General features: G+C 51.4%; 59 protein-coding genes (2 of these 59 running past the window's edge). 14 read left to right on the top strand and 45 right to left on the bottom strand.

Translation table 11 applies throughout. From position 1 onward, the window contains the following. Positions 1–1,159, top strand: the 3' portion of a protein-coding gene (locus tag ACFSDB_RS02140; protein ID WP_204891274.1) for a TRAP transporter large permease. It extends 104 nt beyond the left edge of the window; the window shows 1,159 of its 1,263 coding nt (coding positions 105–1,263); its start codon lies beyond the left edge, outside the window; its stop codon occupies positions 1,157–1,159. Positions 1,160–1,213: 54 nt separating this feature from the next. Here ACFSDB_RS02140 and ACFSDB_RS02135 read toward each other — a convergent pair whose 3' ends face one another. The 3 genes from ACFSDB_RS02135 to ACFSDB_RS02125 all read right to left on the bottom strand — a co-directional run bounded on the left by ACFSDB_RS02135 (position 1,214) and on the right by ACFSDB_RS02125 (position 5,431). Further along, complete coding sequence (locus ACFSDB_RS02135; protein WP_204891276.1) at positions 1,214–2,512, bottom strand: amidohydrolase; 1,299 nt, start codon at positions 2,510–2,512, stop codon at positions 1,214–1,216. Between the two features lie 96 nt (positions 2,513–2,608). Further along, positions 2,609–4,138: an AbgT family transporter gene (locus tag ACFSDB_RS02130; RefSeq protein WP_204891278.1), complete on the bottom strand. Its 1,530-nt coding sequence runs from the start codon at positions 4,136–4,138 to the stop codon at positions 2,609–2,611. Positions 4,139–4,258: 120 nt separating this feature from the next. Next, positions 4,259–5,431, bottom strand: coding sequence for a M20 metallopeptidase family protein (locus ACFSDB_RS02125; protein ID WP_204891280.1), 1,173 nt, complete (start codon positions 5,429–5,431; stop codon positions 4,259–4,261). A gap of 136 nt (positions 5,432–5,567) precedes the next feature. Here ACFSDB_RS02125 and ACFSDB_RS02120 point away from each other — a divergent pair, with 136 nt between their 5' ends. Continuing rightward, the gene (locus ACFSDB_RS02120) at positions 5,568–6,809 is read left to right on the top strand and encodes a Zn-dependent hydrolase (protein WP_204891282.1); all 1,242 of its coding nucleotides are present in this window, start codon (positions 5,568–5,570) and stop codon (positions 6,807–6,809) included. Between the two features lie 42 nt (positions 6,810–6,851). Here ACFSDB_RS02120 and ACFSDB_RS02115 read toward each other — a convergent pair whose 3' ends face one another. The 9 genes from ACFSDB_RS02115 to ACFSDB_RS02075 all read right to left on the bottom strand — a co-directional run bounded on the left by ACFSDB_RS02115 (position 6,852) and on the right by ACFSDB_RS02075 (position 15,867). Next, positions 6,852–7,430, bottom strand: coding sequence for a TerD family protein (locus ACFSDB_RS02115; protein WP_204891284.1), 579 nt, complete (start codon positions 7,428–7,430; stop codon positions 6,852–6,854). Between the two features lie 16 nt (positions 7,431–7,446). After that, on the bottom strand, positions 7,447–8,529 hold the full coding sequence (locus ACFSDB_RS02110) for a toxic anion resistance protein (protein ID WP_204891286.1): 1,083 nt from the start codon (positions 8,527–8,529) through the stop codon (positions 7,447–7,449). A gap of 21 nt (positions 8,530–8,550) precedes the next feature. Then, the gene (locus ACFSDB_RS02105; RefSeq protein ID WP_204891288.1) at positions 8,551–10,164 is read right to left on the bottom strand and encodes a YceG family protein; all 1,614 of its coding nucleotides are present in this window, start codon (positions 10,162–10,164) and stop codon (positions 8,551–8,553) included. Between the two features lie 12 nt (positions 10,165–10,176). Beyond that, entirely contained in the window at positions 10,177–10,995 is an 819-nt protein-coding gene (locus ACFSDB_RS02100; protein ID WP_204891290.1) for an HAD family hydrolase, read from the bottom strand. Then, a complete protein-coding gene (locus ACFSDB_RS02095; RefSeq protein ID WP_204891292.1) occupies positions 10,992–12,101 on the bottom strand; it encodes a cysteine protease StiP family protein in 1,110 nt (369 codons plus the stop codon). The genes ACFSDB_RS02100 and ACFSDB_RS02095 overlap by 4 nt, the downstream gene beginning before the upstream one ends. Then, on the bottom strand, positions 12,098–13,471 hold the full coding sequence (locus tag ACFSDB_RS02090) for a phosphoribosyltransferase family protein (RefSeq protein ID WP_204891294.1): 1,374 nt from the start codon (positions 13,469–13,471) through the stop codon (positions 12,098–12,100). The genes ACFSDB_RS02095 and ACFSDB_RS02090 overlap by 4 nt, the downstream gene beginning before the upstream one ends. Continuing rightward, positions 13,404–14,549: an HpcH/HpaI aldolase/citrate lyase family protein gene (locus tag ACFSDB_RS02085; RefSeq protein WP_204891301.1), complete on the bottom strand. Its 1,146-nt coding sequence runs from the start codon at positions 14,547–14,549 to the stop codon at positions 13,404–13,406. Before ACFSDB_RS02085 ends, ACFSDB_RS02090 begins: the two co-directional genes overlap by 68 nt. A gap of 107 nt (positions 14,550–14,656) precedes the next feature. Then, positions 14,657–15,235, bottom strand: coding sequence for a TerD family protein (locus ACFSDB_RS02080; RefSeq protein WP_036804956.1), 579 nt, complete (start codon positions 15,233–15,235; stop codon positions 14,657–14,659). Between the two features lie 14 nt (positions 15,236–15,249). After that, a complete protein-coding gene (locus ACFSDB_RS02075) occupies positions 15,250–15,867 on the bottom strand; it encodes a TerD family protein (RefSeq protein WP_204891303.1) in 618 nt (205 codons plus the stop codon). A 331-nt stretch (positions 15,868–16,198) separates the two neighbouring features. Here ACFSDB_RS02075 and ACFSDB_RS02070 point away from each other — a divergent pair, with 331 nt between their 5' ends. From ACFSDB_RS02070 to ACFSDB_RS02050, 5 genes are all read left to right on the top strand, one after another. After that, the gene (locus ACFSDB_RS02070) at positions 16,199–17,143 is read left to right on the top strand and encodes a glycosyltransferase family 2 protein (RefSeq protein ID WP_377339008.1); all 945 of its coding nucleotides are present in this window, start codon (positions 16,199–16,201) and stop codon (positions 17,141–17,143) included. Next, positions 17,133–17,528 (top strand): GtrA family protein, encoded by a 396-nt coding sequence (locus ACFSDB_RS02065; RefSeq protein ID WP_204891305.1) that lies wholly within the window; start codon positions 17,133–17,135, stop codon positions 17,526–17,528. Before ACFSDB_RS02070 ends, ACFSDB_RS02065 begins: the two co-directional genes overlap by 11 nt. A 19-nt stretch (positions 17,529–17,547) precedes the next feature. Further along, entirely contained in the window at positions 17,548–20,139 is a 2,592-nt protein-coding gene (locus ACFSDB_RS02060; protein ID WP_204891306.1) for a YfhO family protein, read from the top strand. A 112-nt stretch (positions 20,140–20,251) separates the two neighbouring features. Beyond that, positions 20,252–20,827, top strand: a complete 576-nt coding sequence (locus ACFSDB_RS02055; protein ID WP_204891307.1) for a superoxide dismutase family protein — start codon at positions 20,252–20,254, stop codon at positions 20,825–20,827. A gap of 120 nt (positions 20,828–20,947) precedes the next feature. After that, positions 20,948–21,823 carry an SDR family oxidoreductase gene (locus tag ACFSDB_RS02050; protein ID WP_204891308.1) on the top strand — a complete coding sequence of 292 codons (876 nt, stop codon included), beginning with the start codon at positions 20,948–20,950 and terminating at the stop codon, positions 21,821–21,823. Positions 21,824–21,927: 104 nt separating this feature from the next. Here the strand turns inward: ACFSDB_RS02050 and ACFSDB_RS02045 are convergent, their stop codons facing one another. From ACFSDB_RS02045 to ACFSDB_RS02035, 3 genes are all read right to left on the bottom strand, one after another. After that, a complete protein-coding gene (locus ACFSDB_RS02045; protein WP_204891309.1) occupies positions 21,928–22,638 on the bottom strand; it encodes a YqjF family protein in 711 nt (236 codons plus the stop codon). A gap of 58 nt (positions 22,639–22,696) precedes the next feature. Next, on the bottom strand, positions 22,697–23,521 hold the full coding sequence (locus ACFSDB_RS02040) for a manganese catalase (RefSeq protein ID WP_204891310.1): 825 nt from the start codon (positions 23,519–23,521) through the stop codon (positions 22,697–22,699). A gap of 64 nt (positions 23,522–23,585) precedes the next feature. After that, positions 23,586–23,834 (bottom strand): hypothetical protein, encoded by a 249-nt coding sequence (locus ACFSDB_RS02035; RefSeq protein ID WP_204891311.1) that lies wholly within the window; start codon positions 23,832–23,834, stop codon positions 23,586–23,588. 238 nt (positions 23,835–24,072) lie between these two features. On the opposite strand from ACFSDB_RS02035, the gene ACFSDB_RS02030 reads away from it, so the two are divergent. Then, the gene (locus tag ACFSDB_RS02030; RefSeq protein ID WP_204891312.1) at positions 24,073–24,777 is read left to right on the top strand and encodes a type 1 glutamine amidotransferase domain-containing protein; all 705 of its coding nucleotides are present in this window, start codon (positions 24,073–24,075) and stop codon (positions 24,775–24,777) included. A 49-nt stretch (positions 24,778–24,826) separates the two neighbouring features. Further along, positions 24,827–25,033 carry a hypothetical protein gene (locus tag ACFSDB_RS02025; RefSeq protein WP_204891313.1) on the top strand — a complete coding sequence of 69 codons (207 nt, stop codon included), beginning with the start codon at positions 24,827–24,829 and terminating at the stop codon, positions 25,031–25,033. A gap of 64 nt (positions 25,034–25,097) precedes the next feature. Here the strand turns inward: ACFSDB_RS02025 and ACFSDB_RS02020 are convergent, their stop codons facing one another. From ACFSDB_RS02020 to ribE, 10 genes are all read right to left on the bottom strand, one after another. Next, positions 25,098–26,285 carry a S1C family serine protease gene (locus ACFSDB_RS02020; protein WP_204891314.1) on the bottom strand — a complete coding sequence of 396 codons (1,188 nt, stop codon included), beginning with the start codon at positions 26,283–26,285 and terminating at the stop codon, positions 25,098–25,100. Then, positions 26,285–27,163 carry a peptidylprolyl isomerase gene (locus ACFSDB_RS02015; RefSeq protein WP_204891315.1) on the bottom strand — a complete coding sequence of 293 codons (879 nt, stop codon included), beginning with the start codon at positions 27,161–27,163 and terminating at the stop codon, positions 26,285–26,287. The genes ACFSDB_RS02020 and ACFSDB_RS02015 overlap by 1 nt, the downstream gene beginning before the upstream one ends. A gap of 131 nt (positions 27,164–27,294) precedes the next feature. Further along, positions 27,295–28,686: an ATP-binding protein gene (locus tag ACFSDB_RS02010; RefSeq protein ID WP_204891688.1), complete on the bottom strand. Its 1,392-nt coding sequence runs from the start codon at positions 28,684–28,686 to the stop codon at positions 27,295–27,297. Continuing rightward, the gene (locus ACFSDB_RS02005; RefSeq protein ID WP_204891316.1) at positions 28,676–29,356 is read right to left on the bottom strand and encodes a response regulator transcription factor; all 681 of its coding nucleotides are present in this window, start codon (positions 29,354–29,356) and stop codon (positions 28,676–28,678) included. The genes ACFSDB_RS02010 and ACFSDB_RS02005 overlap by 11 nt, the downstream gene beginning before the upstream one ends. Positions 29,357–29,497: 141 nt before the next feature. Then, complete coding sequence (locus ACFSDB_RS02000) at positions 29,498–30,511, bottom strand: GTPase (protein WP_204891317.1); 1,014 nt, start codon at positions 30,509–30,511, stop codon at positions 29,498–29,500. Positions 30,512–30,576: 65 nt separating this feature from the next. Beyond that, positions 30,577–32,397 (bottom strand): LTA synthase family protein, encoded by a 1,821-nt coding sequence (locus ACFSDB_RS01995; protein WP_204891318.1) that lies wholly within the window; start codon positions 32,395–32,397, stop codon positions 30,577–30,579. Positions 32,398–32,465: 68 nt separating this feature from the next. After that, positions 32,466–32,987 (bottom strand): histidine phosphatase family protein, encoded by a 522-nt coding sequence (locus ACFSDB_RS01990; RefSeq protein ID WP_377339005.1) that lies wholly within the window; start codon positions 32,985–32,987, stop codon positions 32,466–32,468. 191 nt (positions 32,988–33,178) lie between these two features. Next, positions 33,179–33,643: a 6,7-dimethyl-8-ribityllumazine synthase gene (ribH, locus tag ACFSDB_RS01985; RefSeq protein ID WP_204891320.1), complete on the bottom strand. Its 465-nt coding sequence runs from the start codon at positions 33,641–33,643 to the stop codon at positions 33,179–33,181. Between the two features lie 13 nt (positions 33,644–33,656). Beyond that, positions 33,657–34,850: a bifunctional 3,4-dihydroxy-2-butanone-4-phosphate synthase/GTP cyclohydrolase II gene (locus ACFSDB_RS01980; protein WP_204891321.1), complete on the bottom strand. Its 1,194-nt coding sequence runs from the start codon at positions 34,848–34,850 to the stop codon at positions 33,657–33,659. A 14-nt stretch (positions 34,851–34,864) separates the two neighbouring features. Continuing rightward, positions 34,865–35,494 carry a riboflavin synthase gene (ribE, locus tag ACFSDB_RS01975; protein WP_204891322.1) on the bottom strand — a complete coding sequence of 210 codons (630 nt, stop codon included), beginning with the start codon at positions 35,492–35,494 and terminating at the stop codon, positions 34,865–34,867. A 646-nt stretch (positions 35,495–36,140) separates the two neighbouring features. On the opposite strand from ribE, the gene ACFSDB_RS01970 reads away from it, so the two are divergent. Then, positions 36,141–36,464 carry a CHY zinc finger protein gene (locus tag ACFSDB_RS01970; RefSeq protein WP_204891323.1) on the top strand — a complete coding sequence of 108 codons (324 nt, stop codon included), beginning with the start codon at positions 36,141–36,143 and terminating at the stop codon, positions 36,462–36,464. A 19-nt stretch (positions 36,465–36,483) separates the two neighbouring features. Here ACFSDB_RS01970 and ACFSDB_RS01965 read toward each other — a convergent pair whose 3' ends face one another. The 11 genes from ACFSDB_RS01965 to msrA all read right to left on the bottom strand — a co-directional run bounded on the left by ACFSDB_RS01965 (position 36,484) and on the right by msrA (position 44,929). Continuing rightward, positions 36,484–36,981 (bottom strand): GNAT family N-acetyltransferase, encoded by a 498-nt coding sequence (locus ACFSDB_RS01965; protein ID WP_204891324.1) that lies wholly within the window; start codon positions 36,979–36,981, stop codon positions 36,484–36,486. 36 nt (positions 36,982–37,017) lie between these two features. After that, on the bottom strand, positions 37,018–37,842 hold the full coding sequence (locus ACFSDB_RS01960) for a metallophosphoesterase (protein WP_204891325.1): 825 nt from the start codon (positions 37,840–37,842) through the stop codon (positions 37,018–37,020). 12 nt (positions 37,843–37,854) lie between these two features. Then, a complete protein-coding gene (locus tag ACFSDB_RS01955) occupies positions 37,855–38,559 on the bottom strand; it encodes a CBS domain-containing protein (protein ID WP_204891326.1) in 705 nt (234 codons plus the stop codon). Then, complete coding sequence (locus tag ACFSDB_RS01950; protein ID WP_204891327.1) at positions 38,552–38,956, bottom strand: VOC family protein; 405 nt, start codon at positions 38,954–38,956, stop codon at positions 38,552–38,554. Before ACFSDB_RS01950 ends, ACFSDB_RS01955 begins: the two co-directional genes overlap by 8 nt. A gap of 493 nt (positions 38,957–39,449) precedes the next feature. Beyond that, positions 39,450–40,235, bottom strand: a complete 786-nt coding sequence (locus ACFSDB_RS01945) for an ABC transporter permease (RefSeq protein ID WP_204891328.1) — start codon at positions 40,233–40,235, stop codon at positions 39,450–39,452. Beyond that, a complete protein-coding gene (locus tag ACFSDB_RS01940) occupies positions 40,232–41,107 on the bottom strand; it encodes an ABC transporter ATP-binding protein (RefSeq protein WP_204891689.1) in 876 nt (291 codons plus the stop codon). Before ACFSDB_RS01940 ends, ACFSDB_RS01945 begins: the two co-directional genes overlap by 4 nt. 2 nt (positions 41,108–41,109) lie before the next feature. Further along, complete coding sequence (locus tag ACFSDB_RS01935; RefSeq protein WP_204891690.1) at positions 41,110–41,304, bottom strand: PLD nuclease N-terminal domain-containing protein; 195 nt, start codon at positions 41,302–41,304, stop codon at positions 41,110–41,112. Positions 41,305–41,337: 33 nt separating this feature from the next. Continuing rightward, positions 41,338–42,435 carry a DUF1648 domain-containing protein gene (locus ACFSDB_RS01930; protein WP_204891329.1) on the bottom strand — a complete coding sequence of 366 codons (1,098 nt, stop codon included), beginning with the start codon at positions 42,433–42,435 and terminating at the stop codon, positions 41,338–41,340. Further along, complete coding sequence (locus tag ACFSDB_RS01925; RefSeq protein ID WP_204891330.1) at positions 42,432–42,821, bottom strand: GntR family transcriptional regulator; 390 nt, start codon at positions 42,819–42,821, stop codon at positions 42,432–42,434. Before ACFSDB_RS01925 ends, ACFSDB_RS01930 begins: the two co-directional genes overlap by 4 nt. A gap of 631 nt (positions 42,822–43,452) precedes the next feature. After that, positions 43,453–44,148 carry an MgtC/SapB family protein gene (locus tag ACFSDB_RS01920; protein WP_204891331.1) on the bottom strand — a complete coding sequence of 232 codons (696 nt, stop codon included), beginning with the start codon at positions 44,146–44,148 and terminating at the stop codon, positions 43,453–43,455. A 112-nt stretch (positions 44,149–44,260) separates the two neighbouring features. Further along, the gene (gene msrA / locus ACFSDB_RS01915; protein WP_204891332.1) at positions 44,261–44,929 is read right to left on the bottom strand and encodes a peptide-methionine (S)-S-oxide reductase MsrA; all 669 of its coding nucleotides are present in this window, start codon (positions 44,927–44,929) and stop codon (positions 44,261–44,263) included. Between the two features lie 128 nt (positions 44,930–45,057). Between msrA and dacB the strand changes: the two genes are divergently transcribed. Then, the gene (gene dacB / locus ACFSDB_RS01910; RefSeq protein ID WP_204891333.1) at positions 45,058–46,542 is read left to right on the top strand and encodes a D-alanyl-D-alanine carboxypeptidase/D-alanyl-D-alanine endopeptidase; all 1,485 of its coding nucleotides are present in this window, start codon (positions 45,058–45,060) and stop codon (positions 46,540–46,542) included. Positions 46,543–46,621: 79 nt separating this feature from the next. Beyond that, a complete protein-coding gene (locus ACFSDB_RS01905; RefSeq protein WP_204891334.1) occupies positions 46,622–47,203 on the top strand; it encodes a protein-L-isoaspartate(D-aspartate) O-methyltransferase in 582 nt (193 codons plus the stop codon). A gap of 49 nt (positions 47,204–47,252) precedes the next feature. Here the strand turns inward: ACFSDB_RS01905 and ACFSDB_RS01900 are convergent, their stop codons facing one another. The 7 genes from ACFSDB_RS01900 to ACFSDB_RS01870 all read right to left on the bottom strand — a co-directional run bounded on the left by ACFSDB_RS01900 (position 47,253) and on the right by ACFSDB_RS01870 (position 52,688). Beyond that, entirely contained in the window at positions 47,253–47,789 is a 537-nt protein-coding gene (locus tag ACFSDB_RS01900) for a DUF2243 domain-containing protein (protein WP_204891335.1), read from the bottom strand. Positions 47,790–47,890: 101 nt separating this feature from the next. Beyond that, positions 47,891–48,589, bottom strand: coding sequence for a Na-translocating system protein MpsC family protein (locus tag ACFSDB_RS01895; RefSeq protein ID WP_204891336.1), 699 nt, complete (start codon positions 48,587–48,589; stop codon positions 47,891–47,893). Between the two features lie 93 nt (positions 48,590–48,682). Then, complete coding sequence (locus ACFSDB_RS01890) at positions 48,683–49,075, bottom strand: DUF1259 domain-containing protein (RefSeq protein WP_204891337.1); 393 nt, start codon at positions 49,073–49,075, stop codon at positions 48,683–48,685. A 14-nt stretch (positions 49,076–49,089) separates the two neighbouring features. Next, a complete protein-coding gene (locus ACFSDB_RS01885; RefSeq protein ID WP_204891338.1) occupies positions 49,090–49,284 on the bottom strand; it encodes a hypothetical protein in 195 nt (64 codons plus the stop codon). Between the two features lie 244 nt (positions 49,285–49,528). Beyond that, complete coding sequence (locus ACFSDB_RS01880; protein ID WP_204891339.1) at positions 49,529–49,750, bottom strand: hypothetical protein; 222 nt, start codon at positions 49,748–49,750, stop codon at positions 49,529–49,531. A gap of 56 nt (positions 49,751–49,806) precedes the next feature. After that, positions 49,807–51,915: a type IA DNA topoisomerase gene (locus tag ACFSDB_RS01875; RefSeq protein WP_204891340.1), complete on the bottom strand. Its 2,109-nt coding sequence runs from the start codon at positions 51,913–51,915 to the stop codon at positions 49,807–49,809. A gap of 92 nt (positions 51,916–52,007) precedes the next feature. Then, on the bottom strand, positions 52,008–52,688 hold the full coding sequence (locus ACFSDB_RS01870) for a hypothetical protein (RefSeq protein WP_204891341.1): 681 nt from the start codon (positions 52,686–52,688) through the stop codon (positions 52,008–52,010). Between the two features lie 165 nt (positions 52,689–52,853). Between ACFSDB_RS01870 and ACFSDB_RS01865 the strand changes: the two genes are divergently transcribed. After that, positions 52,854–53,549: an oxidoreductase gene (locus ACFSDB_RS01865; protein WP_377338925.1), complete on the top strand. Its 696-nt coding sequence runs from the start codon at positions 52,854–52,856 to the stop codon at positions 53,547–53,549. A gap of 92 nt (positions 53,550–53,641) precedes the next feature. Here ACFSDB_RS01865 and ACFSDB_RS01860 read toward each other — a convergent pair whose 3' ends face one another. Next, a complete protein-coding gene (locus ACFSDB_RS01860) occupies positions 53,642–54,670 on the bottom strand; it encodes a M14 family zinc carboxypeptidase (protein ID WP_204891692.1) in 1,029 nt (342 codons plus the stop codon). 338 nt (positions 54,671–55,008) lie between these two features. Beyond that, on the bottom strand, positions 55,009–55,458 hold the full coding sequence (locus tag ACFSDB_RS01855; RefSeq protein WP_204891342.1) for an OsmC family protein: 450 nt from the start codon (positions 55,456–55,458) through the stop codon (positions 55,009–55,011). Between the two features lie 123 nt (positions 55,459–55,581). Here ACFSDB_RS01855 and ACFSDB_RS01850 point away from each other — a divergent pair, with 123 nt between their 5' ends. Continuing rightward, positions 55,582–55,810 carry the beginning of a GNAT family N-acetyltransferase gene (locus ACFSDB_RS01850; RefSeq protein WP_204891343.1) on the top strand. Its footprint extends 335 nt past the window's final position, so the window shows 229 of its 564 coding nt (coding positions 1–229); it begins with the start codon at positions 55,582–55,584; its stop codon lies beyond the right edge, outside the window.

Raw genomic sequence — 55,810 nt, 5'->3', positions numbered from 1 at the left:
CGACTTTTCGTTGGACACGGTTATCCAGCGGATGTTCACCGGCGTCAACAGCACAACGCTGATGGCGATTCCCGGATTCGTCTTCGCCGGCCTTATCATGGCGCAAGGCGGCATTTCGAAATATCTGATTGAAGCGATCCGTTCGTGGGTCGGCCATACAAAAGGCGGCTTGTCGGTCGTTACCGTCCTGACGTGTATGATTTTCGCCGCCATTTCCGGTTCCAGCCCGGCGACGGCCGCGGCAATCGGAGCCATTATGATTCCGATGATGGTGAAAGCCGGATACGACAAGAAATATTCGATGGGCCTTGTCGCCTCAGCCGGTACGCTCGGGATCCTGATTCCGCCGTCCATCCCACTGATCCTGTACGGTTCGGTGTCTGAACAATCGACCGGCCGCCTGTTCTCAGCAGGTATCATTCCCGGCCTGGTCCTTGGATTGGCATTAATCATTTATGCTGTAATCGTTGCCCATAAAAAAGGCTACGGCGGCCTTCCGAAAGTTCCGATAAAAGACAGATGGGCGCCTACACTCCGCTCCGTCTGGGGCTTGTTGATGCCGGTCTTCATCCTTGGCGGCATTTATGCGGGTGTCGTAACGCCTACAGAAGCTTCGTTCCTGGCTGTACTGTATGCACTCATCATTTCATTTCTTGTATACCGTGAATTGGATTTGCAGAAATTCCGCAGCATCCTCGCGGAATCCATCAATACGACCGCGATGATTTTCCTCATCATCGCAGCTGCACTTGTTCTCGGGACGTTCCTGACCACCGAGCAGATTCCGCAGAGCTTTGCCCAATGGGTCAGCGACAGCGGCTTCAACAAATGGACATTCCTATTGATTGTCAGCCTTTTGTTCTTCGTTCTCGGCATGTTCCTGGAGCCGACAGCCATCATTTTGATCACGCTGCCGATTCTCTTGCCGATCATTGCAACGCTTGAAATCGACGTCATCCATTTCGCCATCATCATGGTGGTCAATATGGAACTCGGGATGATCACCCCGCCGGTCGGGCTGAATCTCTTCGTCGTCAGCGGGATAACCGGGGAGAAAGTGGAAAGCGTCATCCGGGGCGTCGTGCCGTTCTTCGGAATTTTCATTATCGTTCTGATCATCATCATTCTCTTCCCGCAGTTGTCTTTGATCCTGACGTGACGGGAAAGCTAAATAGAAAAAGAAAAAGACGGGGGAAATTCCCCCGTCTTTTTCTTATGCGCGGCTTAGTTTGACAGCTGATCTGTACAGCACATCAACCGCTGCAGGCATCGATGCTTCATCAAAATCGAACCGTTCGTTGTGGTGCCCTGCCGCCAAGTCGCTGCCGACGATGCAATATGTTGCCTGCCCGCCAAGTTCCTTTACTCGCTCCATGTAATAAGTGGCGTCTTCCGATCCCGCTGAATCGGCCGACCACGGCACGACCGTTTTAAAGTAAGGGGAAGTCTTTGCGACTTCAGCCAGCACGTCGACCAGTTCTTCGCTCGGCATGCTGCTTTTCGCTTCGCCGACAATCTCGATGGCGGCTTCCACGCCGTACATCTTGGCTGCCCCTTCAATGACCGCTAGCGCCTGTTCCCGGATGTAATCATTGATTTCTGACGTCTCGCCCCGCGTTTCCAGCTTCATCGAAGCGGAAGACGGGATGATGTTGCGGCCGGATCCGGCATTCAGCACGCCTACATTGACGCGCGACGCGCCTGCTGAGTGGCGCGGGATCCCGTAAAGCCCGAGCACCGCAGAAGAAGCGGCCATCAACGCATTCCGCCCTTCTTCCGGTTTTCCGCCTGCATGCGCTGCCTTCCCTTTGAATTCGATATCCATTTTCGTCGTAGCCAGGAAGCCGGAATTTCCGGCAACAAATTCACCGGATGGCACGCCGGTGCCCAAATGCATCGCGATAAAGTAATCAACGCCATCGACTACTCCTGCTTCGGTCATCGATTTCGCTCCGCGCGTCCCTTCTTCTGCAGGCTGAAAAATCAGTTTGATCGTTCCGGCTAGCTCTTCTTTCTTGTCCATCAGCATTTTGGCAAACCCAAGGCCGATCGAAGTATGGCCATCGTGGCCACACGCATGCATTTTGGATTCGTTCATGGAAGTGAACCCTTTTTCAAACGGGATATGCCCTTCGCTCATATCTTCCTGGATATCGAGGGCATCCATATCAAAGCGGTAAGCGAGCACGGGACCCGGCTTGCCGGTCTCCAATGTTGCAACGATCCCCGTCATTCCGTTTTTGAATTTCGGTAGCCAGCCGATATCCGCTCCATTTTGTTCGGCCCACTTGTAATGCGCATCGAGAACTTCCTGCGGAGGAACGCCCATGCGCTCTTTGGCATCCATGACTTCCTCCGCCACTTTCAGTCCGTAGCCAAGCGATTCCAGGAATGACGCTACCCGCGATGCTGTGCGCATTTCGAGAAAGCCTGACTCAGCGTGCCGGTGCAGGTCCCTGCGCCAGGAAATCATTTCATTTTTCAATTCATCTTCAATCAGCATTTCTGCCATGGAAGTTCCTCCTTTAGATGGGTCTGTTTTTTTATACACCAACGGCCAGCGGGAATCCGCTGGCCGCCTTTTTGTGATGGGTCCAAACTCTGCTTTTTATAAGAACGGCGTAATTCCAGGTCCGTACTGCAATCCTGTGTAGAAGAAAATCATGAACATGATGATCCAGACAATCAGGAATGACAAGGTATACGGAATCATCAAGGAAATCAATGTTCCCATCCCCGCTTTTTTATCATATTCGCGCAGGAACGACAGCACGACGATAAAATACGGGTTCAATGGCGTCACGATGTTCGTCGAGGAATCCCCGATCCGGTAGGCCATCTGAGTGAATGCCGGATGGTAGCCGAGCTGCATGAATAGCGGCACGAACACCGGAGCTTCAAGCGCCCATTTTGCCGACCCGGATGAAATCAGGAAATTCAGCATTGAAGTGAACAAGATATAGCCGATGATCAAGTAGATGCCGGTGAAGTTGATCTGCGTCAATAGTTCCGCTCCGTTCACCGCTACCCACGTTCCGATGTTCGTCCACGTGAAGTAGGCGATAAACTGGGAAGCCGCAAAGATCAATACGATAAATCCGGACATGTCTTTGATCGAATCAGCCATGAAGCCGACGGCGTCACGCGAAGACTTGATGGCTCCCACGGTTTTGCCGTAAGCGACGCCCAATACAATGAACATCCCGAGAATGACGGGAACGATCCCTGTCAGAAGCGGCGAAGGAATCAGGCCGCCTTCTTCATTCCGAAGCGATGAACCCGGCAAGAAGATCAACAGCGACAGGATGGCCAAGTAAGCAAGCAACGCAAGGCCAGCATTTCGCAGCCCTTTGTTCGCTTTCGGATGTTCTTCAGAATCAACGTCGATGACCATGTCCCCTTCGTATTTGCCGAGCTTCGGCTCGATGATTTTCTCGGTGACAAGCGCGGCAACAACGGTCAGGACAAATACGGAAACGATGTTGAAATACCAGTTATCCGCAGGCGTGACAATGATCTGGTCGTTCAGGATGGCTGCCGCCTCTGTTGAAATCCCGGAAAGCAAAGCATCGGTTCCAACAATCAGCAAGTTGGCGGTGAAACCCGCTCCCGCACTGGCAAAGCCGACCGCGAGTCCGGCAAGCGGATGGCGCCCAATTTTGTAGAACACCATTGCCGCAAGCGGCGGTATCAGGATTTGGGCAGCATCAGAGGCAATATTCCCCATGATGCCGACAAAAGCGATGGCATATGTAACCAACCCTCTTGGCGCTTTCAGGATGGTTTTACGGATGGCGATTTCCAAAAGCCCCACTTTTTCCGCAAGCCCGATTCCCAGCATAACAGCCAGAACGGTTCCGAGCGGCGCAAAGCCTGTGAAGTTCTCGAGCATTGACGTGATGATGTATTGAAGCCCCGCCCATGACAACAAGTTCTGGATAGCCAATGTTTCGCCTGTTCCCGGATGGACCACTGATGCATCGAACAAACTGAAAATATAAGAAGCGATGATTACAAAAATTGCTAAGTAAACGAAAATCATGAATGGGTCAGGAAGTTTATTCCCTACCCGTTCAATTCCGTTCAGAAAACGGATAAAAAACCCATTCTTTTCTGTGCTTTTCTCTTTCGCTGCCATTGCCTGCCTCCTGTACCGATAGAATTTTTATTCAACTTTTTAATATTATATGCGTTTTGAGAACATTTTTTCAACCTATTCCTGTATATTTTCTGTTTTTTTCAGTAAATCATTCGGGTTTCACTGTCGGACCTGTAATTTCCGCAATGCGTTGACCGTGACATCGACCATCGCATCGATGCCGATTTCAAGCGCATCTTCGTTAAAGAAAAACTCTGGATCGTGCAGGGGTTTCGGGCTTTCTTCCCCTTCTTTTGCACAGCCGAGCCAGTAGAACGCTCCCGGGATTTCTGTAAGGAACCGCGAGAAATCTTCTCCAGCCATTGACGGGCTTACATCCGGCAAAGCCTTTTCTCCAAGCAGACCGGCAGCGCTGCTTCGGACCAGTTCGGACCATTCAGGGGTATTGACCGTTGCGTCGTAGCCTTCGATATAGTCGAAATCAATTGTGACTTCGTAGGCTACTTCGAATCCTTTGACGAGGTTTGCAATTCTTCTTTTCACGGTCTCTTTCGCTTTCTTGCTGTATGTCCGCACAGTCCCGTTCAGTTCCACATGATCTGCAATGACGTTGTAGCGGTAGCCGCCGCTGATTGTGCCAATGGTGATCACTGCCGAATCCAGCGGATTTGTATTGCGGCTGACGATCGACTGCAGGGAGGAAATGAATTCCGCAGCGATGACAATCGCATCTTTCCCTTGGTGTGGCATGCTCGCGTGGCCGCCTTCGCCTTTGATCGTAAACGACAGCCGGTCGGACGCCGCCATCATTTCCTTGTCCCGCACACCGATCTGCCCGACCGGAAGATCCGGCCAGACATGCTGCCCGAAAATCACATCCGGTTTGTACTCCGAAAATACGCCATCTTCCATCATCGGCCTGGCTCCGCCAATTGGAGTCGATTCTTCATTCGGCTGAAACACGAGCAGTACCCGCCCCGGCAATTCATCTTTCATCTCCTGAAGCCTGAATGCCGTGCCTAGAAGCATCGAGGTATGGGCATCGTGGCCGCATGCATGCATTTTCCCATCCACTTTCGATTTGAAATCCACATCCGCCTTTTCAGAAATCGGCAATGCATCGATGTCTGCGCGGAGGGCGACTGTCCCCCCTTTCTTGCCGCCTTCGATGATTCCGAGGACGCCTGTCTTTGCAAACCCTGTCTTGAATGGAATGCCGGCCCCTTCAAGCTCCTGCTGGATGCGTTTTGACGTTTCCCATTCTTCTCCGCCCAACTCGGGATTTTGATGAAGAGCTCGCCGGATGCCTTTGATATATTCCACATCTGCCATGGACTCTCGTCCTCCTTGTCGTTTTTTCCTTCCTTTCGAGGATAGCATAATTTTAAAAAACCATGTTAAGTAATCTGAATTCGCCAAATATTATGCTACTATTGAACGATATCTACAACGAAAGGCGGGAAAATGGATGAAAATAAATATTGAGAGGTTGATGGGGGATATTGAAAGCTATGCACGATATGGCTCACAGCCCGGGGGAGGCGTCAGCAGAACCTGTTTCAGCGAAGCGGATTTCGAAGTGCGGAAGATTTTCGCAGCCGAACTGCAGGAGATTGGCCTGGCCGTAGAAGTCGATGCAGCGGCAAATATCTGGGGGACGCTCGCTGGAGACGGAAGTAAAAATAAGCCGATTATCATCGGTTCGCATCTGGATACTGTGCCAAACGGCGGGAAATTCGATGGAGCCCTCGGTGTCCTCATCGGCAAGGAAATTGTCCGTACCTTCCTTGAACACGATCAGCGGCTGCGCCATCCGCTGAAACTGGTGTCTTTTACGGCCGAAGAAGCGAACGATTTTAACTTCGCTACCCTTGGGAGCCGCGCACTCGCTGGCAAAATTTCCGCCGATGACCTGTGCAGTGCTGAAAACAGCGAAGGAGCCAAATTGCGCGATGCCATCAGCAGAGCCGGAGGAAACATTGACAAGCTTTCGCCTGCTGATAAAAATTCGATCGCTGCCTTTTTTGAACTTCATATCGAGCAAGGAAGAAAACTTGAGAAGCAAGGGCTGCCAGCCGGCATCGTCGACCGAATTGTCGGGATCTACCGGGATGTCGTGACAGTAGAAGGAGAACAGAATCATTCCGGCACCACGATGATGTCCGAACGCCGCGACGCTTTGGCAGCTGCCGGCGAGATGGTGTCAGCGGTACAAAGAGAGGCGAAACAGCTTCAAACGGATGCGGTTGCCACGATCGGCAAATTCGATGTCTTTCCGAATTCCGCCAACATCATTCCCGGAAAAGTCGAGTTCACGCTGGAAGTGCGTTCAGCGGACAAAGCCGAGCGGGAATCACTGGCCCGTTCCATCCGCCAGACGTTCGATGCCATCGGCGCCGCACACGGCGTTTCGGTTTCCGCCAAAAACATCTACAATACCCAAGAATGCGAGTTCGACAGCAGCCTCATCGGTTTTTTGAAAGGTGCAGCTGAATCAGTCGGCACCCCCTATACCGTCCTGCCGAGCATGGCAGGCCACGACGCCATGCATATCGTAAGCCTAGGGAAAGCCGCCATGTTATTCGTCAAAAGCATCGGCGGCATCAGCCACAATCCCGCAGAGCTCAGCCTGCCCGAAGACATCGAAAAATGCGCCAATGTCCTCCTCCAGGCCGTGTTGCTTGCCGACCAGGAGTTAAAAGACGAATAAAAAACGCCCGTCAGCTTTGACGGGCGTTTCGTATGTCCAATATCAGCTTAATCCAAAATCCGCTACCAGTGCCGCAAGGCCGCCTTGGTATCCGCTGCCGATGGCATTGAATTTCCATTCGCCGCCGTGGCGGTAGAGTTCACCGACCACCAATGCCGTTTCAATGGAGAAATCCTCGCCTAAATCATAGCGCAGAATTTCCTGGCTGCTGTTTTCATTGACCACGCGGATAAACGCGTTCGATACTTGTCCGAAATTCTGGCCGCGGCTCTCCCCTTCGTGGATGGTAACCGTAAAGACGATTTTGTGGACATCTGCAGGCACATTCGGCAAGTCGACAATCACTTGCTCATCGTCCCCGTCACCTTCGCCTGTCAGGTTATCGCCTGTATGGACGACAGAGCCGTTGCCTCCGGACAAATTATTATAAAAGACAAAGTCTTCCGGGCCGCGGGATTTGCCATTTTGCGCTGCCAAAAAGATGGATGCATCCAAGTCGAAATCTCCGCCGCCGCTGTATTTATTGGTATCCCACCCGAGACCGACCAAAACTTTGGTCAATCCGGGATTGGTTTTCGTTAAATCGATTTTCTGACCTTTTGTCAAATTGATGGATGACATACTCGTTTCCCTCCGATTAAGTAGCTTTTCGCTGAGTCTCTTCGTATTTCTTCTGCAATTCTTCAATCCGCAGGCGGCCTTGCTCGCGCATTTTGCGGTTTTCATCTTCAATTGCCCGCGTATCGTTCATGCCTTGCATAATGGTTTCCCACGTCTGCTCGATCGTTTCGATCTTGATGCTCGGCTGGCCGGACATGCGCGCGATATCGACGCTTTGGCGCGAAATGTCATTGGCGTTTTTCAAGAGCATTTCATTGGTGCGCCGGTCCAGCTCGTTCATGCCTTCCGCCACCAGGCTTTGCCTCTTGGCCGCAATGGCGTTGATCAAGCCGGTTTTGAAGATTGGAATCGTCGTGACAAAAGCCGAATTGATCTTGCCGATGAGTTTTGTGTTGCCGCGCTGCAGCATGCGGATCTGCGGGGCCGATTGGTAGGACACTTGCTTCGCCATTTCCAGATCGTAAATGCGCTGTTCCAGCAATTCGATGGCGTTCTGCAATGAATTCATTTCCATCAAGGCCATTTGGTTGCCGCTTTCGGCTCTCGCCTGGACATCCGGCAATTGCTGTTTCAGTTCCTCCACTTTGATATCTCCTGCCGCGATGTATTTTTCGAGTTCCATGAAATACTGGAAGTTTTTATCGTACAGCTCTTCCAAAGTCGTGGTGGATTTCTTCATTTCCGTTTCATATTTCGTAATTTCAACATAGACTTTGTCAATTTCCGTGCCCATAGTCTGATATTTATTGAACAGTTGCTCGATGACTTTATTGCCTTTATTGAAGACTTTGCTGAGGAAGCCTTTCTTTTCCACAAAATCCTTTTTGTCGAACTTGTCCATGATTTTCCCAAGCTGCTTCAGCAATTCGCTGGATTCTTCCATGCTGTTCGCTTGGACGGAGTTCAGGACTTTGCCGGTGAAAGCGGAAATCTCGTTTGCCGGTTCACGGCCGAATTCCAAGAGTTCGATCTGGTTTTTCGGATTGATTTTCGAGGCCAACTGGAGCACTTCCGGATCTTTTTTCAACTGGACTTTCAATTCGTTTTCGTTCTGCATCGCCAATTCCTTCTGTTCCATTCCTTCAGACATTGTGTTCATCTATTTTCCCTCCTTTTATGGTTACAGCCACTTTCTGAAAATCTTCTTGACCACGGACGGTTCTCTGTATGGTTCGTCGTAGCTTCTGTCATCAAGCCAATGCGTATCGATCGCTTCCATGTCGATCCAGCGTTCGATGTCCTGGTGCCCCTGGGGATTGATGATGATGACATCAAGGCCGAACGTGTGGATCAAGGCAATGGCATTGGCGTCTGCGCGGCTCAATTCGCCGTCTTTTTCTTCGTTGTAGAAAAGCAGCGTGGGTACGAACTGCGGATAATCGAATTGCTGGATCAGTTTGATCACCGAATCCGGCAAGGACATCGATTGGGAAAAAGCATAAAGCTGCAGATCCTCGAACGATTCGTTGTTCTGCGGCGTCAGCAGCGGCTTTTCCACATGGCGCGCAATCGCTTCACAAAGCGCTGTCTGGACGCCGCTCGGCAACTTGCCGTATTTCCACCAGTTGGCCGATTTCATCTTTTCGGGATCAAGGCGGCCATTCGGGCCGAGCGCTCCGCGGTAATGGAATTGCTGATTGCCTTTGCGTTCTTCGATAAACGGAAAACTTCGGATCAGCAGGGTGTCTTCCCGGTCGGTCAAGCTGTGGATGTTATCCCAAAAGCGCCGGCGGTCCCTTTCAATTCCCATGATTTTCGAAAAAACGACAGGAATGATAACGCTTCCCCGTTCGACCGCAAAGGATGGCCGAACCATCGCGCGCTCTTTGGCCAGGATGAACGCTTCATCAAGCGTCGTTTTCAAATGGATGGACTTGGTCAGGTAAGACTTGAATTGGAAAGGTTTATAAAGGCCGGAATCATCGTGGTGCAATAGCCGCTCCACTTCCTGGGTCGCCCGATAAGCGACGGTCCCGACGCGCTGCGGCTTCTCCTCCGGGAACGGCGGGACCGAATCAGCGGTGATCTGGAAGCTGTGGGTCGGCAGCTCTTTTTCGCCGGTCGCGTCTTCCAGCCATTGCCTGCCTTCAGGGTCGAAGACCACGAGATGAAAACCATACGCAGCCGCGAATTTCAAAAACCATTTCTCGCTTTCTGTGGTGTTTCCATACCAAAGGAATCCAGGAAGGCCCTTTTCAAGTGACAGCTTTTCCAGTTCCGGCTCAATATGGTTGAACGTCCATTTCACCAAATCGGTCGAAATGCGCCGGAACGACGAATGCGTCGTGCTGCCGCCGGACTGCGCCTGAAACTCCTTCAGAATATCGATCATGACGAGGCGAAGCCTCCGGTTCAATCCCGCATCTTTCAAACGGGGCAGCAGCCCTTTGCCATCGAGGAACGCCACAATGCGGTTCGGCGAAAGCCCCCGCTCTTTGGTGTTCATTTCAAACAAATCCTGCAGGCTCCGCAGGCGTTCGGGTGAAATCTGCTTGTTCAGGTTGCCGGAAAGCCGGATCAACTGTCCGCCCGACTCTTCTAGCAAATCGTAGATGGACGCGAAATAATCGTCTTTATCCAGCGGCATGCCGACCAGTTGGCCCAGAAGCTGCGGATACGTCAGGGTTTCGTCTTCCACTTTTGTTTCGGGGTGATTGGCCAACGGTTTCTTGAACCAATCGCCCAATTTTTCCGGATCCCACGTTCTTACGCGGACCGGATGCAGTTGAACCATGGGAATCCCTCCTTATTTATCAAACTGGCAGGAAACTTCTGCAAGGCGTTCAAGAATCTCTTCGCCAGCTTTGATCCCCTGTTTCTCCGTGATTTCAATATGTTCCGGCATCGGAATATCACTCCGGGCAGCTTCCCCGTGTGCCGGCAGGATGCCGACGTCGGCGCTTTCGAGAAGGCAGCGGTCGAGGAGCGAATCCCCGGCGGCGATGACATAATCCGCCTGGATGCGTTCTTTGACATATTCCATTGCACCGGCTTTCGTGATGCTCTCGGGCATCAGGTAAAGCTTTCGCCCTTGGAGCGACATTTCCCAGCCGATCTTCCGGAACGTTTCCGTATAGAAGCCGAGGTTTTCTTCCGGGAAGCGCTCGCGGTCGATGATCAAATAGACGAACCAATCATCGGCTTCCCGCACACGAAGCACCCAATCCTCCGAGAAATGGCGCTCGACTTCCGGCATCAGTTCTTGAATGATCGTCTTCCGGCTGACGCATTGCTTCCGGATGCGGTCCGACCATTCACGGATGGGCACGCCGTTTTCCAAAATGACCGCTCCATTGGACGTAACGGCAAATTGCGGCGGCTCTTCGCCTTCGTAAATGCCGGTCACCCGCTCATACTGGGCTTGTGTCCTTGTGGTCACCGGCAGAAACACAGTGGATTCGCCGAGGCTCCAAAGGGCCGCCTGGCTTTTTTCGGTCATGAACGATTGCGGCTTCCCTTCGACGCGTTCAACTTCCTTCAGTTCATCTTCCTCCACTTCCGAACCCATGGAACGGCGGGAATAAATCAAGGTCTGGTCCAAGTCGCTTGCAAACAAAAGCTTCATATCTCATTCCCCGATCTGATGAGCCCGATGGCCTGATAGAAAAGATTCGGCACCACTTCCACCGGCACCTCTTTTTCCTTCGCGAGCAGCAGCAGATGCTGCACGTCCGGGTTGTCCGGATTGCGGACCATGATTTTCCATGGGCTCCGGCGCAGCAGGACGCGGGTCGTTTCCCCGACTCCCGGTTTGATCAGATGATCGCTTTTTCCGGTATACAGCCGGCGGCCGATTTCTTCCACTTCCTTCATTCCCTCCCAGGTACGTTCGGCGGTTGCCGGCTGAGCAGCGGCATCTTCCTTTGCAGCTTCAGCAGTGCTCGGAAACATGCTGCTCACCTGATCGACAAAGTCATTGGACATGTCTTCTCCAGCCATTTCCGCGTAGAATTTCGCGCCGTGGTAATCACCTTCTCCGACAAACCGTTCGTTGAGGATGGTTCTGCTGATAAGACCTGAAACGGTGGCGTTCAAGCAAGCGCTCGGAATCAGAAAATCGTCGCGTGTGCCGAACAGTACCGCACAGGCGCCAGGGTCGGCGAGCACCGCCATGTCGTCCGTCAGGTTCCAGCCTTTTTCGTTGTTCAGCCGTTCGATTGAACGGGTCAGTTCGTTCTGGATGGCGCCTTTGCCGGTCCAGCCGTCGATGAATTGGATCCGGCTATCCGGATAGGCTTCATAGATGGTCTCGAGCGCTTTTTCATCAATGCCTTTGCCCCTCAAGATTGAAACACTGTAATGCGGCCAGTCCAAGTCCAAAAGCTGGGCTGCATAACGGCGGACCAGAATGCCGATCGGACTCCCTGCCCGCGCTAGCGACACCAGCACGACGCGTTCGGCGCCTGCATTGGCCAGGATGCGGTGGGCCAGCAAACCGATCAGGTAGCTAAGGCGTCCTTTTGTCTTTTCGACCGATGAATGATAAAGCCGGGTGTATTCTTCAGAAGGCCGGTATTCGATCGGCAGCCTTTCCGAATAATGCGCGCCGCTTCGGACCGCCGCTTCGCGTTCCTCCAACGTGCTTTCCACGAACTCTTCAGTGACGTCTTTCAATAAAAAAGTGATATCTTCTTTCGGATAACTTGTTTTAACCAATCCAGCCATGCTCATCGGACAGGTTCCCTCCTTTTTGCAGCTGTCAATGAAACCCATTCTACTGGCGCAATTCCTTCAAGGTATGCTAGAAACGGCTGCCATGCAGAGACATCTACGACCGATTCTGCGACCAAATATATTTTTGTAATATCCAGGAACTCCAGATTGTAGATGAATTGCTGAATGCCTTCAGCATCCGGAAGGTCGAATCCTGCCTTCCCTTTGATCGGATAGCCTTCTGCATCTGCAGCAAAAATCGGGCTTCGTGTCGTCGTCTGCACCAGTGCCTCGCCGCTCAATTCAAAAGCCAGCCGGAGCGGCAAATACATATTTTCTCCGATGCCGATTACCAGCGGTTTCTCCCCTTCAGCGCTTTGGAGCGTTTTCGCCGTTTGGCGTGCCCAGCCATCAATGCCCAGCTGTTGCGCGCTCGACAGGCCGAACCTGCCGGTCAACGGCATGTACCGCTGGCCGGTTTTTGAAACATGCGGCAATTCACCGGCATGGTCCGCTTCCACCGGCTCCGCTGAACTTTGGCCGCGGAGGTTGCCGGGCCCGGCCTCGTCAGGCGAGGATCCATGGTGCAATTCGAACTGGCCTGACGCCAAGGAAAGCACGGAGATGGAGATTCCGCGGTCCGCTCCCAGTTTGGCCACATTCTGCTGTTGCGCTGGGCTTCTCCAGTCCAGGATGGACAGCGAAGTATAGGACTTTCCGGGAAATTGGTCATCCAGCGCTTGGATCAGATTCACCAGCGTGTTGCCGGTCGAGATTTCATCGTCTATCAGGACAATGGCTTCGGCATCTTCCAACATTCCTTCAGGAGCATAAACGCGATGCGAAGTTGCGTGGGAATGCTCTTCTTCGAAGACGAACGAAGGGGTGAGACCGGCAATTTCTTCGCGCGTAGTATGGATGTAAAAGGAATCTGTAAAATGTTGGAAAACAGAATGTCCAAGGCCAGTTGCTGTTTCAGCCATTCCGATAAAAAGCGTTTTTTCCGGCAACCCTGCCCGGTACTCCAGCGCAGACTTCATCAGCCCGGCATCGGCAGCGCCGCTGCCGACCATCTGCGCCAAAGCGTCCACTTGCGGAGGCGGTGCAATGCCTGATTTCTCCATCAGCAAAGACGCAAGCAAGGTGCCCGTCCCGAGGGCCAGTGCCGGATTAACCGCCAAATGCTTGGCGATCAGCTTGCTGACAAAAAGAAACTGCCGTTTCTTATTGACCCGGATCGCCATTGAGAACAGGGCTTCCACAGGAAGCCCTTTATATGTTTCATGTACGGCAACCGACAAATCGAGCTGGTCCCATAATTTATAATTGTTTTGATAATTGGCTTGACCGGATGTGGTTGATGACATCGATCGGTTTAAAATTCTCATTCAGCACCCCATAAATTTCCGCCTGGGCTGCTATCTTCCGCGCCCAGCTTAAATGCGGTTTCACTTCGTTCATCTTGTTGCGCTTTGGGCTCTGCAGGACGCCGTTCCGCGTTCCGCTCTCTGCCAGGATCAGCGATGCATCGGTGAAATTTTCATGCGACACAATATGCCCGGCATTGACGATGGAAATCTGGGAGGGATGGATACAGGTCTTCCCCTTGAATCCGTTCATCACATCGAGCTGCACTTCTTCCCACAACACCTGTTCCGGGACGGTGGAAAGCCAGCCATTGGAGCCGGTTGAAAAATGTTCATAGACCGGCCCGGAAACCGTAAAGCCGTCTTCTGCACGGCCGAACTGGTTCAGCACATCCGCCAAGCAATCGCGGATGACCTGGACATCATAAACCGTCCGTTCCGCTGGCCGCCGCAGCCCGTAAAGACTCGAGAAGTCGGTCGCTCCTACCCGGACTGTCAGTACACGGTGCACTTCCTTGCGCAAAAGCTGATGAAGCTCGAGCAAGGTCTCTTCACGCGTTTCCGCATACAGCACCTCTTTCGTTTCCAGCAAGGGAAGTGCGTACAGGAGCCGGCCAGCCCTCTCGCTGGCCCGGTCGAGCGCTTCAAAAAAAGCGGGCAGCAGTTCCGGCAGGCATTTCGGAAATACGATGCCGGTCAGGACGCCGAATGAAGAGCCGCATAAAGAAGCGACCTTATCTAGCTGCGCTGCATCCCGGACGCGCAGAAAGAGCGCCGGTGCTTCGGCCAGCTGGTAAGTTGCCGCTTTTTCCAATAGCTTGAACTGCGCCACGACATTCCCTTCGGCAGCTAAAAGCTCTGAATCCGCCACAGCATCCTCTAGGCAGACAATCAATGTTGTCAGCCCGGCAAATGCACCTCGGCTGTACTGCCCGGACAAGATCTTGCTTCCGAAATCCGGCCGCGTGCCCGGTGTGTAAAGTGCTGCGCCAAGGGCAAGCCCCAGTGTTTCCCGTTCTGCATCTCGGTTGAATTCTGCCGGGGAATATTTAAAAAAAGTCTTTAAATCAGAATCGGTCATTGCACCAAAATGTCTCATAAGTTGTTTCCTCCCGGCCTGCTGCAAAAGCTGGCGCACATAAAGTAAATTGCCGGTAAAAGGCTAAAAAAGCAAGGAGATAAACCCCTTGCTTTTTTTCTTTCCCATTAAGCGTCCAATCCAAAATCCTTAACAAGAGAGCCGAGGCCGCCTTGATAGCCGCTGCCGATCGCATTAAATTTCCATTCGTTGTTGTGGCGGTAAAGTTCGCCGACGACAACCGCCGTTTCGATGGAGAAATCTTCCCCCAAGTCGTAGCGGATCAATTCTTCGTTCGTGTCGCCATTTACGATGCGCACGTAAGAGTTGCTGACTTGGCCGAAATTCTGGCCGCGCGTTTCTGCGTCATGAATCGTGATGGCAAATGTAACGCGTTCGATCGAAGAAGGAACCGTAGACAAGTTCACTTTCACTTGCTCATCGTCGCCGTCCCCTTCACCCGTTTTGTTGTCGCCTGTGTGCTCTACTGCGCCAGCTGCCCCGATTGTGTTGTTATAGAAAACAAAATCCGCTTCAGAAGAAGCTTTGCCGCTTGAGTTCAATAGGAATACAGAAGAATCAAGGTCAAAGTCCTGTCCTCCGTCGTATTTGTTCGTATCCCAGCCAAGACCTACGATTACGTTCGTTAACCCTGGATTAGATTTTGTTAAGTCCACTTTCTGTCCTTTTGATAAATTGATTGCCATTATTCCTTCACTCCTTATGCGTATTTGTTTGCGATTGAACCGATATCCGGGTCTACTGTGCCTTCGCCGATTGCAGAGAACTTCCATTCAGAGCCCTGGCGGTACAACTCGCCTGGGATCAACGACATTTTGCCGGCATAGTTTTCAGTCAGGTTGTAGTGGATCAGCTCTTCTTTCGACTGGTTGTCCACCAAACGGATGAAAGCATTCTGGATCATGCCGAAATCCTGTTTCTTCTGTTTTGCGTTATAGATGTTGACGACGAACACCAACCGGTGGACCGATGGTGAAATCCGGCTCAAATCGATCTGGATCGTTTCGTCATCGCCTTCGCCGGCGCCTGTCAAGTTATCGCCTGAATGGACGACGCTGCCGTCCTTGCTTTTTTTATTGCCGAAATAGATCAGGTTCTCTTTGCCCTGGAGCTTGCCGTTTTCATCAAGCAGGATGACTGAAGCGTCACAATCTACATCAGCACCGCCTCCGCCTCCACCGCCAAGCAGGCCGCTCAGGAATCCGCCGCTCTTTTTCGTTTCTACAGGGTCCCAGCCGAGGCCAACCATGATGCTTGATAGAGATGAACGTCCTTTTGTCAAATCGATTTTCTGACCTTTTACGAGATTGATAGCCATCTTTTGCACTCTCCATTCATCTTTATGTACTCTTTATAATAGTATTTGTAAATCCGGAAAATTTCAATTATTAACGGCTATTGCCGCGTCTTTTGAAAACGCGGGCGAACTTCCGTCCACTCTCTGCCGTCTTCATTAGACAAAGCGGAGTTTTGCGGCACGTTCCGGATTTTGGCCGATACAAGTATATACGTTTGCCGGACCGGAAAGTTTCGCCATTCCGGAAAATAGAAACGCAACGCACTTCCTCTCAACGAGGCATACTCTGCCTGAGGGCCGGGTAAACATAAGCAGCAGGCAAAATAAAACTTATCCATGGCAAAGGGGGGTCCTGAAGATGAAGCTGCTTTCGATTGTCGTACCGGTCTATAACGAAGAAGCGAACATCACCTGCATGTACGAGCGGCTGATTGAGGAGTTGAGCCCGCTCCCATTCAATTATGAAATCATGTTTATCGACGACGGTTCGTCCGACGGCACGCTCGAGGAGATCCTGGCGCTTGCCGAACGCTTCGAAGGCGTCAAATATATCTCGCTGACGCGCAACTTCGGAAAAGAAGCTGCGCTGTTTGCCGGCTTGAAACGCATCAGGGGCGATGCCGCCATTTTGATGGACGGGGATCTCCAGCATCCGCCGGAACTGATCGGCCAGATGGTCCGCGGATACGAAGAAGGCTACCACCAAGTGGTGGCGAAACGCTCACGCACCGGCGACAAAAGGATCCGGCAGATGTTTTCCGTCCTATATTATAAAATGGTGAATTCAATCACGGATGTCGACTTGGCAGACGGCGAAGGCGACTTCCGCCTGCTCAGCCGGAAAGCCATCAATTCCATTTTGCAGCTGAGCGAAAGCAACCGCTTTTCAAAAGGCCTGTATTCCTGGATCGGGCTCAGCAAGAAAATCATCTCCTATGAAAATGTGACGCGCGCCGGCGGCCAGTCCAAATGGTCATTTGGCAACCTGGTGAACTATGGCATCGACGGCATCATTTCGTTCAACTTGAAGCCGCTGCGCGTCTGCTTTTACACGGGGTTCGTCATCCTGTTCCTGTCGATCGTCTATATCGGCATCACATTCTACGACATCATGACCGAAGGCATCGGAGCACCAGGCTATTTCACGACCATATCGTCGATCCTATTTCTGGGCGGAATCCAATTGATCAGTTTGGGCGTCATCGGCGAATATGTGGGCCGCATCTACAATGAAACCAAGCGCCGCCCGAACTTCCTGATCGACATCAGCAATGCGGAGGAATACGATGAACCTTAACAGGCTGAATACCGAATTCACCCGATTCATTGCCGTCGGCGTCATCAATACCATGACTTACTACGCCATCTACTTGCTGCTCCATAATGCATTCTCGATGCCGTACCTGCTCGCGCATATCATCGGCTTTATCATTTCGCTGAATGTGTCGTTCTTTCTAAACTCTTACGTTACGTACAAAGTGAAGCCGACGCTCCGGAAGTACTTGCTGTTTCCGCTCACTCAGGTCGTCAATATGTCGGTCTCCACCAGCCTTATTTTCATCTTCGTTGAATTCCTGAAAATCGACAGCAACATCGCGCCGTTTGCCGCCGTGCTGTTTACGATTCCTGTCACGTTTCTCGTATCCAGCAAAATCATGAAGCATCCGGCCCGCACAAAATAATCCCAAAGACGGTGAAAGCATGCGAAGGAATGCCCCCAACTTCATCCTGCTGGCGAGCTGCCTGGCCATGGCCGCTGCCGGGCACGCTGTATTTTTATATCAGTGGAGCCAAAGCCACTTTATGACCGGCATCAACGACGGCCTGTCACAGATCCTGCCGTTCAAAAAGCTGCTTTATGAGCAGTATACGGACGGCGAATTTTTCTATTCGTTCGATTTCGGATTGGGCGCCGGGACATTCAGCGAACTGTCCTATTATTTCTCGACCTCGATTTTTTTCCTGGCCACCGCAGCTGTGGTTTTCGGGCTGGAATCAGCCGGCATCCTCGCTTCCCCGGATATCCTGTTCTGGGCGAATGCCGCTGTCTTCATCAGCATCGCCCGGCTGGCATTCGTGCTGTTTGCAGCATCCAAGTTCTTCTCATACATAGGCGCAGCACGCGTCCCGGCATTTATCGGCGCATCGATTTACGGCATATCCGGCATGTATTTCCGGCATGCCGTGTATTGGGATTTTTTTGCCGATGCATTCCTCTGGCTGCCGCTCCTGCTTTTCGGGGTGGAAAAAATCTTCCGCGAACAAAAGCCGGGCTGGTTTTTGCTCGGAGTTTCCGTTTCGTTGTTCGATAATTTCTATTTTTCCTATATCAATTTCCTGCTCGCCGGCATCTACATCCTGATCCGCTTTTTCGTCCCTCTTGCCGGCAAGGAGATTCACCGTGCCAAAGCAGCCGGCCATTTTCTTCTCGCCGGACTGCTGGGCTTCGGCATCAGCGCCGTTTCGTTCATCCCGGCAGTTTATGCTTATTTGAACAACCATCGTCCGCCGTTCCAACAGGAAATCGAATGGTTCGACTTCACCGACAACATCCTATTCACTAGCCGGTTCATCATTTTGCCTGCCATCTTTGTGCTTTTCCTGTTCTCTGCTTCCCTTTACCGGGACCGTCTATTCCGTTTTTTTGCCATCCTCGGGATCATCGGGATTGTCCTTCATTTCAGCCCGATGGCCGCGAGTGCGTTCAATGGTTTTTCTGCACCGCAATACCGCTGGGAATATTTTCTCGCACTTGCTGCCGGAGGTGCTACAGCTGCCGGACTCAGCAAAATCCATACAATCACGGAACGGCAATTCGCATTAGCTGCGCTTCTGGCGATTGCAGCCTATTCGCTGGCAGCATTCATTGATCCTGCCTTCGAGCCGGAAGCACCTTGGACAATGCTGGCATTTGCACTCCTGATTGCCGCAATCTTTTTGCTCTACGCTGCGGCCCGTTGGAAACGCCCCGCAGCCACTTGGCTGCTCGCCGGCTTTATTCTGGTGAGCCAGGCGGTTTTCACGAATGTCTACCAGGTCGAAAACATTCTTGATGCCGGCGGAATCGATGCTGTCAGCCAGGACTTGTTGACTGGAGAAGAATACGACGATCCTGAAATCCGCGGCCTGCTGCAGGAAATCCGCCGTCAGGAAGACGGCGGGCCTTATCGCATCGACTGGATGGAAGGCGTCCGCAATAACACGCCGCTAGTCCAGGATTTCCAAGGGTTGAGTGCCTATTCCAGCATCCTGAACAAAAATCTCTTGTACTTCTATCTTTACGACTTGGAAATCGACATGGGCCGGGAAAGCGTCAGCCGCTACGCCGGCCTCGGCAACCGCGCCAACCTCCATAGTTTGCTGCAGGGAGACTACGCCATCAGGGAAACGGGAGACCCCAATGTCCCTTACGGCTTCACGGAACTGGCGTCTTCAGCGCATTTCACAGTCTATAAAAACCGCTACCCGCTTCCATTTGTCCGGCCGGCTTCAAAGATCTACCAAGAGCGCCAGTTGGGCGGCGCCCACCCGCTCCTCCGTGAACATGCCATTCTGACCGGCATCGTGCTGGACGGCGGCCAAGCCGTTTCGCCGCTGCCCGAAGCGTCTGAAGCGACCGCGGACTACCGCATCGAACCGGTCGATGCAGTTTACCGGGACGGACGGCTTCAAGTGGACAGCGAAACCGGAGGGATCGACCTGGTCAATGAAGGGCCTGCCTTTAATGATGGCGATCTGTATGTTTCATTCCACTTGGAGAACCCTTCGCCGGGCACCGGATTCCTATTGGATGTGAACGGCTTTGAAACCTCGCGGAAGGCAAACGATTCAATCTACCGGACCTATATTGACGATCTGACCATCCGCGTCCCTGCAGATGAAGCTATCCGGATCCGCATGCCTGAAGGTACCTATGTATTAGAAGACATCCAGATTTTTCAGGAGCCTTACGACATCCTGAAAAGGCAGGCAGCCGAGGAATCCGGACTGCGCAACCTGCAAATGGGCGGCAGCCGGGTTTCCCTGCAATTCGATAATGCAGCAGCCGATCCGTTCCTGGCGCTTGCCATTCCTTATGAACGGGGCTGGTCCGCCAAGGTCAACGGCAAACCCGTACCGATTGAAAAAGCCAATTATGCATTTATGGGGGTGCCGATCGAAAAAGGCATGAACGACGTGAAGCTCGTTTACCGCCCGCCGTTTTTCTTCATTTCTTTGCTGGTCACCTTGATATCTCTGCTGCTCGGCACCCTATACGCAGCCGGTGTCCGCAAACGCAGAAAAGCCCGCTGATTTCCGAAGTTTTCCTCCTACAAAAGATGCGTCTTGTCAAAAACGTGTTTATCCCCTCAAAAATATGTGTAATGAGGGAATAACACCCTACTTTATGAGGAGATGAAACGTGATGAAGAAATGGCTCCTGCTTGTTTTTGTACTGCTTTTCTTTTTGGTGTTGGCAGCCTGCGGCAATACGGAAGAAGAACCGCCGATAGAGGCGGACGGGGTGACAGAAGTGGAAGACGAAGAAGTGGATGAAGACAGCGAGCCTGCTCCGGAAGGCGAAGAAGCCGAGGACAATGCCGGTGAAGGTTCAAGTGAAGAATTGATGTTTGTGACAGTCGAAATGATGGATAGCGACGGCAATGCGAACGGAACGGCCGAGCTCGAAGATGAAGAGGGCGCCGTAGCAGTGAAGCTCGATCTCGAAGGGTTGGACGAAGGCACCTATAAAGTCCAATTCCATGACGAAGGCAAATGCGAAGCACCGGAATTCGAAACTGTCGGAGAGCCATTGGGAAGCGAACTCCCTGAAGTCGAAGCCTCAGGCGAAGGCACCGTCTCGGAAGAACTGGCGGCTGAAGAGGTGACCTTGAAAGCCGGCGAAGAGAACTCCCTTCTGCAAGAAGGCGGAACTTCGCTCGTCGTCCATGATTCAGAGGATGCTGTGGTTGCGTGCGGCGTCGTGACAGCCCAACAATGAGCGGGAATCTCCCGCTCTTTTTTACTGCCTTTTTTTCTCTTTATTCTCTTCCGTTGGGCGTTTAGCCAATCCGCCACCGGGAATAAATACCATAATGACTTTCTAAAGGAGGAATAAAGGATGGCAGAAGATAAATTTGAAAAAATCGACGAACAGGTGGAGCCGCAGGAGCAGGCTGAACAGCCGGGAAGCGAGAAGGAAATGTCGCCGGAACCGATTTATGATGATAAGGATTACAAAGGCGCCGGCAAATTGAAAGGCAAAGTGGCGCTCATCACTGGAGGCGACAGCGGCATCGGACGGGCAGTGGCCGTAGCGTTTGCCAAAGAAGGCGCAGATGTGGCGATCGCTTATCTGGATGAACACGAGGACGCAGAAGATACGGTGAAAGCCATCGAATCTTACGGTGCGAAGGCATTCAAAGCCGCGACAGATGTCAGCAACGCCGAGAACTGCCAACAATTGGTGAAGGATGTCATTTCTGAATTCGGCCAGCTCAATATTCTCGTTAACAATGCAGGCAAGCAGTTCCCACAGGATGATTTCCTGGCGATCACGCCGGATCAATTGAAGGAAACGTTCGAAACGAACATCTACAGCATGTTCTACTTGAGCCAGGCAGCCGTACCGCATATGCAAAAAGGCGATTCGATCATCAACACTTCTTCGGTGACCGCTTACCGCGGCTCCTCCGAACTGATCGATTATTCGTCAACCAAAGGCGCCATCACGACATTCACCCGCTCCCTGTCGCAAAGTTTGGCCGAGAAAGGCATACGGGTGAATTCAGTGGCTCCGGGCCCGATCTGGACCCCGTTGATCCCAGCCACATTCGATGCGGAAAAAGTTGGAAAGCACGGCGGCGACACCCCGATGGAACGCCGCGGGCAGCCTGCTGAAGTTGCGCCGGCCTACGTCTACTTCGCTTCGAAAGACTCGACCTATGTCACTGGCCAAGCCATCCATGTCAATGGCGGCGACTTTATCTCATCGTAAAAAATCCCAAATCAGCAAATGTTATATGGACAACTTAATCCCGATGAATGACACAGGATCGCTTCTCGTGGCATTTACAGCAGAAAAACGCTGAAGCGTCGGCTTCAGTGTTTTTTTACGGATTTCTCCACAACCGGCGGATAAAAAAACACATCCGTACCAGTGCTGTAATGGGCTATCGGCCGCAAGCGGTGCAGTTGTTCCGGCAGAAAACCTGCAAGTGTATTCCTTAAAATCTCCCCTTTCACATACTGAATCCTCCAAGGCGGATGCCCAATTTCCAGCCTGTACAGGCGGCCTTTCGGCTGGGTCCAAAGGCAATAGCGTTCCAACAGCCAGCGCTCAACAGATGCAAGTTCTGCCAGTTCCTCCTGTGGTCGGTAGAACAATTCAATCCCTTCTGCATCCTGGACTCCCTTGCCATGGCTGCTCTTGAACTGGATCTGGTTCCCCTGCTTTTCCATGTTGACCCGTGAATAACGGTAAGGAAGAAAACCGCCAAGAGAAGCTGCTTCAATGGCTGCCCGGCTGTTTGCATCCATTGAAAAAAAGTAGACGCCACGGCGCATCCCATATCGTACATATGTCCGGACATTCAGCTGCAGAAATTCGCGCATTCCCGGCAATGCAGGAATGCCTCGCAAATGCGTATTGCGCGCCTTGAACAGCACCACACTTAGCCACGCCTGACCTTTATACAAATCCAGCTCCAATGCAGGAGGCAGGTGTCCACAAAGCCATGCTTCAGGAACCGGCCAATGCAAAAACAGCACATCCCGTAATTGCTGCGACATGACCCACCTTCTGGAATCCATCTTCCCATCCCCTTCGGAACCTCAAATAGGCCCCTTCTGCGAAGAGGCCCCTGTTCCTTTATTCTGGTTTATCCATGGGCAATGTATCATGCGCTTCTTTCGGGCCGGGCTTCAATACCGGTTTTTCGCTCATCGTCACCGGTTTTTCGACAGTGATCGGATGGCCGTCCGGCGCCGGCTGGCTGACCCATGGCAATTGAGATGCTGTGCTGGTTTCCGTATTCGTGTAAAGAATATGGGAGAATTGGGTCGCTTCCCATTCCGGCGGAACGGTCGACGGCACAATTGGGCCTTCTTTCGCTTCCAGATCTTTGATGGCCGCAAGCCACTGGTTCTGGTGCATCGTATCACGCGCCAACAGGAAAGAGAACAGGTCCTTGACGCCGCGGTCGTCCGTCATGCTGTACAGACGGGCGACTTGCAGGCGCCCCTGCGACTCCGCATTGACGTTGGCCCGGAAATCCGCCAACAGGTTCCCGCTCGCCACAATATAGCCTGCATTCCAGGGCACGCCATTGCTGTCTTTTGGCGATGCGCCGAGCCCGTGTACGATGGCATGCTGCGGATTCATGCCGCCCATGATCGCCCCGACAATCGGATCGCTTGCTGCTTTCTCCTGCTCATAGACAGGCGCCCCTTCGAGAAGGCGCGCAACCATCGTTGCGAGCAGCTCGATATGGCCCAGTTCCTGGGTTCCGGTATCCATCAGCAAATCCCGGTATTTTTCATTTCCGCGGGTGCTCCACCCTTGGAATAAGTATTGCATGGCTACGGACATTTCACCGAACTGCCCGCCGATCAATTCCTGAACTTTTTTCGCAAACACCGGATCCGGAGCATCCGGCTTTGAATGGTATTGCAGTTCACCTGTATGGAAAAACATATTCATAACCTCCTGGATAGTGTTTAGAATGAAAAATCCTGAACATGGCTGCAGTGGCTAAGTATCATTTTTTTGAAGGGAAAGATTCTCCCGGATGGCCGCCGTCATAATCCGAGTCATTATGCCCGGCATTGAATGCCCCTTGCTCTTCACTTTCTTCAGTCGATTGCTCTTCCTGTCCGGCAAAACTGCTTCCTGGGTGGCCGCCGTCGTAATCAGAATCGTTGTTTCCGGAATTGAATTGCGTACCGGCTTGTTTTTTCTTCTCTTGTTCCAACTTTTCCGGATCTTGGTTCGGGTCTTTATTGCTCATCTTCCGTCCCTCCTTCCTTCTATTCTTCATTTGCATTATTATGAATACCCAAACAATTCTTCGGGGAAACCAAATTATGTAAACCAACGACCAACTCCTACAATAGTCCTCGGGATTATAGCCCGTATACCGCTTTATGCCCGATGCCAACCGCCAACTGATGCCGGATACGTTTCAGGATGGCCTGAGAGGGTAAATGAACAAATAGACGTTTAGATACTCCGAGGAGGAAGATACTATGGCAAAAGTAATGGCTGTGCTCTCAAGCGGCTACGCTGATGAAGAAAATGATTACGTTACGGGATGGTGGGCCGAAGAACTTTTCGAACCGGTCCTCGCATTGCAGGAAGCAGGCCATACCGTCGGCCTTGCGTCGCCGAAAGGCGGCAAACCGGTCGTTGATCCGCTGAGCCTCAGCAAAGAATATGATCCGGAAGGCAAATATAAAAAAATGTACGATTCCGGCATTGCCGATAAGACAACACCGATCGTTGATGTACAGGCAAGCGATTATGATGCCATTTTCATTGTCGGCGGCCATGGCGCCATGTTCGACCTGGCCCATGATGAAAATTTGCATACGATCATCAATGTCGTATATGAAACAGGCGGTATTGTAGCAGCAGTCTGCCACGGTCCGGCACCTTTGGTATACACGAAATTGAAAGACGGACGCGGCATCCTTGATGGACTCGAAGTTACAGGCTACCCGAACGACATGGAGCCGGAAGAAGTCCGCGGCCTGCTGCCATTCAGCCTCGAAGACGAACTTCGCAAGATCGGCAGCTATAAAGCTGAACCGGACATCGATCAGCTTGTGGTTTGGGGCAACGAACAAATCCTGACCGGCCGCGATCCGAAGTCTTCACCGCTTTTCGGCAAAGAACTGGCGAAGAAATTGACGAGCCGCGAAGAGAAGGAAGAAGAGAAATTTTTCAAGTAAGTTCAGCTGAGTAAGCGAGATACCGATAAAAAAATGGGAGGGATTCACAATGAACGAAAAAGATCCGAAAGAACGGGAATACATGGAAGAAAACAAAGAAACGATGCAGCGTCCTCCAGTTCATAAGGAAGGTTTGGAAGAACCCCGGACAAAAGGCTACAAGCCGTTGCAGATCGGGTTTATCATTTTTGTCATCGTGGTGCTGATCATTGTTATTTTCGGCATCAGTTCAGGCATGTGGGGGCTATTTGGCTAACCGCTGATACACCTGCTTCAGTAAAAAAGAAAGGACAGGCCCATAGGCCTGTCCTTTTTGTATATTAAAGGCTTTCGGTCAATTCAATTTCGAACTCCATCAGCTTGCCGTCCCGGTAGGCTTTTGCTTTCAGCGTATCGCCCACTTCGGTTTCGGTGTAGAGATGCTGGCGGAGTTCCTGTACAGAGTTCACTGCCTCTCCGTCCAATTCTACAATTACATCAAATTGCCGAATACCGGCTTTGTCTGCGCCGGAACCTGGAGCTACTTCATTGACGACGATTCCGCCTGTCACATCACCCGGCAACTTCAATTCGCTTTCCTGGTACTCGCGAGGGACTTCTGCCAGATCCAGGATGGCGACACCCAGTGAAGGCCGTTCGACAGCGCCTTTCGATTCAAGGTCTTCAATGATCGGTATGGCGACGTTGATCGGAATCGCCAAGCCGATGCCTTCTACAGCATCCTGTGCAATTTTCATCGAGTTGATGCCGATCAGCTGGCCTTGGCTGTTGATCAAGGCCCCGCCGCTATTGCCTGGATTGATTGCTGCATCTGTCTGCAGCACTTCCGCCTGCCAGTCTTCCCGTCCATCCTGGTTTACGTCGATCGGGACGAGGCGCTCGGTCCCCGAAATGACCCCTACGGTCACCGACCCTGAGAATTGGAGGCCAAGCGGATTGCCGATTGCAATCGCCGGTTCCCCGGGCTGCAGTTTCGAAGAATCGCCGAATTCCACGACCGTTCCGATTTCATCCGAAGCCACCTTTAACACAGCCAAATCGGTCCAGACATCCGTTCCCAATACTTCTGCGTCGATCTCTGTTCCATCGGCGAGCGTCACACGGACACTTTCAGCGCCTTCGACGACGTGGTTGTTGGTAACGATATAAGCCCAATCGCCGTCTTTCTTATAGACGACACCGGATCCGGTCCCCGCTTCTTTCGATTCCGCTTGGGAAGCCGGAACGAACGGGTTTTGCTGAGCTGTCTGCAGATTCGTCACACCCACTACTGCGTCAGATGTCTTCTCGACCATTTCCGTAATATCGGTCGTCACGATGTCGGTCGTCCCTTGGAGATCGCTCTCAGTTTGGACCGTCTCCGGTTCGTTGTTCGCTGCCGCTTCCGAATCCGTAAATTCGGGAAGCACAACACCGATCAGAAGTGCACCGGCAAGCAGGCCGGAAAAGCTGGAAGCAAAGTAACCGCCGCGTTTTTTCTTTGGTTCTGGTGAATTGTAATAACCCATTATTCATTTCCTCCCTGGTTCAAATTATTTTTGATGTTATACGATTCCTGTTTTTCTGCAAGCCATGCTGCATATTCGCTGTTCAACGCTTCGTCGAATAAAATCTCTTTGATCTTTTCCTTGCTGCCTTCCAATGTCGCTTCGGCAGCTTCGGTTTTCCCGGTCACTTTGATGACATGGAAACCGAATTCCGTTTCGACCGGCTCGCTGATTTCATTCGGCTTCATGGCAAACGCCGCTTTTTCAAATTCTGCTGCCATTTCCCCTTCACCGAAGCTCCCCAGTTCTCCGCCGTTTTCGGCAGTCGCTGTATCAATGGAGTATTCAGCCGCCAGTTTTGCAAAGTCGCCTCCATCAGCCAGCTTTTTCGCTACTTCTTCTGCCTGCTCTTTCGTTTCGGTTAAAATATGGCTGGCCTCCACTTCTGCGCTTTGGCCGAGTGCGGCTTTGTTTTCCTCAAAATAGGTCTGGATGGCCTCGTCCGTAATTTCAATATCCGGACCGATCAGCTTTTCGATTTTCAAATATGTCTCCATTTCATTTTCGAGGTCTTCCATTGTCATGCCGCTTGTTTCGATGGCTGAGGCCAATCCTTCAGCTCCGCCGTAATTCTCTTCATATACTGCCATTTCCGCGTCAATTTCATCTTGTGTCACGGTGATATCCGCTTTTTTGGCTTCCTGGCGGATGATTTCATCGGATATCATCACTTCCAATGCTTCAGCACCGCTTGTCTTTACCATTTGTTCATACAGCGCATCTTTCTCGATGGCCGTACCGTTGACAGTCGCAACTGCTTCGCCTTTATTGAACCCCGCCAATAAAAAGATTGCTGATGCAGCGATGATTCCGACTGCAAGATATATGACTTTTTTCATTTTCATCCCTCTTTCTTTGTCTGTATCCTTATCCTAACAAGCAGTTATGAACAAACTATGACCAAACCGTTAAAAGATCTGTAACGTTTCAGCCATGAAAAAAAGCCCGACAGCGCAAAGCTGTCAGGCTCTTATTTATGGGGAAGGCGGATGCTGAAGACGGTGCCTTGCCCTTTTTCACTCTTTACCTGGATGCTGCCTCCATGCAGTTCGACCAATCTTTTGACAATCGATAGGCCAAGGCCGAACTGGCCGCTGCCGCGAGATACATCCGATTTGTAGAAACGGCGCCAGATCATGTCGATTTCCGCCACGTCGATGCCGTCACCTGAATCTTCCACTTCCAGTACCATCGCTTTGGGTTCCCGGAAGGCCCGGAGCACGATTCGCCCGTTTTCAGTAAACTGGATGCTGTTTTTCACGATATTCGTCAGGATCTGGATCAGCCGGTCCATGTCTCCATAAACCGCCTGGCCCTCTTCCGCTTCCACGATGATGCGGTTTCCTTTTTCCTGCGCCAGCATCTGCATCTGTTCCTGAATGATTTCAAGCAGTTCATCCGCATCGATTTCCTCTTTCATCAGCGTTACCTGGTTCGAACGGATTTTTTCGTAATCAAGGTTTTCATTGACTAGGCGGATGAGGCGCTTTGTTTCTTCGCTGGCAAGCCGCAGGCCTTTTTCACGCTGTTCTTCAGCAATCATATTGTTCCGCAGCCCTTCCATGACGCCTGCAATCGTCGTCAACGGTGTCCGCATTTCATGTGAGACATCAGCCATAAATTGGCGCCGCCTGTTTTCAAGCCCTTCGATTTCCTCGCTCGACTTCTGGAGCTTCTCTGCCATCTGATTGAAATCCTGCGCCAAATCGCCGAATTCATCGAACTTGGATTCAGGCAAGTTGACATCATACTTTCCTTCACTGATCATTGCGGCAGCTTTTTGCATCCGCTGGATCCGGCTGACGTGAAGCTTGGACAAAAGCAGGCTGAGCAGGAGTGCGGCAGCTAGGGCAAGCACGATTGCCGTCAGAAGCGATTTATTGATTTCCGCTATCATTTCCCTGGTTCCGCCGATCGGAGAAGCCAATAATACGCCTCCCGCGAGCCGGCCTCCTTCTACATAAGGCAAGGCCACAAACGTCACCGTATTTTCAAAACGCTCGACATCGCGCTTCACGACAAGCGTTTCCCCGCCCTCGATGACATTCCATTCCTCCTGGGTCAATTCAACCGGCGGAAACGCTCCGGAGACCGGATAAAGAATGCGGCTCTGCTGGTCAAAAACGATAAAGTTAATGTTCTGGGCCCGCAGGATGGAAACATAAGGCTGCAGGTTTGAGCCCGGACGCGGCGCTTCGAGTTCCTCAAGGATCCGCTCGCCGTAGCTTTCCAGTTCTTCCGCTTTTTCCTGATAGGCGAAATCTTCCACGTAATTGGCAAACAGCAAGCTCAAGATCAAAAATGCGACCAGCAGGATGCTTAAATGGCTGGCGATCAACTGATAGAAATACTTAATCCGCATATTCTTCAAATTTATAGCCCACTCCCCATACGGTATGGAAAAACGTTTCGCCTCCGGCTATTTTTTTGCGAAGCCGCTTGATGTGGACATCGACCGTCCGCTCATCGCCGTAGAACTGATAGCCCCATACTTGTTCGAGCAGCTGCTCCCGGCTGAACACCTGCTTCGGATGCTGCAGGAAAAACAGGAGCAGGTCGAATTCCTTCGGCGTCAGCCCTTCGACCGGCTGCCCATCCAACCGGACTTCCCGGGTTTCCTTATTGGCCAGAAAGCGTGTAGTCGCAATGGTATCGGATACCGGTTCGCTTTTAAGGCTGCGCCGCATGACCGCTTTGATGCGGGCCATCAGCGTCAGTGGGCTGAAAGGTTTTGTGACATAGTCATCGGCACCCATTTCGAAGCCAATGACCTGGTCCGAATCGCTGTCCTTGGCCGTCAGCATAATGATCGGAACCGATCCGCCTTGTTCCCTGATTTTCCGGCACAATGCGATGCCGTCCATCCCCGGAAGCATCCAATCAAGTATCAACAGGTCATGATCGCCTTCCGCATATTTCCGGTAGCCTTCAAGCCCGTCCGCTGCAAATTCGCCGTGGATGCCTTCTTTATCAAAAAATAATTCCAGCATCGAGCTGACGCTTGGATTGTCTTCCACCACCAAAATTTTCATGCCGTACCTCCGCTCTGCCTTTCTTTAAAAGTAAATCACATTCCGATAAGACGCAAGCAATTGAAAAAGCTGCCCGATAAGCCAGGTAATCGGCTTATCGGGCAGCACGCTCTTTTCTTATAGCTCGGGGAGCCGTTCCGCTTACGCTTTTTTCTCACGCGTCTTGTATTTTTCAAACAAATCGCCGATCATATCGTAATCGATGTCAATATTGTTCTCGTAAGCGTATTTCACGCCGTAGCCGAGCGCCAAGGTCATTGCGGAAGCGACCGTTCCGCCGATCACGGAGCCTGCACCCGGAATGAACTTAAGGGCCTGGCGGTAAATGGTGTGGCCGATTGTCTGCGTTGCGGTAATGACGATCATGTCTCTTGCCGCTTTTTTGCTGAGCGGTTTATCGTAAAGCTTCGACAGCTTGATGATCAGCCCCACTTGAAGCGAAGTCAGTGGAATGACATCGGACCCGGGAATCGGGGAGGCGCCGATGACGCCGGCCGAAACGCCGGAGCCGATGATCCAACGGTTTGCCGCAGCCGATTTTTCTTTCATGCTCTTGGCGAAAAGCAGGTCCTTACCTTTCTTTTCGAGCAAAAAAAGGATTTCCTTTTTCAGATTCTCCAGGTTTTCGCCGGTTTTTGACGAAATCGGAATCACTTTGTATTTATTGCCGGTATGGTTTTTGACAAATTGGATGATCGACGGAATGCCTTCCGCTGCATCGATTTTATTCAGCACGATGAGGATGTCCTTGTTCTGTTTTTCGATCGATGTGAACTTTTCTTTTTCGCTTTCAGAAAACACGGTCCCTGCAGCGTTCAGAAAGAACAACACAACGTCAGAGTTCTGGACGAACTCCAAAGTCTTTTTCGGATTTTCGTCGTTCGGATCGTTCAGGCCGGGCGTGTCCATGAATTTGATGTTCTCCAGGCCTTGGAGGTTATACGGATCGACACTGACGGTTTCACCGGGCATCGGGTTGGTGCTGGCGATGTCTTTGCCGATGATCTTGTTGATCGTCGAGGATTTTCCGGCGTTCACTTCGCCGATCAAGGAAATCAACAATTCCTGATCGAGCATATCGTTCACTTTTTTCATCTCGTTCTCAAACATTGAATCCATTACCTTGTTCACTTCATCTTCAAAGTTCCTTACCATTTTTTATCCCCCTTTTGTTCTCTTTATACAAAATTATACACAGTCTGCCCGGTGCCGTGAATTTTTTATTCGCTGATATACGGCTTGAGCAGTGTGTCGTTGTATTTCAAGATTTCCTGTGCATTGCGGATATGCTTTTTCGTAGCACTGTTCTTGCCGCGCTTTTCCATTGTTTCCATATCCAGAAGCAATCCCGGCAATTTCGCCCCAGGCGCCTTGTACAATTGCTCCGACTGGGCGAACGATCCGCCTGGCATGTAGTAGCGCATGCCAAGAAGATTCTTCTTGTACTGGAATAGATTATGGCCGATCATCGGCGCATCCGGTTCCACCCCGAGCAGGGCGAGCACCGTCGGCATGATGTCCACTTGGCCGCCGAGCCGGCTCATTTCGGTTCCTTCGAACAAATCGCCGCCGGTCATCACGAGAGGCACGGTCAAGCGTTCTTTCATCGAATATGGATGCCCCAGGAAATCCTCCAACAGCACCGCATCTTCTTCGGCAAGCGGCGAACCGTGGATGCCCGAATGGTCGCCGAATATGACGACAAGCGACTTGTCATAGAGCCCCTGCGCTTTCAATTCGGCAATCAGCTTGCCGACTTGTTCGTCTGCATAACGGATCGACTGCAGGTAATGGCCAACATGCGTCCCTTCGTATTCTTCCGGCAGTTTCAGGTATTGCATCTCTTCCGGGAGAACGAATGGGGTGTGGCTGGTCATCATGACAATGTTCTCATAAACCTTCCCATACGTATCAAGCTGGCGCGGCAGTTCGCCCAGCGCGAAATCGATCAGCACTTCGTCCGACGGTCCGAATCCGACTTCTTCGATTTCAGGGATTTCCTCAATAGAGAAGGTTTCGTCAAATCCAAGGACCGGATAAAGGACATCCCGGTTCCAGAACGTGATTTCATCCGCATGATAGGTTGCAGACCCATACCCTTCTTCCTTTAGGGCGCGTGCAAGCGAAGGGACCGGTTTGCCGTTCAAATCATTCACCGTCGGCGCCATGCCTTCCGCATACAAACCGGTATTGGTGATCCATTCCGCATCCGAAGTTGTGCCGGCGCCGATCTGTTGGAATACATTCGAAAAATAAGCGCTTTCCCCAAGCAGCGCATTGATATTTGGCGTCACTTCCTGGCCGTCTACCGATTTTCCGATCACAAAATTCTGCATCGATTCCACTTGGACCATGAACAGATGGCGTCCCTTTGCGAGCCCAAAAGTTTCATGCTCGTTTTCAGGCACATAAATATTGCCTTTCAGAGCTTCCAGCTTTTTCGGCGTCAGTTCTGTTGAAGAAGCATGGGCGGTTTCAGTCGCTTCGTTGTACATCTGCACGAGCTGCGACTGCGCGTAGCCGTTTTCTTTCGCAAAGTAGGAGATATCGACAATCGGCTTATTGATTGCATAAACGGTCGTGATCATGCTGACTGCAGCCAATGCAGCCGCTGCATATTTCAAACTTCCCAGTTTCGGGAGCTTGCCCCATTTGCGACGCAGCACCCACAGCGCCGCCAAGTCCAAGAAGAACAGGAAATCAAGCGGGTGGATTAGCAGCAGAATGGTCGTTCCGACAGTACTCGACTGAGTCGTCTGCCGCAAATCGTAATAGGACGGAATGGTCGAGTAATACCGGCTATACAGCGTCACGGCGAAAAAAACGCCGGACACGAGCAGGCTGTAAGTCCATACAACAAGCCATTTGCGCTTCTTGAACATCAGCAGGGCAGCCGCCAACAGCAAGGCCCAGACCGGGAATTCGACGAAAGCGATGTGCCAGAATGACTTCGCATCAAAAATCAATAAGCGGAACGCGCTGACTTTGGCCAGCAGCAGAAAAAAGATTGCGATATAGGGAAAAGCTTTATTTTTGAACATCCGGCCCACCTCCTTTGCCTTCATCCCCGCCAAGGGACACTTCGGATTTTCTGTTTTTCTCCCAGCGCTTAGTCCATCACTCTTTTTATCGTGCGTTCACTTTCTGTCCAACGGACTTCAAAGATATCCGGATTCGCTAAAGCTTTCCACCCTTCAAAGCCGAAATCGGGCTCGAAATGGTTCAGCAAAAGCGCCATCAAGTTGCCGTGGGTCACCAAAATGCTTTGAGCCGGTGCGCTACGGAGCACTTCCAGCCCTCTTTCCGCCGCTTCCCTGCCCGATTCACCGCCCGGCAGTTTTTTATCCGAATCGCTAAAAGACCGTTCCAGATGTTCCATCCAGTCCGGCAAATCTTCTGTGCTAAGCACCCTCTCCACCAGCCGTGCGTCGGTTTCGACCGGAAGGCCCAAATGCTCGGCGGCCGGTGCAATCGACTGAACGGCCCGGGTATACGGGCTTGAAACAATATGTATAACGCCTTTTCCTTTGAAAAAATCGGCAAGGCCTTGCGCCTGCTTTTTACCTTCTTCCGTAAGTTCCGCTTCGGGCTGCTGTCCCGAAGCCCGGCAATGGCGCACCAGGTAAACCACTTTCTCCAATCTTTCCACCTCAAATTCTCTCTTATGCGGCTGTTGCCACAGTACTATATCCATTATAAAGCTAATTGAAAAATCCGTCAGTTTCCAGTACTGTTGATATACCTTCCTATTCCCTTTTCCGCAGGCTTTTAACATATTCCAACAACAAAAAAACTCCGGAGCATGCGCCCCGGAGCCGGTGATTACAATTTCTTCATCAAGTTTGCCATTTCAATCGCACCGGCAGCCGATTCCCAGCCTTTGTTCCCGGCTTTGGTTCCGGCGCGTTCAATCGCCTGTTCAATCGAATCCGTCGTCAGCACCCCGAAGATAACCGGGATGTCCGACTGGTCGCTTGCACGGGATACGCCTTTAGCCACTTCGCTGCAGACATAGTCGAAATGCGGAGTGGCTCCGCGAATGACCGTACCGAGTGTGATGACGGCATCATAATTGCCGCTTACCGCCATTTTTTTGGCAACGAGCGGAATTTCAAAAGCGCCCGGAACCCAGGCAATCCCGACGTCTTCAGGTTTTACGCCATGCCGTTTCAAGGCATCTTCTGCGCCGCTAAGTAATTTGCTGGTGATGAATTCGTTGAAGCGCCCGACAACAATGCCGATGCGCAGCCCTTCACCGTTTAAGTATCCTTCAAAATGAGTTGTCATATTTCAGTCCCCTTTAGAAATTCAGCAAATGGCCGAGTTTCGATTTTTTGGTTTTCATATAGGTTTCATTGTCTTTGGTGGTCGGCATTTCAATTTGCAGCCGTTCCACCACTTCCAGCCCGTAGCCGCCGATGCCGGCGATTTTGCGCGGATTGTTGGTCAACAGCTTCATCTTGCGGATGCCGAGGTCGCGCAAGATCTGCGCGCCAATGCCGTAATCACGGAGATCATCGGCAAATCCGAGTTTCTGGTTGGCTTCGACCGTATCATAGCCCTGCTCCTGCAGCTCATAGGCCTTCAGCTTGTTGATCAGCCCGATGCCACGGCCTTCCTGGCGCATATACAACAGCACGCCAGAGCCCGCTTCGTTGATTTGCTGCAGCGCTGCATGAAGCTGCGGGCCGCAGTCGCATTTATGCGAACCAAACACATCCCCGGTCAGGCATTCTGAATGGACCCTTACAAGCACTGGATTTTCCGGATCGATTTCACCTTTGACCAGTGCGACATGATCCTGTCCTGTCAGGATTTCCGTATAGCCGACCGCACGGAAATCGCCATATTCCGTCGGCAAGGAAACTTCCACTTCCCGCTTGATCAGCTTCTCGTTCTTCTGCTTGTAGGCGATCAGGTCCTGGATGGTAAGAATCCCCATGCCGAGGCGCTTCGCCACTTCCTGCAAATCATCCACCCGCGCCATCGTCCCGTCGGGGTTCATGATTTCGCAAATGACGCCGGCAGGCGGAGAACCGGCGAGCTTCGCCAAGTCCACCGCCGCTTCCGTATGCCCCGCACGGCGCAGGACGCCGCCTTTTTTGGCAATCAGCGGGAAAATATGGCCCGGCCGTTTGAAATCCGATGCCTTGGCTTCCGGAAGGAGCATGCTGGTGATGGTATGCGAACGCTCATAAGCGCTGATGCCGGTCGTCGTTTCCCGGTGGTCGATGCTGATGGTGAAGGCGGTGCCGTATTCGTCTGTATTGGTATCGGTCATCAAACCGATTTTCAGGCGTTTGGCGATTTCCTCCTCGACCGGGACGCAGATCAATCCGCGCCCTTCCGTCGCCATCAAATTGACGATTTCAGGCGTGGCGAATTCCGCCAACGCAATAAAATCCCCTTCATTTTCCCGATTTTCATCGTCGATGACAATGATCGCTTTTCCGTCCTTCAAATCACGGACAGCTTCTTCGACTGTATAGAACATCTTTTCCGCCTCCATTAAAATCCGTTTTCCGCAAGCCAGCTGCGGGTCATTGCCGGTTCTGCCGTCTGGATGCGCTCGGTGTATTTAGCCAGCATATCGCATTCGATATTCACTTTGTCGCCGATGCCTTTCGCGCCCAACAGCGAATCTTCCTGCGTCGTCGGAATCAGCGAAATCGTGATGCTGTTTGTGCCAAGGGCGAAGATTGTAAGCGAAGTGCCGTCAACGGCAACCGAACCTTTCAGCATCATGTACTTCATCAGCCGCGGTTCGACCTCGATCGTCTTGGTCACCGCATTCGCTTCTTTCTTGACCGAACGGATGACGCCGACGCCGTCGATATGGCCGCTGACAAAATGGCCGCCAAATCGGCCGTTGGCAGGCATGGCGCGTTCCAGGTTGACCCGGGAACCGCTTTTAAGGCTTGCCATCGTCGAAGATTTGACCGTCTCCGGAATGACATCCACAGTAAAAGTATCTTTTGTAAAAGTAGAGACTGTAAGACAAACGCCGTTGATGGAGATGCTGTCTCCCCGTTTGACGTCCTCCAGAATCAGCGAGCAGGAAATGGTCAGCTCCATTGCTTGGGGCTTTGCCCGCAATGCTGAAACACGTCCGACTTCCTCTACAATTCCGGTAAACATTGGATCACACTCCTCCTAAAGAGCTGGACAGCCCTGTATTGCCGGCTTGAAAACCGTATGAAATTGTAGGCAATCTTTTGAGTTCTTTCCACCAAGGGGCAGTCGGGTGGCAAGGAAAGGATATAGATAGGGGTTTGGATTTATCCGCAAAATTGGCACGCCGAATAAAACATTCTTCCGAGGGACCGGAAAAATGCAGGCTGCTGCGGGATAAAAAAGGTGCGACAAAACAAGCCCTCAAATTCTTCTCCCATCCAGACTTTCACTGTCGGTGCCGGAATTTCACCAGCTCCACCGGTCCAGGAAAAGCGCAGGCGCATATGTCAGCCCCGACAAGCGCTGGAGGACTTGAGGGCCACGGGGTTTTTTTGCCGTGGACAACAAGGCCGAAGCGACCTCGAGGGGCTATGCGCCGGAGCTAGACAAGAAAAGCGCAGGCGCATATGTCAGCCCCGACAAGCGCTGGAGGACTATATGCTTCGCATTTTCCTGGAACGGGTCACGGACTTGCAGTCGCCTGCTCACCGCCGGTAAGGAATTTCACCTTGCCCCGAAGAATTTGATTCGATTATTTGTCCTTTTCATAGTAGCATAAAAATCAAGGAAACTTGCAAATTTTATAGCTCAACAGAAGGAGGTCCAGCATATGGCCCATACGCAAGAAGTGAAAGGGATCGATGTCGACCCGGAGACACGCTGTGCCCATTACCATTCCGAAATTGACCGGATCGCCATCAAATTCTATTGCTGCGGCATTTATTATCCTTGTTTTGAATGCCACCAGGCAACAGGTTGCGGCAGCTCCGAAGTATGGCCGAAAGAGCGGTTCGATGAGAAAGCGGTGCTTTGCGGCTCATGCGGCCATGAACTCACAGTGGCGGAATATTTGGATTGCCATTCCAGTTGCCCTGCCTGCAGCGCTCCGTTCAATCCCGGCTGCACCCTCCATAAGCACCTGTACTTCGGCTGACTGGAACAAAAAAAGAGCTTCAGCCGTTTGGATTACCGGCTTCCACTCTTAAGCTCATGACAATCTGTTCGCCTTTCGGCCGCATCACTCTTCTGCCGGTGTCTTCGAAGCCGGCACGCTGGTAGATATGCTGCGCCGGAATGTTGCGGGCATTCACGCCAAGCACCACTTCATTGAATCCGGGGAATTCTTTCCGGATGAATTCCGGCAATACATAAATGGAGCCTGTCGCAATTCCGCGCCCCTGAAAGTCGGGGTTGACCGAGTAGCCGCGCAGCAGCAAGGCCTTTGGATTGTCGGAATACCGTTTCCGGTCATCCGATTCATCAAGCTCAAAAAAACCGGCGTCCATGCCGCGGGCTTTGATGATGACAAAATGCTTCTCGGGATCTTCCGCATCCCGCTCCATGATTTCCTGCGGCAAACGGGTAAACTCCAGCTGATCTGAAGGAAGATCATATTTCACCGCCACTTTTGAAGAATAGCGGTGCAAGGTAACTTCTTTTTTCTTTATCAACACCAACGACCTCTTTTCCATTCGTTCTTGTCGCGCTTATCCTCTTTCCAGCGTCACTGCCACCACTTCCGGCCGGTTGAACAGCCGCAGCGGGAAGCCGCTGTTCCCGATTCCGCGGCTGAGCACAAGCTGGGTGCTGCCTCTTTCGAAAATGCCTTCTGTCATGGTCGGGAACCAGCCTTGCCCCGGTGCGATCAAACCGCCGAGGCCCGGCAACCGGAGCTGTCCGCCGTGGGCATGTCCCGAGAACACCATATCGATGTTGTTTTCAGCATAAATGGCAATCATTTCGGGACGGTGTGCCAACAGCAAAGTGAAGTCGTCCGAAAAGCCGGCTTCTGAAAAAGCCTCCCGGGTCGCATCTTCTTCTGCCAGCTCCACCTCATAGAGCGGATCATTGATGCCTGCAATCTGGACCGTCTCCCCTTCCAGTTCCCAATCCGCCGCTTCGTTCATCAGCACAATGACGCCGAGCGCTTCCAGGGCTTCCACAATTTCTTCGATCTGGTTGGATGCTACTTCGTGGTTGCCGATCACAAAATAGACATCGCTCATTTTCACCAGCTCCCGGACCAGGATCAAGCTGGTTTCCAGGTCATATCGGTCACTGTCGATCAAATCTCCCGTCAGGAAAATGGCATCAGGTTCGGCCGCTTCCACTTTTTGGATGAGCCTTTCCTGCCCTTTCCCAAATTCGGCATTGTGCAAATCGGATACCTGGACGATCCGCTTTCCGTCAAAAGCCGCCGGCAGTTCAGTAGAAGCCAATGTATATTCCGTCGTCTGAAGCCAATTGTTATTTCCCCACCAAAATCCCCAAATAGCTGCTGCTAAGAGCAGCAGGATGATCCATTTCTTCATATATCCATACCTCTATTCAATCTTGATCAAATCAATCGGAGTAATAATCCCCGTCAATTTCTCTTCTTTTTTCCCGTTCTGGGTGATCAGCAGCGCTTCTAGCCCGCCGCCTTCCATCACCGATTGCTTAAAAATCTCTTCCGCCTCGTAAACGGATGTAGCAGAAGCGATAAACCGGTGGTTTCTGCCATCTTTTTCATGTTTCAATATATCCCGCATACGGGTTATTTCCCGGGAAATGACTTTTTCGTCCTGTGTTTCGACCAGCCAACGGGCAATTCCACCGCCTGTAATCAATCCGGAAAAAACGCCGTTTTCATAAACCGGCCATTGCGTAAAAGTATGTCCCCTGACGATACGCAAGACTTTTGCAAGGCTGTCTTCCGCATCAAATACATGGACTGTCCTTGCAAACATCGTGCCGACTGTAACCGGCCTCGACAAAAGTTCCTCTATCTGCTCTATCAATTCTACAATTTCCATATGCGGTTCGGCAATTACATACTCTGTTGACGTCCTGTGGTGGACGATGGCATTTCGAAGATCAGCGAATTCCCGAAGGTCATCTTCATATTTTCTGACGGTCGCATTTTTCTTTTTTGCCAGTTCGATCGACCTGAAAAAGGTCACATAATCTTTTGAAGCGATGATTTCCTTCAAGGCTTTCTCGATTTTATTGAATGCGATGATGAAGCGCGCGGAATTTGGTTCAGCCATCTGCCTCCACTCCTTCTCCTGCAGCAATTTCGATTTTCAAACGGTCCGGATCTTCCAGAAAGACAGCATAATGATCGGGGCCGCCCGCAAAAGGATAACGGTCCTCATACAGCATCGGGGCACCCGACAAGCGCATTTTCCCGGCCAGCCGGTCCACTTCGCTCCGTGAATCCGCCCAAAAAGCCAAGTGGTTCAAGCCGGATGCTTTCCGGTGATACGGAAGATGCAGGTATGGTTTTTCGGTCTGTACAAAAACGATGTAGGAGGATCCGTTTTTGAAACTGAACCCCTCCGGCCATTCCTGATAGAGTTTATATCCGAGATCGGGGAGCAGCATGCTGTAGAACTCCCTGGATCTCTGCAGGCTCTTGACATTGATTTCGATGTGGTGAATCACACAGACCGACTCCTTTTCATCAGTTTAACAGAACCCTTCTCAAAAATCCGTGCTGCCGAACAGCCGAAACGAACGTAAAAAAACTGCAGCCGGAAAGCTGCAGTTCAGACTCTAGACAATATCTACTTATAATGAATCAAGTTGTATAAGCCCGGTCGGGCGCGTCACTTGTATCAAAAGGATAAGGTTGGGACGCTAATCCTGCTTTAATCTACCAGGAACAAGCCGCTGGCTTCAGGATCCGCAACGGAAGGCGGCGAGTGCAAACATTGTGCTCCTGTCCCTGCATCGCTGCGCTAGCTTCGGGACATGAAAAACCGTTGCAGTGCTGCGCACTTCGTCGCAAAGCCAATGACCGAACTCTCTTCGGTCATTAGATTTCCTGCGGGATAGCGAAGTGCCGAAATCCACTCGGACGCCAGTCCGAGTTAGTTCGGCGCGAGCCCGCGGAAAGCGTCCGCCTAAAGTGGAGGATCCGGTATTTCTTCAATTGCTATACATTCGCCTTGGCGGCATTTTTGCGGGACATCCAGATGCCCAGTGCCGTTATCAGCACAATCAGCAAAACCGCAATGCCGAGCGACCACCAGAAGTCGGAAGGATCCGGGCCCGCATCCAGCCAGGCGGCGGCATATACCGGCAATTTCACAGGAGAAACCGTCCAGTATGCGCCCAGCAGTCCGTCGGTGATCTGAAGCAGGAAAATCACCCCCAGTGAAGCCGCTGCTGCCATCCCAGCGTTCGGCAAGGCGGCGCTCGCAGCCAGCACAATTGATACCACCAGCAGGATCCACACGCTGTAGGTCGTCGCAAACTGAAGGAAATCAGTGAAACCCACGCTTTCGAACAACAGCATTATATAGTAATAAGCCGAAAGCAACCCGGCCCATACGCTTACCAGTCCGACCAATCCCGCCATTACCCATTTGCTCATAAAATAGGAACGGAAAGACAATGGCCGGACATACAGGAGCGTTGCCGTCCCGCTTTTCCGTTCGCCTGCGATGGCCCCCATAAACGCCAGGACGAGCACAAGCATCCCCACGAACTGATACTGCCCGAGCACTGCCATGAGAATCTGTTCCGGTTCAGGCTCCGGAATCTGGATGACGGCACCATCCGGAAGGTTGCCGACTGAATCCAGCAGCTGCGGAAGGAAATAGTTGGTGACGGGTTCTAAGATACCGAACAGGATAAACACCGCCGGAATCCAGAACAGTTTGAAATTCCGCAGATGTTCACGCCATTCTTTGTGGAACAAGACGCCGAACTGGTTCATTTTGCTCCCACCACCTTCAGGAATATTTCTTCCAATGTTGCGGACTGGCGCTCTACGCCGACTACGGCGGCAGCGCGCGGAACAAGCGTCCCCAGAATTTCCTCCATGCCCGGGCTGCCGGTGCCGTCCGGCACAATGACCGACGCGCCTGCCGCCTGGGCTTTCCAGCGGTTTTCCTCGAGGAAGGCCGCCGCTTCCCGGGCATCCTTGAAGCGGATTCGGATGCTCGGCTCGGCGTGCCGCTGTTTCACTTCAGCCAACGATCCTTGCTCCACCAATTTGCCGGCCTGCATGAACAGCAATTGATCGGTCATTTCTTCAGCATCATTCAAGATATGGGTCGAATAAAGGATTGTGGTCTGTTGCTGGAGTGTCTTCAGCAAATCCATAATTTCCCTGCGCCCTGTCGGATCAAGCGCTGAAACCGGTTCATCCAACAGCAGCAATTTCGGCTGATGGACAATGGCCTGTGCCAGGCCGAGCCGCTGCTTCATGCCGCCGGAAAATGCACCGGCCTTCTTATGCATCGCGGTGCCAAGGCCAACGAATTCGAGCGTCTTTTCCGATTGCCTGCGCGCTTCTTTTGCGCCGACGCCGCTGATTTTTGCGGCCATCTCCATGAATTCAAGTGCCGTCAGCCAAGGAAAAAAGCGGGGCTGCTGCGGCAGGAAGCCGATGCCCGACTTCGCTTCCCAATCGACGGTCCCGGCAGTGGGCTTCAGCAATCCTGCCAGCATCGACAGGGTCGTCGTCTTGCCCGCGCCATTCGGGCCGATCAACGCCGTTGAAGTGCCTTCTTCAAGCCTGAACGATACACCCCCAACAGCAATTTCCGAGCCATAACGTTTGGTCAGGTTTTCTGCGATGAGCATGGTCAATAATTCCGCCTCCCCACTACTAAATAAATGATTGGCCCGATAATATTGAGCAGCACAATCACTGCGGCCCACATCCATTTCGGCCCATTCGGATTTGGATTTTTCACAAGGTCCACCAATGCGAAAACCATCAGCGCAAATTGAATCAATAAGATCGGAAGCAGCAATAACACCAAATCGGTTTCACCCATTCCTGACATGTCTCCATCCCCCTTTTTCAAAAGTCATATTGCAAACGCGATGCCAAACAGGATAGCCAACGGCAGCAGCAGAAGCAGCCAGCTCCTTGGATTACCGAAATTGATCGTCCACCCGATGCCGAAACGCTTTTCCACCATCAATGACGGATCTTCCCTGTTGAAATAGAAGATGCCCGCTTTCCAAACCCGGTCATCATTTGCGTCCATAATGCCCGGGTCTGCCGGGACCTCTTCAACGCCCGCTCCGCTTTTCACGACTTTGACAGCGTAAACGGCCACCGCGCCGAGAACGAGGATCAGGAAACTCACGGAGGCGCCCATGATCCATAAAGCGCTGCCCATCTCCTGATGGATGATGGACAATTGCAGACAGGCGAGCAGCAGGGTCGAGGAAATGGAAACGATAAAGAGCAGCAAGCTGCCGTATTTGCGCGAAACCAGTTCCCGCTCCCTGGAGCGCTTCCTGCTGCTTGCCCTGATTTTAGCCCCGCTCCCTTTTATGCTGCGATTGAAGGAATAAAACATGACCTGCATCACCAGCAGGACGAGCGGCAACGATAGACCAGTGAAGATGCTTTTTTCTGTAAAACGGTCCGGCTCCCCTCCCGGCCCCCAGTGGACAGGTATTTGAAGGGGCAAAGAAGCGTAATTGATCCATGTGTAAAAAATGAGTCCGCCCGTAATGACCATAGGCAGCAAAAAAGCGATTCCTGATACCATCTGCAAATCCTTGCGGAAATCGAGATCGACTACGACTTTTTCCTTTTTGCCGGCAGTCCATTGGCGGAGGCGCTTTTCTTCCTTTACTTTGAAATGGTTTGACAGGTACAGGGCCATGCTGAATAGGAGCAGCCCGAATTGCAGGCCGATGCCCCAGAGGGCCGCCGCTTCTTCCGGTACACTGCTTCTGCTGAATGCAGCCAAATAGCCAAGAACGGCAGCACTGCCTGCTATTCCGATGACAATAGCGTACCTTTTTTTCATTTTCAAAAGCATGGCGTCCTGTGAATACGGCTCCGGCACATAGATGCCGAAAACTTCCGTCGTCCTTACAAAATACGGAACCCATGCTTGGATCAGCACCAACAGCAGCAGCGTTCCTGCCATCAGATAAACGGTCATTTTGTCCCCTCCTTGATCTCCTCGATTAATTTCCCTGTCAGTTCAGCCAATTCCTCTTTGCTGAGCTTCCGGCAAATCGCTTCTGCCAGAATCGGCCGCAGTTCTTGAAGAAGCCGCTCCCGTTCTTCTTTTGTCGCCTCCCGAATGCCTTCCGGGTGGATGAAAACGCCCTTTTTCGGCACGATTTCTATCATTTTCTTCTCTTCCAAGTAATGATAGGCTTTGTTGACGGTATGCATATTCATGCCCAGATCAGCCGCAAAAGCCCGCACTGAAGGCAAGGGTGCGCCAGGTGACAGCTTTCCGCTAGCCACCCCTTCTATGACTTGCTGGGCCAATTGCAGATAAATCGGAACGGCAGAGGCTGGCTCGATTTCGATATACATTCCTAACCCCCTTTGTTCTACTTAAAGTAGAACACTTGTTATATATATAGTATAACAACTAGTTTTTTCCGTCAATATAAAAAAGCGCAGTTTCAAAACTGCGCTTCAGACTGTAGACAAAGTCTAATTTAAATGAATAGAGATGCATAAGCCCGGTCGGGAGCGTCATCTGTATCTGATAGAGGAGATAAGAATACTAATCCTGCTTTGGCCTGCTGGGAACAAGCCGCTGGCTTCAGGATCCGCAGCGGAAGGCGGCGAGTACAAACATTGTGCTCCTGTCCCTGCATCGCTGCGCTAGCTTCGGGACATGAAAAACCGTTGCAGTGCTGCGCACTTCGTCGCAAAGCCAATGACCGAACTCTCTTCGGTCATTGGCTTTCCTGCGGGATAGCGAAGTGCCGAAATCCACTCGGACGCCAGTCAATGCTTGACCGAAGCTTGCGAGGGCAAGTATTTGCGACGAGCTTGCGCAGGAGCACAAGTTCTTTGTTAGTTCGGCGCGAGCCCGCGGAAAGCGTCCGCCTGAAGTGGAGGATCCAACACAGCTTCCATTAGCTTTATTCGTATAATTGAAAAATTATTCTTTTGTCTACAAGCTCAAGCGCAGTTTTAAAAACTGCGCTTAAGCTTAGATTTTCAAATTGTAGACCGCATCGTGCTGCTGGAGCTTTTTCAGCAATTCCATTTCCTTATCCAATGCACTTTCATGAATTACAAAGGTATATTCCGACAAACGGCGGCTGCTGTATGGTTCGACGCCTTCGATATGGAGATCCATGATCTCGACCCCAACTTCACTGAACAAGCGCTGAAGTTCTGCTAATGTATTGTCCCGGTCTTCTGCAATAATGATAATCGCTTTGCGGTTATGGCTCGGCAAATATTTTTTTTCGATTTTTTCTAAAATATACAATGTAATCAGAACAATCGCTGTCGCCAAAACCGCTACAAAATACATTCCGATTCCTGCGACAAGTCCGATGCCGGCAGCCACCCAGATCGATGCGGCAGTTGTCAGCCCGTGGACCGAACCACGGTGCACGAGGATTGTGCCAGCGCCGAGAAAACCGATGCCGCTGATGACATAGGAAGGAATGCGGGAGGGATCGAATCTCACAACGTCGCTGCTTTCTGACAGAAAAGCGTCAAATCCCGTTACCGATAAAATCATCATCAGACAAGCCCCGGTGCCGACTAGAAGATGGGTCCGAAGCCCAGCCGGCTGCTGCTTCGATTCCCTTTCCATACCAATAAGGCCGCTCAGGGCCGCTGCAAGCAGCAGCCGGGCAACAATCATCACATAATCCTGCGGCAGAAAGTCCATTACAGGTTCCTCCTACTGGGCAAATTAACAAAAACTATCCGGATTTCCGTTTCCGGCTGCATCGGCAGAAGCCTCTTTGCTATACATTTACCCCATTCCCGGTTTCTCACGCTCACCATTTCAACTTCATCAATTGCGCTATAAGCCACTGCCGGTCTTCTTCCTCGACCGGCCAAGCCCCGATTTCCTCTTTTAAGTTCTCCCGATTGCCGTACCCTTTGACAAAGCCGTTCAATCTGGCGGCAAACGTTGAGTCTTCAAGCCCCCGACCTTCGGGGTAATGGCTGCCCAGCTGCTCGAGCGTCTTGGGATAGCGCTTCAAATAATATTTCTGATGGCGCGCTTCTGCCAGTGTGAAGCTCGTGAAAGGTGCAATCTCCGTTTCGATGGTTTCGCCGAGCACCTCTTCCATTTCTTCCTTCACCCTGGCAGCCGCACTTGCCTGTTCCGCTCCATGAACCCGCAGCAGCGAAATGTATTGCCGCCCCTTGTACTGGTCCCGATTCGGATAATGGTTGCGCCAAAAATGGCGCAGCACCTCCTCATAAGAAAGGACTGCGGGATCGAAATCAATCTGCAGGGTTTCTGTGTGATCGCCCATTTTCCGGTACGTCGGATTGGGCAAGGTCCCTCCTGCGTAGCCGACGCGTGTGCGCAACACTCCGGGCAAACTGCCGAACCGTGCTTCCGGTCCCCAGAAACAGCCCATCCCGAATGTTGCCGTTTCCAGGCGGCGTCTTGCGAGCAGCTTTTTTTCAATAGCCTCAATTGTTTTAGCCATACTTGCCCTCCTCTAATAATGTGATATACCGATGATGTATTTATTGCAAATTATATTTAAAAATTCCAGTATTTATTAATAAAAAGATGATAATATGGAAATATCTTATAAAAAACCAGGAGGTTTATATGAAAATCCAGCAAAAAATGATAGCCGGTGTTGTCGCTTTCTCCGTTTTCTTCAGCGGTACCGCTTTATCATCCATCTCTGTTGAAGCCGCTTCTCCTTACCGCACCTTGCAAGGCTCTGCCGGTTCGATCATGGCCGACAGCCGCTTAGCCGGCTCGGTGCACAGCGTGAGCATCCAAAACGCGGCCACAGGTACAAAAGTTTTCGGGAAAAATCCGGACCAGGCCGTCACACCTGCTTCGACATTAAAGATCCTGACCGCTGCCGCGGCCTTGGAGACCCTTGGGAAGAACCACCGTTTCAAGACAGAAGTTCTGACCAACGGCCAAGTTTCCAGCGGCACGCTTTCCGGCAATTTGTACCTCAAAGGCAAGGGCGACCCCACGCTTTTGGAAAAAGACCTTGATGCATTTGCATCGGTCCTCGCCAAGCGCGGTGTCAAGCGCATTTCTGGCCATCTGATCGGAGATGACACCTGGTTTGATGCCGACCGCCTGTCTCCAGGCATTTCCAAAGAAGACGAGTCCTATTACTACGCCGCCCAGATCTCGGCTTTGACTCTGTCGCCAAATACCGATTATGACGCGGGTTCCGTCATTGTGCACGCCAAAGCTTCCGCCCTCGGAAAACCGGCCGCTGTTTCATTGGCGCCTGCCACCGGCATATTCCAATTCATCAATAAATCCAAGACGACTGCCAAAGGGACACGCAACACGTTGAAAATCGAACGCCAATACGGGACGAAGAAAGTCTACATCACCGGCAACGCCCCGATCGGCAATGCAGGAACAAAAGAATGGATTGCCGTTTCCAATCCGACTGCGTATGCGCTTGATGTGTTCAAGCGGTCGTTGAAAGAAAAAGGCATAACCTTTGTGTCCACTTCCCGGACCGTTTCCGGAAAAGCACCTTCAAGCGCCCGGGTGTTATTGGCCAAACAGTCGATGACCCTGGAGCAGTTGATGATTCCATTTTTAAAATTGAGCAATAACACGCATGCAGAAATATTAGCCAAAGAAATGGGTAAAGTAAAGTATGGGGACGGAAGCTGGAAGTCAGGCATCGGTGTTATGCGGGAATACGGCGCTTCTGTGGGGTTGGATATGGCCAAATGGAAGTTTGAAGATGCATCCGGCATGTCCCATGCCAACAAGACGACCGCTGCCGAGCTGAACAAACTGCTGCTGCATGTCCGTTCGGAACCTTGGTACAGCAGCCTCCTAAAAGGCATGCCGGTGTCCGGTGCGAGCGAACGGATGGTTGGCGGCTCCCTTCGGAAGCGCCTGGCCGATACTGGAGTCAAAGGCAATGTGCTGGCCAAAACCGGAAGCCTTGACCGGGTCAGTGCATTATCCGGCTATGCCAAGACACGGGACGGGGAATGGCTGGTCTTCACCATGTTGACTCAGAATACCCGGACAAGCACGGTACCGGTAATCGACCGCTTGGCCAGTTCCATCGCCCTGTCAAGAAAATCGCAGTAATGGAAACAAACGCATTCCGACGCTGAATCTTTGGAGAACCGGAAGTTCCATATTCCACTGATGAAAGTGAGTGAGGCACATGGAAAACCGCAAAAAAGAAATCACTGCCTATTTCCGTGAATTGGACCGCCGCTCCTTTATGGACAGCCACAAAGACCTGGCCGGCTTGGATGAAGCCGTTCCCATCGGCTTTGGCCAAACGATCTCTCAGCCGTCCCTGGTACTGGAAATGACGCTTGCGCTCGATTTGCAGCCCGATTCGAAAGTGCTTGAAATCGGCACCGGATCCGGCTTCCAGACCGCCTTATTGGCTAAGTTCACAAAAGAAGTCTATACGGTCGAACGTATTGAAGGGCTGCATGTGCGCGCGAAAGAACGGTTGGCAGCCGCCGGCTTCACCAATATCCATTTCAAGCTCGATGACGGCAGCTTCGGCTGGGAAGAGCACGCTCCTTATGACCGGATCATGGTCACGGCCGCAGCCGCAGCCGTTCCCGATGAGCTGGTTGCCCAACTGAAGGAGGGCGGGAAAATGCTGATTCCGGTCGGCACGCCGTCTTTGCAGGAACTGAAATTGATCAAAAAGGGCGAAGGTGGCAGGATCAGTACATCCGTCATCAATTTTGTGCGCTTTGTGCCGCTCAAAGGAAAATACGAATGATGCAACTGCACCTTTTAGAATTTTATCCGCCTAAACCAAAAGCTGAACCCTATTTCCGGTAATCCGGTTTAGAGTTCAGCTTTTCGTCTTTCTTCTTGTTCCATATTTCCCGCCGCGTCTGCAGCAGCAGGATGGTCCCTGCGATGATCATTGCTGCTGCAATCGCATTCCAGACAATGTCATAAGGCAGAATGTCCACGTTATACCGGATTTGATGAAGCTTCAGCAGCTTGTGTTGGACAATGCCATCATACAGCTGGAAAATACCTGCTCCGAATAAAACTGCTCCTGCCCACCTTTTCGGCCAAAGGGCATTTCTTCTGCGCAAACTGGCGAACAGAAACAGCGAGGCAACCGTCGCAAACCAACCGAACGCATGGAACAGCCCATCCGAAACCAAGGCGGCGCTTAGAGTCGAACGGTCATAAAAATGATGCCATTGGAGCAATTGGTGAAAAACTACTTCATCAATAAAAGCAGCCAACCCGATCCCGAACAAAAAACCGGACCAGAAGTTGCGTTTGATGTAGACCAGCCGGTTCCGGAAATTCGAGTAGGCATTCGCACCTTGAGGGCTGGCGATCATGGACATCCTCCTTCTGCTGGTTCTTTCATCCCCCACTCAGCTTCCTTGTAGTTTGAAAGTACCCTGTTCCGCAGCGCTCGAAACCGCGCCTGTTCGGCCGGTCATTTCTCTTCCGGATCAAGTATGAGGATGATATAACCGTAGTCTTCCAGGATGTTCCAATCCATATACACTTCCTGGACGCTGCGTCCAATGACCGGCCGCCAATTGATTTCCATCAGCATTCTGCGTTCCATCGGACGTTTAACCAGCTTCAGCTCATCGTCAAAGCCCGCCTCAATCAATTCCTTTTCAATATGTATGAATATTCCTGAACGCTTAACAAGGAGGGTCCGGTTATTGAGCCAGAACGCTTCCACCTTCTCCGGGATTTTTTGCGCTTTTTCGCTGAATCTGCTGATGGTTTCACGGAATCCCGCATCATCGATGGGTTTTGGCCAACCGCTTTCTGTGCCGTCCATCCCATTTTCAAGGACTGCAAGGATCAATCCGGTCTGCTCTTCCAGATTCCAATCGGTGTACATATCGCCTACACTGAATTCCCCGATGCCACTCAGTTCCCCGGCAATCTGTTCTTTCAGATCTTTCATCAGCAAATCCCGGGTTTCCAGAATCCGCCTGATTTCTTTCTGTCTTAAGAGGAATTTCTCTGTAGGAGCCAGAAAGCCCCGCAGCTGGATGGTAATATAGGGGGGATTTGCAGTCACGTAAACCGAGGAAGGGCCTTTCCCGAAATAATCACGCAGCAGCGTAGAAATATAGCTTCCCACTTCTTTTTCAATCATTCTTTCTTTCGGCATATACCATCTGCTCCTTCTGCCAAAATACATCGTTCTCCATATTTCTGTGCACATAAAAAAACTCACCATGGCGGTGTGTTTTTTTATGTGCTTTTAATTTTCAATCGCCTGGAATGCTTCCGCCAGCCGTCCTGCGAAATGCTCCGGCGGCTCTACCGCTTCCAGGTAAAGGGCAACAATATTCGGATTGGCGACTTGCCACTGGCGGTAAACAGGCGGCAGCGGGATGCCGTACTGGATCAAGGCGATCAGGAACGTCTTGCATTCCTTCGGCAGCAGCAGGATTTCCGCTTTGTTGAACGCGGTTCCATCTTCCGCCAGCTCTTCAAAATAAATATCCAGATCCAGTACACATTTAAACACGGCACCCTGCATATCGATTTCAAGCGTCCGGCTTTTCTTCAGTTGGTACCTGCCGGACGTTTCTTCGATTTCAGCGCCCATAAGCAGGGCAATCCGCTCCGCTGTCCTTTTTGCCTGTTCCATCCCGATTCAGCTCCTTATCTGATGACCGTTGGTGCTGACTGGCAATGCGGACAAACTTCGTAAAGCTCCCCGTTTTCCAGTTGTCCGATATAATCTTCCGAATCGGTGAATTCCCTTTCTTCTACAGGAGTTTCAACAAAACCGCATCGGTCGCCTGCAAACTGCCTTTGATGGATCCGTCTGTATTTATGATCGATGAAAAATTGCATGAAACCCTTCTCCCTCCGTAAAAATCAAAAAAAAGCCGAAAAGAATCAAGGAGATTCTTTTCGGCTTTGTCTACAGCTCTACTGTCTGAAACATATCACCAAATTATTCGCTTTTAAAAGGCCCCAAACGGTGGATGCCGGATGTTCTTCGATTGTTTCATTCAGCTTGCTCTTCCAAATCGGAAACGCTATTGTTTTCCGGGTATATCCATCTTACCTTACTTCTATTCCCGCGTAAAGGGATTCACTGCCCGGAATCATCCACAATATGGAAACCGTCTTCCCGGATTTTCTTGAAAATCTCCTCTTTCGACAATCGCTTGGTGTCGAAAGTGATTTTGACTTCTCCATCGCCCGTATCCACCAATGCCCGCTCTACGCCTTCTATCGTTGAAACGATAGCTTCCAGTTCCTGGATCGGCTTTTCGGAAATCGCTTCTTTGACAAATATCGTGATTGTTTCCATTGCAACTCATCCTTCCAAATAGAGGTTAGCCTTTGTATACCCGAATCAGGCAGGAATCAAAATTCCATTTTCAGCTTTCCGTCTTCCAGAACCAATTTTGCGTTGAACTTCTTGCCGTTTTTAGAAACGAACCCTTTGATGACAGGCGTCTTGCCTCTGGTGCACAAATATTCCACCTGTTTTGCGGTGAGGCGTTTTTTCAAGAACGTGGCCGGAAATGACTGCTTGCAGCCATTTGCGTATTCGGTGCAGTTGTAGAATCCTTTCTGGAAAACAATCATGCCTTTTTTGCAGCGCGGGCACAAGGCGATTTCGTCCTTGCCTTCCGGTGCCGCCAATTGTTCCGGCAGCCCGTTCTGCTTCATCTGGGCAGGCACTTCATCCAGAAGTTTCTGGATAAATTTCCCTATAGTTGAAAGAAACACTTCAGGCGACCCTTCTCCTTTGCCGATTTTCTTGAGATATGTTTCCCATTTCGCGGTCATCGAAGGGCTCGAGAGCAGATTCCCTTCGATTGACTGGCACAGGATCCGCCCTTTTTCCGTAATCGAAACAATGTTTTTGGTCACTTTGATGTACTCATGGCGCTTGATCGTTTCAATGATGCCGCTTCGCGTGGCTTCCGTTCCAAGCCCTTCGATTTCTTTGAGGATCTCGGTTTCTTCTGCATCCTCAACCAGTTTCCCGCAGGTTTTCATCATGGCGATCAACTGCCCTTCGGTGTAGGGCTTCGGCGGCGTGGTCATGCCTTCCTTTATGCCGACCTCGGCTTTGACCGGCTCCTGTTCCCGCAGCTCTGGGAGTGCCGGTTCCTGCTTCACTTCTTTCGCCGGCGGAAACAGCTGTTTCCATCCCATATCCAGATCGGTTTTACCGGTCGTGAAAAACGCAAGCCCCTGGACCTCAGTTGTCACTTTCGTTTCCGCATAGCGGTAGTCGCGGTGGAACATGGCAAGCGTCGTGCGGAGGATTTCTTCATATAAATTGCGCTCATCGCGAGCCAAGCCTTCCAGCTTCCGTGCTGTCGGAATCGATTTCGTCGGAATGATCGCATAATGCTCCTGCACTTTGGCGCTGTCGACAAAGCGCTTTTTCGGAGTCCGGGAAGCAACCGGAAATTCGGCGCCGATCAGTTTCTGATAGGACTCCACTTGCCCCGCGAGGTAGCCAAACTCTGCAGGCGTGATGTGCTGGGCGTCGGTCCGCGGATAGCTGACCAGCTTTTTCTCGTAAAGCCCCTGCATCACCGACAGCACCTTCGCCGGGCTGTACTTCCATTTGCGGTTGGCAGCGGCTTGCAGCGTCGAAAGGGAATGGAGCAGCGGCGGCGGCATGCGTTTTTCAGCCGTCTTCAATCCGGCGACGACCCCTTCCGCCTTTCCGGAGATGCTATGTTTCTGAAGCAATTTCTCCGCTTCCGCCCGCTCTTTCGCTTTGATTTTCGCCTTTCCTTTATAGCGCCCTTTTTCCGCCTGGAACAGCCCTTCAATTTCATAGAAAGGCTCCGGCACGAACGCCTCGATTTCTTTTTCGCGCTGGTAAATCAAAAATACCGTCGGCGTCTGGACCCGTCCGATGGCAAACACTTCACGGATTCCTTTTTCCTGCAGAAGCAGCGAGTAAAGGCGCGAGCCGTTCATCCCGACGAGCCAGTCGCTGATCTGCCGCGCCCGCGCTTCCTGGTAAAGCAGCAGGTCTTGCTTATTGTCGCGCAGCTGCTGGAAGCCTTTCCGAACTTCGTCCACTTCGAGCGAGTTGATCCACAGCCGCTGGATTTTCTTATTTCTAGCGCCAGTCTGATAAAAGATGCTGTAGAAAATATTCGAACCTTCGCGGTCGACATCGCATGCGTTGATGACGGTATCGGTCCCATTGATGAGCTTTTTGATGACGCCGAATTGCTGCGCTTTGCCGCGTGCCACTTGGAATTGGTATTCTTCCGGCAGGATCGGCAGCGCATCAAGCTTCCATTTGCCCCACTTCGGGTCATAGGCTTTCGGTTCTTTCAATTCCACCAAATGGCCAATGCCCCATGTAATGAATGCGCCTTCCGGAAAAATCGGATCCGGCGCCACTTCCATATAGCCGTCCCTTTTGGTTGTCTTGAAGGCTTCTGCATATGCTTTTGCCTGGCTCGGCTTCTCAGCCACAATTACTGGTTTCAATTCGATACGCCCTTTCATTTCTACCCTTTCTTTTATTGTACCCCGTCTCCGCAAAAAGCAAAGGGATTTGATAGCGGCAAAGCTCGCCCTCTTCAGCGGGCATCTTCAGTCAGCATGTCCCCGAACTTTTCTTTAATCGTTTTTTCATCGCCGAAAACCATGACCCGGTCCCCGGCCAGCAGCTTCACTTGGAACAAGGATTTCCGAAGGATCACATTTCCCCGTCTGATGAAAAGCAGATGGATATCGTCATCCCGCATCAACAGATTTTCGGATGCTGCATTTTCATAATCCGACCCTTCCACAATTTCAAGCATCGCCACCATATCGTTGTCTTTCAGGCCCAACGCCGTCTTCAAGGGCCAATCTTCCAGATCGTATTCCATGTCCATATCATGTTCGAATTTGTCGGTCAATAAAGCGGTCACTCTTCGGTTGCGCAAAACGAGCAGAATGGCGAAAAACACCAGAATGATCATCCCCAGCAAGTTAACGCGCAAATCATTGGACAAAAGGGCAGCAATTGATGAAATCATGACCGCAAGCGAGAAATATCCGAACAGGATGACGCCCGCACTGATTTTCCGGCGGATCGGGTGGTCGATGATCAAGGAAGACTCATCTGTCGTAAAACCGGTGGCCGTCAACATTGAAATGACTTGATATCGTGCGATTTGCTTGTTGAGTCCGGTGTAGACAAACAGAACCACTGCAATTTCAATGACCAGCCACATAATTGTGGAATACAAAAGTATGAACAATACTTCTCCCATAAGCTACCACTTCCCTCTTTTGCCTTTGCCTCTTTTATTCCCTTTCCTAAAAGTTTAGAATCCACTGGAAACAGAAATAGTCAGTAGTATAATCAGAATAGGTTCGATAGGCACAGCAGCCGGAAAGATGGCAAATCGGCTGTTGGATAGAAAGGCGGATGAATGATGGTGAATGAAAAAACAGCGTTGATTGCAGGAGCCAGCGGATTGGTCGGAAGCGAATTATTGCATATTCTGCTGGAAAGCCCCAACTATGCCCGTGTAAAGGCTGTGGTCCGGAAGCCGATGGACGTCCGGCATCCGAAACTGGAGCAGGTCCTTGCCGATTTCGATCACTTGGAGCAGTGGCGGGAACACCTTTCCGCCACCGACGTCTATTGCTGCCTCGGAACTACCATCAAAAAAGCCGGCTCACAGGAGGCATTCAGGAAAGTCGATTACGAATACCCGGTAAAGCTTGCCTTGCTGGCAAAAGAACAAGGGGCTGAACGTTTTCTTGTCGTATCGGCGCTCGGAGCCGATGCGGGTTCCCGGATTTTCTACAGCCGCACTAAAGGGCAGATAGAAGAACAGCTGAAGAGATCAGGGTTGTCCGCGCTCCATATTTTCCAACCCTCTTTATTAATGGGCGAACGGCAGGAATTCCGGTTTGGCGAAAAGCTTGCGGCATTCCTTAGTCCCCTGTACAGCCCACTGATGGTCGGCAAATTGCGGAAATACAAACCGGTCAGCGCAAGGCGCGTAGCAGCTGCGATGCACAATGCTGCACAAAGTGCCCCTGCCGGCGTTTTCACCTATCCATCTGACCGCATCGTAGAAATCAGCCGCAGCAAGAACACACATAAAAACGGCTTTGGTTGATTGTTCTCCATTTTCCTCTAAAAGAAAAAAAGCCCGAAACGCGCATAACTTGCGGTTTCGGGCTTTCTTCTAATTAGTTCTTTACTATCTTTTTATTCGTCTGAAGGACGTGTTGTCTGAGTGGCCAATGTATCCCAGAAAGAGATATCAGCCTGTTCGATGGAGTCGTCCGCAATGGCACGCACCGAAGCATCGAGTGCCGTAATCGTCTGCTTGATCAAATAGCCGTTGCTCTTCTGCCCAAGTACGTATGGCTCGTATTCATGGTCGGACATTCCGCGCATTTCAAACAGCAACGTCGAAATGCCGTATTCTACGGCAATTCCATTGCGGCTGATCGTTTCCGCGTTGCCGCCGTTGTATTTACCGATATGGCCCCAGCCTGTCGAATCGACAGCATCAAAAACTACGGCGCCAAGCTGCTTGGATTTCAATAAAACATCCGGATCGACATTCGGTGTCGTCGGGTAAAGGATAGAACCTGATACCAGCTCGCCGTCCCGTTCACTCATGGTGCCTTGGTGATGCAGGTCGATCATGTAGTCGATATCATACTTCGCCATTACATTCGTATGGAGCGCCTGGGTTTCAGGCTGAATCTTGTTGACATGGTCGCGGTTCAAATCCACTTCACGGGCGTTATAGCGCGTCAGGTTCCGGTCTCCGCTGGCCACATAATCCTCCAGCGAAAAATCTACATCCCCCATGGCTCCATCTGCATTCAGCATCGGCACGATCAGGATATTGACGTTGTCCGCTACGCCTTTCATCTTGCCGGACCCCATGTGCTTGATGAACTCGAGCGCCCCTTCTGTTGTCAGCTGCTCATTGCCGTGCTGCTGCGTCAGGAAGAGGATTGTCGGGTTTTCCGGATTGGACATGTATTTCACCAAATACAAATCGCGCCCCTTCACACTTTGGCCGATCACTTCCAATTCCATATTGCTTTGCTTGGCTTCTTGCGTTTTCAGGAAATCGACCATTTCGTCGTACGTATGCAGAATGGACGTATTGATTGTTTCATTGCCGCCGTAGCCCGGCCCGTTCCCGACAGCTTCCGCGATTGGTGCTGTAAACGGCGATGCACTGAGCACCAAAGCTCCAGCTAGTGAAAAAGCCATCAATTTCTTTTTTGTCCCGTTTTGTTTTCCATTTCCCCGCTTTGCAGATTCCATTTTCATTCATCCAACACTCCTTTTGGTTTTGTGTAATCTCTTTACTCTTTAATGATGTTGAGTTTCTCGAAAAAGCCCTCCTTTAATAATTTCGTGTTCCAAAGGATATTCATTTTTGAAATCGTAAAATCCTTCCATAAAAGTAAAAACAGTATTTAAGTTTCATAATATTCAGTATCCTAATGCTAATGTGCCTAAAGTGAATAGCCTTTGTTTTTGGCATTGCCCATTAAAATAGAAAAAAGCCCTGCTTCAATATAAGGAAGCAGGACTTTCAGATTCAGTTATCCAGCAGGCACGATTTCTGCCTGCAATTCAATTTCGACATTTCCTTTAATAGCACGGCTGATCATGCACGAAGACTCCGCTTTTTCAGCAAGTTTATGTGCAAGCGAGACATCTTTTTCAGATGCATCTGCTTTTAGGACCACCAGCGGCCGGTGAATGATTTTTTTATACGTGATGACACCCTTGATAACTTCCACAATGCCTTCCGACTCCATCGTCAATGATTCCTTTTCCAATTTGCTGCGCTCCATCATCGCGGCAAGCGTAATGATGTAGCAGGTCGCGGCCGCACCGAGCAGCATTTCGTCCGGGTTCGTCCCGATGCCCGGGCCATCCATCTCAGGCGGGATGGAAATCCGGGTCTTCAAATTGCCTGCCTCTATATCGCCGACGTCATTGCGGAGACCCGGCCAATCCGCCTTTAAATGAAAACTATGCAAAGCCATGCAGCTACTCTCCTTTAATGGTAACGTATTAGTTGTGAATCCAAATGGAAGTTCCGCTTTCCGGTCCTTCCTTCATTATTTCAGGGAGTTCCGTATTTAAGCAAGCAAAAGGAGTGGATGAAGATGAATCTTAGGATCCGGCAGGCGATGCCAAGCGACGCCGAAGCTGCTGCACCGCTCATCGTCAATGCCATCGGCAGCATCGCAAACCATATGACCGCCGAAGAGGAGCCCCCGGCTGTCCTCGGGAAAGTGGAAGCGATGGTCCGCGGCCAAAAGACTCGGCACAGCCACCGCTACACTTATGTGGCAGAAGCGGATGGTTCTGTCGCGGGCCTCTTGGTGCTTTACC

This window comes from Planococcus chinensis, assembly GCF_042681545.1.
Classification (GTDB): Bacteria; Bacillota; Bacilli; order Bacillales_A; family Planococcaceae; genus Planococcus; species Planococcus chinensis.
This window is presented reverse-complemented; position numbering and strand designations above follow the sequence as displayed.

What these genes read in the sequence shown, in the direction of transcription:
- ACFSDB_RS02135 (WP_204891276.1), bottom strand. Translation starts at nt 2,512, where the DNA reads ATGGCAGAAATGCTGATTGAAGATGAATTGAAAAATGAAATGATTTCC.
- ACFSDB_RS02130 (WP_204891278.1), bottom strand. Translation starts at nt 4,138, where the DNA reads ATGGCAGCGAAAGAGAAAAGCACAGAAAAGAATGGGTTTTTTATCCGT.
- ACFSDB_RS02125 (WP_204891280.1), bottom strand. Translation starts at nt 5,431, where the DNA reads ATGGCAGATGTGGAATATATCAAAGGCATCCGGCGAGCTCTTCATCAA.
- ACFSDB_RS02120 (WP_204891282.1), top strand. Translation starts at nt 5,568, where the DNA reads ATGAAAATAAATATTGAGAGGTTGATGGGGGATATTGAAAGCTATGCA.
- ACFSDB_RS02115 (WP_204891284.1), bottom strand. Translation starts at nt 7,430, where the DNA reads ATGTCATCCATCAATTTGACAAAAGGTCAGAAAATCGATTTAACGAAA.
- ACFSDB_RS02110 (WP_204891286.1), bottom strand. Translation starts at nt 8,529, where the DNA reads ATGAACACAATGTCTGAAGGAATGGAACAGAAGGAATTGGCGATGCAG.
- ACFSDB_RS02105 (WP_204891288.1), bottom strand. Translation starts at nt 10,164, where the DNA reads ATGGTTCAACTGCATCCGGTCCGCGTAAGAACGTGGGATCCGGAAAAA.
- ACFSDB_RS02100 (WP_204891290.1), bottom strand. Translation starts at nt 10,995, where the DNA reads ATGAAGCTTTTGTTTGCAAGCGACTTGGACCAGACCTTGATTTATTCC.
- ACFSDB_RS02095 (WP_204891292.1), bottom strand. Translation starts at nt 12,101, where the DNA reads ATGAGCATGGCTGGATTGGTTAAAACAAGTTATCCGAAAGAAGATATC.
- ACFSDB_RS02090 (WP_204891294.1), bottom strand. Translation starts at nt 13,471, where the DNA reads ATGAGAATTTTAAACCGATCGATGTCATCAACCACATCCGGTCAAGCC.
- ACFSDB_RS02085 (WP_204891301.1), bottom strand. Translation starts at nt 14,549, where the DNA reads ATGAGACATTTTGGTGCAATGACCGATTCTGATTTAAAGACTTTTTTT.
- ACFSDB_RS02080 (WP_036804956.1), bottom strand. Translation starts at nt 15,235, where the DNA reads ATGGCAATCAATTTATCAAAAGGACAGAAAGTGGACTTAACAAAATCT.
- ACFSDB_RS02075 (WP_204891303.1), bottom strand. Translation starts at nt 15,867, where the DNA reads ATGGCTATCAATCTCGTAAAAGGTCAGAAAATCGATTTGACAAAAGGA.
- ACFSDB_RS02065 (WP_204891305.1), top strand. Translation starts at nt 17,133, where the DNA reads ATGAACCTTAACAGGCTGAATACCGAATTCACCCGATTCATTGCCGTC.
- ACFSDB_RS02060 (WP_204891306.1), top strand. Translation starts at nt 17,548, where the DNA reads ATGCGAAGGAATGCCCCCAACTTCATCCTGCTGGCGAGCTGCCTGGCC.
- ACFSDB_RS02055 (WP_204891307.1), top strand. Translation starts at nt 20,252, where the DNA reads ATGAAGAAATGGCTCCTGCTTGTTTTTGTACTGCTTTTCTTTTTGGTG.
- ACFSDB_RS02050 (WP_204891308.1), top strand. Translation starts at nt 20,948, where the DNA reads ATGGCAGAAGATAAATTTGAAAAAATCGACGAACAGGTGGAGCCGCAG.
- ACFSDB_RS02045 (WP_204891309.1), bottom strand. Translation starts at nt 22,638, where the DNA reads ATGGATTCCAGAAGGTGGGTCATGTCGCAGCAATTACGGGATGTGCTG.
- ACFSDB_RS02040 (WP_204891310.1), bottom strand. Translation starts at nt 23,521, where the DNA reads ATGTTTTTCCATACAGGTGAACTGCAATACCATTCAAAGCCGGATGCT.
- ACFSDB_RS02035 (WP_204891311.1), bottom strand. Translation starts at nt 23,834, where the DNA reads ATGAGCAATAAAGACCCGAACCAAGATCCGGAAAAGTTGGAACAAGAG.
- ACFSDB_RS02030 (WP_204891312.1), top strand. Translation starts at nt 24,073, where the DNA reads ATGGCAAAAGTAATGGCTGTGCTCTCAAGCGGCTACGCTGATGAAGAA.
- ACFSDB_RS02025 (WP_204891313.1), top strand. Translation starts at nt 24,827, where the DNA reads ATGAACGAAAAAGATCCGAAAGAACGGGAATACATGGAAGAAAACAAA.
- ACFSDB_RS02020 (WP_204891314.1), bottom strand. Translation starts at nt 26,285, where the DNA reads ATGGGTTATTACAATTCACCAGAACCAAAGAAAAAACGCGGCGGTTAC.
- ACFSDB_RS02015 (WP_204891315.1), bottom strand. Translation starts at nt 27,163, where the DNA reads ATGAAAAAAGTCATATATCTTGCAGTCGGAATCATCGCTGCATCAGCA.
- ACFSDB_RS02010 (WP_204891688.1), bottom strand. Translation starts at nt 28,686, where the DNA reads ATGCGGATTAAGTATTTCTATCAGTTGATCGCCAGCCATTTAAGCATC.
- ACFSDB_RS02005 (WP_204891316.1), bottom strand. Translation starts at nt 29,356, where the DNA reads ATGAAAATTTTGGTGGTGGAAGACAATCCAAGCGTCAGCTCGATGCTG.
- ACFSDB_RS02000 (WP_204891317.1), bottom strand. Translation starts at nt 30,511, where the DNA reads ATGGTAAGGAACTTTGAAGATGAAGTGAACAAGGTAATGGATTCAATG.
- ACFSDB_RS01995 (WP_204891318.1), bottom strand. Translation starts at nt 32,397, where the DNA reads ATGTTCAAAAATAAAGCTTTTCCCTATATCGCAATCTTTTTTCTGCTG.
- ribH (WP_204891320.1), bottom strand. Translation starts at nt 33,643, where the DNA reads ATGACAACTCATTTTGAAGGATACTTAAACGGTGAAGGGCTGCGCATC.
- ACFSDB_RS01980 (WP_204891321.1), bottom strand. Translation starts at nt 34,850, where the DNA reads ATGTTCTATACAGTCGAAGAAGCTGTCCGTGATTTGAAGGACGGAAAA.
- ribE (WP_204891322.1), bottom strand. Translation starts at nt 35,494, where the DNA reads ATGTTTACCGGAATTGTAGAGGAAGTCGGACGTGTTTCAGCATTGCGG.
- ACFSDB_RS01970 (WP_204891323.1), top strand. Translation starts at nt 36,141, where the DNA reads ATGGCCCATACGCAAGAAGTGAAAGGGATCGATGTCGACCCGGAGACA.
- ACFSDB_RS01960 (WP_204891325.1), bottom strand. Translation starts at nt 37,842, where the DNA reads ATGAAGAAATGGATCATCCTGCTGCTCTTAGCAGCAGCTATTTGGGGA.
- ACFSDB_RS01955 (WP_204891326.1), bottom strand. Translation starts at nt 38,559, where the DNA reads ATGGCTGAACCAAATTCCGCGCGCTTCATCATCGCATTCAATAAAATC.
- ACFSDB_RS01945 (WP_204891328.1), bottom strand. Translation starts at nt 40,235, where the DNA reads ATGAACCAGTTCGGCGTCTTGTTCCACAAAGAATGGCGTGAACATCTG.
- ACFSDB_RS01940 (WP_204891689.1), bottom strand. Translation starts at nt 41,107, where the DNA reads ATGCTCATCGCAGAAAACCTGACCAAACGTTATGGCTCGGAAATTGCT.
- ACFSDB_RS01935 (WP_204891690.1), bottom strand. Translation starts at nt 41,304, where the DNA reads ATGGGTGAAACCGATTTGGTGTTATTGCTGCTTCCGATCTTATTGATT.
- ACFSDB_RS01930 (WP_204891329.1), bottom strand. Translation starts at nt 42,435, where the DNA reads ATGACCGTTTATCTGATGGCAGGAACGCTGCTGCTGTTGGTGCTGATC.
- ACFSDB_RS01925 (WP_204891330.1), bottom strand. Translation starts at nt 42,821, where the DNA reads ATGTATATCGAAATCGAGCCAGCCTCTGCCGTTCCGATTTATCTGCAA.
- ACFSDB_RS01920 (WP_204891331.1), bottom strand. Translation starts at nt 44,148, where the DNA reads ATGGACTTTCTGCCGCAGGATTATGTGATGATTGTTGCCCGGCTGCTG.
- msrA (WP_204891332.1), bottom strand. Translation starts at nt 44,929, where the DNA reads ATGGCTAAAACAATTGAGGCTATTGAAAAAAAGCTGCTCGCAAGACGC.
- dacB (WP_204891333.1), top strand. Translation starts at nt 45,058, where the DNA reads ATGAAAATCCAGCAAAAAATGATAGCCGGTGTTGTCGCTTTCTCCGTT.
- ACFSDB_RS01905 (WP_204891334.1), top strand. Translation starts at nt 46,622, where the DNA reads ATGGAAAACCGCAAAAAAGAAATCACTGCCTATTTCCGTGAATTGGAC.
- ACFSDB_RS01900 (WP_204891335.1), bottom strand. Translation starts at nt 47,789, where the DNA reads ATGATCGCCAGCCCTCAAGGTGCGAATGCCTACTCGAATTTCCGGAAC.
- ACFSDB_RS01895 (WP_204891336.1), bottom strand. Translation starts at nt 48,589, where the DNA reads ATGCCGAAAGAAAGAATGATTGAAAAAGAAGTGGGAAGCTATATTTCT.
- ACFSDB_RS01890 (WP_204891337.1), bottom strand. Translation starts at nt 49,075, where the DNA reads ATGGAACAGGCAAAAAGGACAGCGGAGCGGATTGCCCTGCTTATGGGC.
- ACFSDB_RS01885 (WP_204891338.1), bottom strand. Translation starts at nt 49,284, where the DNA reads ATGCAATTTTTCATCGATCATAAATACAGACGGATCCATCAAAGGCAG.
- ACFSDB_RS01880 (WP_204891339.1), bottom strand. Translation starts at nt 49,750, where the DNA reads ATGGAAACAATCACGATATTTGTCAAAGAAGCGATTTCCGAAAAGCCG.
- ACFSDB_RS01870 (WP_204891341.1), bottom strand. Translation starts at nt 52,688, where the DNA reads ATGGGAGAAGTATTGTTCATACTTTTGTATTCCACAATTATGTGGCTG.
- ACFSDB_RS01865 (WP_377338925.1), top strand. Translation starts at nt 52,854, where the DNA reads ATGGTGAATGAAAAAACAGCGTTGATTGCAGGAGCCAGCGGATTGGTC.
- ACFSDB_RS01860 (WP_204891692.1), bottom strand. Translation starts at nt 54,670, where the DNA reads ATGGCTTTTTCACTAGCTGGAGCTTTGGTGCTCAGTGCATCGCCGTTT.
- ACFSDB_RS01855 (WP_204891342.1), bottom strand. Translation starts at nt 55,458, where the DNA reads ATGGCTTTGCATAGTTTTCATTTAAAGGCGGATTGGCCGGGTCTCCGC.